At 65.9% G+C, this 51,832-nt stretch carries 43 protein-coding genes and 1 pseudogene (1 of these 44 running past the window's edge); 21 read left to right on the forward strand and 23 right to left on the reverse strand.

Going from position 1 to position 51,832, the window contains the following annotated elements; all coding sequences use genetic code 11:
- From GGC30_RS07380 to GGC30_RS07390, 3 genes are all read right to left on the reverse strand, one after another.
- A protein-coding gene (locus GGC30_RS07380; RefSeq protein ID WP_370451917.1) for a TonB-dependent receptor crosses the window boundary here: on the reverse strand, positions 1–1,765 show its 5' portion. 1,373 nt of this gene lie to the left of the window's left edge; only the first 1,765 of its 3,138 coding nucleotides appear in the window; it begins with the start codon at positions 1,763–1,765; its stop codon lies off the left edge, out of view.
- 314 nt (positions 1,766–2,079) lie between these two features.
- Positions 2,080–3,669 carry an MFS transporter gene (locus GGC30_RS07385; RefSeq protein ID WP_153923294.1) on the reverse strand — a complete coding sequence of 530 codons (1,590 nt, stop codon included), beginning with the start codon at positions 3,667–3,669 and terminating at the stop codon, positions 2,080–2,082.
- Positions 3,670–3,694: 25 nt separating this feature from the next.
- Positions 3,695–4,801 carry a glycoside hydrolase family 105 protein gene (locus GGC30_RS07390; protein ID WP_153923295.1) on the reverse strand — a complete coding sequence of 369 codons (1,107 nt, stop codon included), beginning with the start codon at positions 4,799–4,801 and terminating at the stop codon, positions 3,695–3,697.
- Between the two features lie 305 nt (positions 4,802–5,106).
- Between GGC30_RS07390 and kduI the strand changes: the two genes are divergently transcribed.
- From kduI to GGC30_RS07425, 7 genes are all read left to right on the forward strand, one after another.
- Positions 5,107–5,952, forward strand: coding sequence for a 5-dehydro-4-deoxy-D-glucuronate isomerase (kduI, locus tag GGC30_RS07395; protein WP_153923317.1), 846 nt, complete (start codon positions 5,107–5,109; stop codon positions 5,950–5,952).
- Positions 5,953–5,977: 25 nt separating this feature from the next.
- Positions 5,978–6,736, forward strand: coding sequence for a 2-dehydro-3-deoxy-D-gluconate 5-dehydrogenase KduD (kduD, locus tag GGC30_RS07400; protein WP_153923296.1), 759 nt, complete (start codon positions 5,978–5,980; stop codon positions 6,734–6,736).
- Between the two features lie 21 nt (positions 6,737–6,757).
- A complete protein-coding gene (locus GGC30_RS07405) occupies positions 6,758–7,801 on the forward strand; it encodes a sugar kinase (RefSeq protein WP_153923297.1) in 1,044 nt (347 codons plus the stop codon).
- 26 nt (positions 7,802–7,827) lie between these two features.
- Positions 7,828–9,036, forward strand: a complete 1,209-nt coding sequence (locus GGC30_RS07410) for a rhamnogalacturonan acetylesterase (RefSeq protein ID WP_228763656.1) — start codon at positions 7,828–7,830, stop codon at positions 9,034–9,036.
- Positions 9,037–9,122: 86 nt separating this feature from the next.
- Positions 9,123–9,440 (forward strand): L-rhamnose mutarotase, encoded by a 318-nt coding sequence (locus GGC30_RS07415; RefSeq protein ID WP_228763657.1) that lies wholly within the window; start codon positions 9,123–9,125, stop codon positions 9,438–9,440.
- A complete protein-coding gene (locus GGC30_RS07420) occupies positions 9,440–12,430 on the forward strand; it encodes a beta-galactosidase (protein WP_153923298.1) in 2,991 nt (996 codons plus the stop codon). The genes GGC30_RS07415 and GGC30_RS07420 overlap by 1 nt, the downstream gene beginning before the upstream one ends.
- On the forward strand, positions 12,427–13,413 hold the full coding sequence (locus GGC30_RS07425; protein WP_153923299.1) for an alpha/beta hydrolase: 987 nt from the start codon (positions 12,427–12,429) through the stop codon (positions 13,411–13,413). Before GGC30_RS07420 ends, GGC30_RS07425 begins: the two co-directional genes overlap by 4 nt.
- Before the next feature lie 299 nt (positions 13,414–13,712).
- Here the strand turns inward: GGC30_RS07425 and GGC30_RS07430 are convergent, their stop codons facing one another.
- The 3 genes from GGC30_RS07430 to GGC30_RS07440 all read right to left on the reverse strand — a co-directional run bounded on the left by GGC30_RS07430 (position 13,713) and on the right by GGC30_RS07440 (position 18,478).
- Positions 13,713–16,877 (reverse strand): efflux RND transporter permease subunit, encoded by a 3,165-nt coding sequence (locus GGC30_RS07430; protein ID WP_153923300.1) that lies wholly within the window; start codon positions 16,875–16,877, stop codon positions 13,713–13,715.
- Between the two features lie 2 nt (positions 16,878–16,879).
- A complete protein-coding gene (locus GGC30_RS07435; RefSeq protein ID WP_153923301.1) occupies positions 16,880–18,031 on the reverse strand; it encodes an efflux RND transporter periplasmic adaptor subunit in 1,152 nt (383 codons plus the stop codon).
- Positions 18,032–18,136: 105 nt separating this feature from the next.
- Entirely contained in the window at positions 18,137–18,478 is a 342-nt protein-coding gene (locus tag GGC30_RS07440; RefSeq protein WP_153923302.1) for a hypothetical protein, read from the reverse strand.
- Positions 18,479–18,677: 199 nt separating this feature from the next.
- Between GGC30_RS07440 and GGC30_RS07445 the strand changes: the two genes are divergently transcribed.
- The gene (locus GGC30_RS07445) at positions 18,678–19,604 is read left to right on the forward strand and encodes a hypothetical protein (protein WP_153923303.1); all 927 of its coding nucleotides are present in this window, start codon (positions 18,678–18,680) and stop codon (positions 19,602–19,604) included.
- 12 nt (positions 19,605–19,616) lie between these two features.
- Here GGC30_RS07445 and GGC30_RS07450 read toward each other — a convergent pair whose 3' ends face one another.
- The 8 genes from GGC30_RS07450 to GGC30_RS07485 form a co-directional block, all read right to left on the reverse strand.
- A complete protein-coding gene (locus GGC30_RS07450; RefSeq protein ID WP_055752866.1) occupies positions 19,617–20,495 on the reverse strand; it encodes an RDD family protein in 879 nt (292 codons plus the stop codon).
- Complete coding sequence (locus tag GGC30_RS07455; RefSeq protein WP_370451919.1) at positions 20,485–21,507, reverse strand: stage II sporulation protein M; 1,023 nt, start codon at positions 21,505–21,507, stop codon at positions 20,485–20,487. Before GGC30_RS07455 ends, GGC30_RS07450 begins: the two co-directional genes overlap by 11 nt.
- The gene (locus GGC30_RS07460; protein ID WP_370451920.1) at positions 21,504–22,820 is read right to left on the reverse strand and encodes a DUF58 domain-containing protein; all 1,317 of its coding nucleotides are present in this window, start codon (positions 22,818–22,820) and stop codon (positions 21,504–21,506) included. The genes GGC30_RS07455 and GGC30_RS07460 overlap by 4 nt, the downstream gene beginning before the upstream one ends.
- Positions 22,817–23,773: an AAA family ATPase gene (locus tag GGC30_RS07465; RefSeq protein ID WP_370451921.1), complete on the reverse strand. Its 957-nt coding sequence runs from the start codon at positions 23,771–23,773 to the stop codon at positions 22,817–22,819. Before GGC30_RS07465 ends, GGC30_RS07460 begins: the two co-directional genes overlap by 4 nt.
- On the reverse strand, positions 23,760–24,986 hold the full coding sequence (locus GGC30_RS07470; RefSeq protein ID WP_153923304.1) for a DUF4350 domain-containing protein: 1,227 nt from the start codon (positions 24,984–24,986) through the stop codon (positions 23,760–23,762). The genes GGC30_RS07465 and GGC30_RS07470 overlap by 14 nt, the downstream gene beginning before the upstream one ends.
- On the reverse strand, positions 24,983–25,615 hold the full coding sequence (locus GGC30_RS07475; RefSeq protein WP_153923305.1) for a DUF4129 domain-containing protein: 633 nt from the start codon (positions 25,613–25,615) through the stop codon (positions 24,983–24,985). Before GGC30_RS07475 ends, GGC30_RS07470 begins: the two co-directional genes overlap by 4 nt.
- Positions 25,616–26,197: 582 nt before the next feature.
- Positions 26,198–28,687 carry a TonB-dependent receptor domain-containing protein gene (locus GGC30_RS07480; protein WP_153923306.1) on the reverse strand — a complete coding sequence of 830 codons (2,490 nt, stop codon included), beginning with the start codon at positions 28,685–28,687 and terminating at the stop codon, positions 26,198–26,200.
- A gap of 216 nt (positions 28,688–28,903) precedes the next feature.
- Positions 28,904–30,784, reverse strand: coding sequence for a methyl-accepting chemotaxis protein (locus GGC30_RS07485; RefSeq protein WP_228763658.1), 1,881 nt, complete (start codon positions 30,782–30,784; stop codon positions 28,904–28,906).
- A gap of 355 nt (positions 30,785–31,139) precedes the next feature.
- Here GGC30_RS07485 and GGC30_RS07490 point away from each other — a divergent pair, with 355 nt between their 5' ends.
- Entirely contained in the window at positions 31,140–32,231 is a 1,092-nt protein-coding gene (locus GGC30_RS07490) for a DUF2332 domain-containing protein (protein ID WP_228763659.1), read from the forward strand.
- Between the two features lie 51 nt (positions 32,232–32,282).
- Here GGC30_RS07490 and GGC30_RS07495 read toward each other — a convergent pair whose 3' ends face one another.
- From GGC30_RS07495 to GGC30_RS07515, 5 genes are all read right to left on the reverse strand, one after another.
- Complete coding sequence (locus GGC30_RS07495) at positions 32,283–33,725, reverse strand: glycosyl hydrolase 53 family protein (RefSeq protein ID WP_228763660.1); 1,443 nt, start codon at positions 33,723–33,725, stop codon at positions 32,283–32,285.
- A 70-nt stretch (positions 33,726–33,795) separates the two neighbouring features.
- On the reverse strand, positions 33,796–36,519 hold the full coding sequence (locus GGC30_RS07500; protein ID WP_153923308.1) for a TonB-dependent receptor: 2,724 nt from the start codon (positions 36,517–36,519) through the stop codon (positions 33,796–33,798).
- 67 nt (positions 36,520–36,586) lie between these two features.
- A complete protein-coding gene (galA, locus tag GGC30_RS07505) occupies positions 36,587–39,055 on the reverse strand; it encodes a beta-galactosidase GalA (RefSeq protein WP_370451923.1) in 2,469 nt (822 codons plus the stop codon).
- A gap of 526 nt (positions 39,056–39,581) precedes the next feature.
- A complete protein-coding gene (gene lldD / locus GGC30_RS07510; RefSeq protein WP_370451922.1) occupies positions 39,582–40,715 on the reverse strand; it encodes an FMN-dependent L-lactate dehydrogenase LldD in 1,134 nt (377 codons plus the stop codon).
- Between the two features lie 9 nt (positions 40,716–40,724).
- Positions 40,725–40,841 (reverse strand): SDR family oxidoreductase, encoded by a 117-nt coding sequence (locus tag GGC30_RS07515; protein WP_194943546.1) that lies wholly within the window; start codon positions 40,839–40,841, stop codon positions 40,725–40,727.
- A gap of 415 nt (positions 40,842–41,256) precedes the next feature.
- Here GGC30_RS07515 and GGC30_RS07520 point away from each other — a divergent pair, with 415 nt between their 5' ends.
- The 3 genes and pseudogenes from GGC30_RS07520 to GGC30_RS16530 all read left to right on the forward strand — a co-directional run.
- A complete protein-coding gene (locus GGC30_RS07520; protein WP_153923310.1) occupies positions 41,257–41,997 on the forward strand; it encodes a hypothetical protein in 741 nt (246 codons plus the stop codon).
- A 111-nt stretch (positions 41,998–42,108) separates the two neighbouring features.
- The gene (locus GGC30_RS16525) at positions 42,109–42,210 is read left to right on the forward strand and encodes a DUF4172 domain-containing protein (protein WP_228763667.1); all 102 of its coding nucleotides are present in this window, start codon (positions 42,109–42,111) and stop codon (positions 42,208–42,210) included.
- A pseudogene (locus GGC30_RS16530) lies at positions 42,210–42,299 on the forward strand (hypothetical protein); the annotation flags it as partial. The gene GGC30_RS16525 and the pseudogene GGC30_RS16530, both read left to right, overlap by 1 nt.
- A 12-nt stretch (positions 42,300–42,311) precedes the next feature.
- Here the strand turns inward: GGC30_RS16530 and GGC30_RS16535 are convergent.
- On the reverse strand, positions 42,312–42,476 hold the full coding sequence (locus GGC30_RS16535; RefSeq protein WP_228763668.1) for a hypothetical protein: 165 nt from the start codon (positions 42,474–42,476) through the stop codon (positions 42,312–42,314).
- 77 nt (positions 42,477–42,553) lie between these two features.
- On the opposite strand from GGC30_RS16535, the gene GGC30_RS16540 reads away from it, so the two are divergent.
- Complete coding sequence (locus GGC30_RS16540) at positions 42,554–42,898, forward strand: Fic family protein (RefSeq protein ID WP_228763661.1); 345 nt, start codon at positions 42,554–42,556, stop codon at positions 42,896–42,898.
- Between the two features lie 66 nt (positions 42,899–42,964).
- Positions 42,965–43,225 (forward strand): hypothetical protein, encoded by a 261-nt coding sequence (locus GGC30_RS16545; RefSeq protein WP_228763662.1) that lies wholly within the window; start codon positions 42,965–42,967, stop codon positions 43,223–43,225.
- A 192-nt stretch (positions 43,226–43,417) separates the two neighbouring features.
- Here the strand turns inward: GGC30_RS16545 and GGC30_RS07530 are convergent, their stop codons facing one another.
- The 3 genes from GGC30_RS07530 to GGC30_RS07540 are packed head-to-tail and all read right to left on the reverse strand — an operon-like array spanning position 43,418 to position 45,944.
- On the reverse strand, positions 43,418–44,089 hold the full coding sequence (locus GGC30_RS07530; RefSeq protein WP_055808303.1) for an MBL fold metallo-hydrolase: 672 nt from the start codon (positions 44,087–44,089) through the stop codon (positions 43,418–43,420).
- Between the two features lie 11 nt (positions 44,090–44,100).
- Complete coding sequence (locus GGC30_RS07535) at positions 44,101–45,540, reverse strand: YncE family protein (protein ID WP_055808301.1); 1,440 nt, start codon at positions 45,538–45,540, stop codon at positions 44,101–44,103.
- Complete coding sequence (locus GGC30_RS07540) at positions 45,537–45,944, reverse strand: DUF305 domain-containing protein (RefSeq protein WP_066554618.1); 408 nt, start codon at positions 45,942–45,944, stop codon at positions 45,537–45,539. Before GGC30_RS07540 ends, GGC30_RS07535 begins: the two co-directional genes overlap by 4 nt.
- Positions 45,945–46,059: 115 nt before the next feature.
- On the opposite strand from GGC30_RS07540, the gene GGC30_RS07545 reads away from it, so the two are divergent.
- The 7 genes from GGC30_RS07545 to GGC30_RS07575 all read left to right on the forward strand — a co-directional run bounded on the left by GGC30_RS07545 (position 46,060) and on the right by GGC30_RS07575 (position 51,570).
- On the forward strand, positions 46,060–46,944 hold the full coding sequence (locus tag GGC30_RS07545; protein WP_055808299.1) for a LysR substrate-binding domain-containing protein: 885 nt from the start codon (positions 46,060–46,062) through the stop codon (positions 46,942–46,944).
- A gap of 110 nt (positions 46,945–47,054) precedes the next feature.
- Positions 47,055–47,546 carry a uracil-DNA glycosylase gene (locus tag GGC30_RS07550; protein ID WP_194943547.1) on the forward strand — a complete coding sequence of 164 codons (492 nt, stop codon included), beginning with the start codon at positions 47,055–47,057 and terminating at the stop codon, positions 47,544–47,546.
- Between the two features lie 127 nt (positions 47,547–47,673).
- Complete coding sequence (locus GGC30_RS07555; RefSeq protein ID WP_143007353.1) at positions 47,674–48,195, forward strand: hypothetical protein; 522 nt, start codon at positions 47,674–47,676, stop codon at positions 48,193–48,195.
- 22 nt (positions 48,196–48,217) lie between these two features.
- The gene (locus GGC30_RS07560; RefSeq protein WP_055808292.1) at positions 48,218–49,399 is read left to right on the forward strand and encodes a TDT family transporter; all 1,182 of its coding nucleotides are present in this window, start codon (positions 48,218–48,220) and stop codon (positions 49,397–49,399) included.
- 33 nt (positions 49,400–49,432) lie between these two features.
- Positions 49,433–50,056 (forward strand): DsbA family protein, encoded by a 624-nt coding sequence (locus GGC30_RS07565; RefSeq protein ID WP_066550121.1) that lies wholly within the window; start codon positions 49,433–49,435, stop codon positions 50,054–50,056.
- A gap of 7 nt (positions 50,057–50,063) precedes the next feature.
- Positions 50,064–51,053, forward strand: a complete 990-nt coding sequence (locus GGC30_RS07570; RefSeq protein ID WP_066550122.1) for a malate dehydrogenase — start codon at positions 50,064–50,066, stop codon at positions 51,051–51,053.
- A gap of 91 nt (positions 51,054–51,144) precedes the next feature.
- Positions 51,145–51,570, forward strand: coding sequence for an OsmC family protein (locus GGC30_RS07575; protein ID WP_091749853.1), 426 nt, complete (start codon positions 51,145–51,147; stop codon positions 51,568–51,570).
- Positions 51,571–51,832 lie beyond the last annotated feature (262 nt).

Raw genomic sequence — 51,832 nt, forward strand, 5'->3', positions numbered from 1 at the left:
AGGTCGAGTTCACCGAATTGGCGTAGATGACTATGTTGTCCAGTTCGGACGCCAGGTTGGCGCCGGGGCTGACGATGAAGCCACCGTAGTCATAGCCTTGCGTTTCGGCGTTTGAGTAGCGGCCACCGAACTTGATGTTGGTGAGGAATGTCGTCCGAGGATCGAAATCGACGTCAAGCTTGTACTGATCTTCGCTGTTGGACGACTGCGACGGCCGATACTGGATTTGGTACTGACTGACCGCCGAGGCATCGGATGGCGAGAAGCCTGGGGCGAACGTAAAGATTGGAGCGGAGGTGCCAGGTTCAAGGCTGACGACCATTCCCGGCGTGTTGAAGCTGACCGAGACGTTGTTTGTCTGGCTCAACGTCTCGCTCTTGGCGTTGGCGCCCAGGAAATCGACCTTGAAGCGGTCATTATACCACTTCAAGCCATAGGTGATGTAGTCGGAACTGGTTTCATACTGGAAGTCGCGCGACGAGATGCTGAATGACGTATCGCCGCCACGCCCGGAAGTGCCCAGGCAGTTGCCGACCCGATACTGGACGACGTTGTGGTTCGCGTCCACGACCACGCCCGGCACGGTTTCCGCCGTGGTCGTCGTCACCCGCGGGCAGGTGGCACCGACGGTGTAATTAAGACGATCCAGCGAAGTGAAATCAGTGCCGTAGTTGATATCGTTCAGCTGCTGCGTCCGTTTGTTCGTCTGATAGGTGACGAAGCCGCGCAGATTGTCGGCGAACTTGTATTCTGCCGTGAACTCGCCAGACGTCCGCTCGTCATCGCGGGTCCAGACGCGATAGCGCGGCACACGCGGATTATAGTCGTACCACTGGCTTTGGCACGCTGTGCGAGCCTGGGCCGTCGTCAGGGTGTTGGCGTCCGGCGTCGTAAAGGTCGCGCACGCCGCCTCGCTGCCGACGGCGGCGATCGCGTCGTTCACGGCTCGGCTGTACGACTGGTTGTAGTAGTTGACGGTCTTTTCCGACGAGTTGTCGAAATCCGCCAGACGCGCCCAAGAGTGGTCGTCGTAGAAGTCGCCGCGCGTCTGAACGCTGTCATAAGTGACATTGGCCATCAGGCCCAAACGGCCGTCGAGCAGTTGCGTCGCGCCAAAGAAGCTGGCGCGAGGCTTCCAGTCGGGCAGTGTGTCCAGCTTTTGGCCCGACACGGTCATGGAGAATGTCGGCTTGTTGAAGTCCAAGGGCTTGCGGGTCTGGACCGACACTGTGCCGCCAACGGCGCCTTCGGTCATGTCAGCCGTGAAGCCCTTGAACACGTCGATCGACTTGACGATTTCGGCCGGCAGTTCGCGGAAGTCGTTGGAGCGGCCGCCGCCGCCATAGACGTTTAGATTGCCCGCTGTGGACAGGACGCTAACGCCGTTGATTTCGACGCGGTTCAGGTCGGGCTCGACGCCTCGGATCGAGACGGCGTTGCCTTCGCCGAAATCACGCGACAGCTGAACCCCGGTGACGCGGCCCAAAGCCTCACCCACATTCTTGTCAGGAAACTGGCCGATGTCGTCGGCGACGATGGAGTCCGACACGGTGCTGGCCGAACGCTTGCGGTTCATGGCCGACTGCAGGCTGGATCGCGTGCCGACGACGACGACTTCATCGACGGTCGATACGGGAGCGTCCGCCGCCTGAGTTTGCGTCGTCTCCTGCGCATTCGCGACGCTGGCGGACGCCAGCACAAGAGCCGCGGCGCCGGCGGTATGCATGAAGCGGCGAGCCCATCGCCCGTTCGACTGTGTCGTCACTGAAGTTCCTCCTCTAGCCCTGCGGCCTTATTGTTCGAACGACGCCTTCGCGACCGCCCCCCGGCGGCCCTGATTTCGAAGGCTGAGGTGCGAGCGTCATTCACGCTCGGCAGATCATTTGCAGTTGGCGTTGGCGGCGGCGTCGATGACGTCTGCCCGCTGACGCGGCCTTCACGTTTCCCTCCGGCAAACGGTCCTTTGCGGACTCATCTTCTTGTTATGACAAGTTCATAACATCATCGACGCTTTGTGCCAAATATGAAATTTTGTTTTCATATTGTGGGATGGTGAAGTGCGCGCGGTGTAAAGTCGTTCTATGTCAGTCGGTTGCGGCCCCACAGGCGGTCGTATCGCCACCCCGTAAGGCTTTCGACTATGGTCTTGGCTTCAGGACTCGAAGGCTCTGTCTCGCCGGCGCGCAACCGGTCGATCTCGTGCATCAGGATGGCGTGACTGGGCTGATCCAACCGGAACGACCAGGACAAGATCGCGCCTGCCGCCATGACCAGCATCGGCCCGAACACCAGCAGACCCGCGACCGTGGCCACCGCGCCCGGCGTCTGAACGACCACAGCCCCCGCCGCCCCGGTCTTGGGCGAGATATAGCCTCCGGTTTCGATGATCCAGCCCGTCAGGATGATGGCCCCGGACTGAGCCACCTTGCGCACCAAAGTCATGACGCCGGCGAATATGCCCTCACGCCTTTGCCCGGTGACGGCCTCATCGACGTCCGGCAGATAGTTATAGACCGACCAGGGCACGAAGTTCAGCGTGCCGCGCCCCAACCCGGCCAAAACGATCGGCCCCAGCAGCCAGAAAGCTGCGCCCAGGTTGAACCCGCCCGAGACCGGATTGATCAGGGCGAACAGATCCTGCCCCCCGACCGTCGGCCGCACGAAATAGAAGATCAGCAGCAGCATCAGTGCGGCGGTGAAGAAGCCCGCCGCGATCCGATAGGCGACAACCGGCCCGATGCGGATGACCAGGTGGATCGCCACCATGACCGAGATCAGCTGGGCGACGTACATCACCGTCATCATCTGCGAGATCATGACCGTCGCGCCCAGCATCACGGTCGCCACGAAGATCGGGAAGGCGGTATTGAAGATGTCCTGGGAGATATAGCCGCCCAGATAGATCGACAGATGCTGGCGAAAGGCGCGGATGCGCAGCGTCGAAAACAGATCGCGAAACATGTTGACCGGGATCAGGGCCGCCCGGCGCAGGTTCAGCGGCTCGGCCTTCATCGCCTTTTCGTCGGCGGTGAACGGCCGCTCCCAGGTGAAGATCACCACTAGGATCACAACGGCGCTGAACAACAGGCCGAAGATCGCCGCCATGATCAGAAAGGTCTGAGCCGAATCCTTGCCGCCGAAGTTGTTGATGATCAGGGTCGGCAGATAGGACGCCAGGATGGCCGAGCTTTGCGCCACTAGCATGCGCGCGCCGGCGAACTTAGCCTTCTCCTTATAGTCCTTGGTCATCTCGGCCGCGAGCGTTTCCCAAGGGATGAGAAACATCGTGTAGAGCAGCTCGAAGAAGATGAAGGTCGCCAGATAATAGACGAAGGTCTGGCCGCTGATGAAGATCAGGGCGAAGCTGGGCAGCAGCGGAATGGTGATCAGCAGGAAGATCTTGCGCCGTCCCACCGTTCGCCCGATCCAGGTGTGGCGCAGATTGTCCGACACATACCCGATCAACGGGCAGGTGATGGCCTCCAATAGGCGCGGCAGGCCCAGGATCAGGCCTGCCTCAACCGGCGTGAGGTCGCAGAAGGTCGTGAAGAAGTAGAACAGCCAGCCGGTGATCACCGCCTGGGCGCCCGCCCCCAGCATATCGCCGGAGCCCCAGCCCCAGTAGTTGTACCAGCGCGGGGAGCGGGCGGACGATAGCGTGGACGTCATCTCGACTTCTCCAGACCGCGTCGCGTCAGATGTACTGACGCAGGAATTCGCCCAGGCACAGGATCGCCAGGGACTGGCCGTAGGGCATGGAGGTCAGGGGAATGTCCTTATAGCCCTGCAACTCATCGAAGACCGGCGTGCCGAACGACACCTGCTGCAACTCGCCGGCCTCCGAGATATTGGCCAGCACGCCCTTGATCGCCTTCAGCGCCATGGGGGCGTATTCGGCGCTGATGTAGCGTTTGCGGACCGCCTTCAGGATACCGTAAGCGAAGCCGGCGGTCGCCGACGCCTCCAGATAACTGTCCTCATCGGGGATCAGGGTGCGCCACAGGCCGCTTTCGTCCTGATGCTGGGCCAGGGCCTTCACTTGGGCCTCCAGCGTCTCGATCAGGAAGCGTCGCAGGCTGTCCTCGGGCGGCAGGTCCAGCAGTTCGATGAACTCAGGGATGGCGATGGTGACCCAGCAGTTCCCGCGCGCCCACAGGGCGTCGGCGAAGTTGTGCCGCCCCAGGAAGGTCCAGCCGTGGAACCACAGGCCGGTCTTGCGGTCGAACAGGTATTTGATGTGGATGAGGAACTGCTTCTTGGCTTCCTCGACATAGTGCGGGCGATCCAGCACCAGGCCGATCTTGGCCAGCGGAAGGACGCTCATCATCAGGGTGTCGTCCCACAGTTCCTGCGGGTTCTCATCATTGAAAACGATGTGCTGGAACCCGTCTTCCTCGGTGCGAGGCAGGCCGTCCATCAGCCATTCCGCCCAAATGTCCAGGTAGGGGATGAAGGTCTGGTCGCCCGTCTGCTCGTACAGATAGGCCAGGGTCAGGAAGGGCGAGACGGTGTTGATGTTCTTGGTCGGCGTTCCGGCGGCGAACCGGTCGCGGAACCAGTTCAGCATGATGTTCAGCGCTGCCGGATCATTGGTCTGCTCGTACAGCTTGTAGATGCCGTACAGGCCGATGCCGTGGGTCCATTCCCAGTCGTTCCAGCCCTTGGTGTCGATGACGCGGCCGTCTTCCAGACGCAGCAAGAACTCGCCGGTGTCGTCCTTGATGTTCACCAGATTATCCATCAGGCGCGCGATGGCGTCGCGGATGTCGGCGTAAGGCAAGTCGTGGATCAGGTTCGGCATCGCGGATTCCCAAGGCGCCGAAGCGCCGTCATGCATATCGGTGAATACGGACAGGCAGGGATTTCCACGGACACAACGGCGACAAGCCGTCATGCGCGCCCATGGCCTCCCCGATCGTTTCCACCTTGTTCTCGAAAACAGCGCCTAGCAACGCCGTCCCATTTCTTATATGCCATTCTCATTATGTGAGCATAAAGGGGTCGTCAAGAACGCCGCCTGGCTCTCTCAAGCCTTTGTGACGGACGTTCATCCAGAACCAGCCGTCACGATCAAACCGTTCGAGGCCAAAGACCATGTCCGATCCGATGTATGACAAGATTTATCAGGCGACCCATCCGGACATGATGGAAGGCGCGACAAACCAGCAACTGCGCGACCGCTATCTGGTCGGCGGCCTGTTCACGTCGGACAAGGTCAGCCTGAACTATTCGCACAACGAGCGGATGGTGTTGGGCGGAGCCATGCCGGTCGCCGGCACGCTGAGCCTGCCCACCCATTCCGAGCCGCCGTCATTGGCGGGCAAGCCCTTCCTGCACGCGCGCGAACTGGGCGTGGTCAACATCGGCGGCGCCGGCACGATCACCGTCGACGGCGAAACGGCCGATCTGGCCTTCCGCGACGGCCTGTATGTGCCGATGGGATCGAGCGACGTCACCTTCGCCTCGAAGAACGCGGCCGATCCGGCGCGCTTCTATCTGATCGCCATGCCGGCCCACGCCCGCTACGACTTGACCAAGATTTCGATCGACGAGGCCGTGCCGCTGGAGATGGGGGCGCTGGAAACCTCCAACGAGCGGACCATCTATCAGTACATCGTTCCCGCCAAGGTGAAGTCTTGCCAGCTGCTGCTGGGCGTCACGGTGCTGAAGCCCGGATCGGTGTGGAACACCATGCCGCCGCACCTGCACGACCGTCGCTCGGAGGCGTATCTCTACTTCGGCCTGGGCGAGAACGACCGCGTCTTCCACTTCATGGGCGAGCCGGACAACGCGCGCCACATCGTCATGGCCGATGGCGAGGCGGTGATCAGCCCCCCGTGGTCGATCCATATGGGCTCCGGCACGTCCAACTACACCTTCATCTGGGGCATGGGCGGCGAGAACCTCGACTACACCGACATGTGCAAGCTCGACATCTGCCAACTGCGCTGATCAGGCCTTGAGAGGAAGCACCGTCATGAGCAATCCGTTCGACCTGACCGGCAAGGTCGCCCTGGTCACCGGCGGCAACGTGGGTCTGGGCCAAGGCATCGCCCTGGCCCTTGCCGAAGCCGGCGCCGACATCGTCTCGGTCGCCCTGTCGGTGTCCGACGACACGGTCGCTAAGGTCCAGGCGATGGGCCGTCGCGCCCACGCGATCAGCGCCGACCTGACCTCGATCGAGCCGGTCGAGCGCGTAGTTCAGGAAGCTCTGGCCGCCATGGGCCGGATCGATATCCTGGTGAACAACGCCGGCCTGATCCGTCGCGCCGACGCCGTCGACTTCACCGAGGCCGACTGGGACCTGGTGATGAACATCAACCTGAAGACCGTCTTTTTCATGAGCCAGGCGGTCGCTCGTTTGTTCATCAAACAGGGCGATGGCGGCAAGATCATCAACATCGCTTCCATGTTGTCCTTCCAGGGCGGGATCCGCGTGCCGTCCTATACGGCGTCCAAATCGGGCGTCGCCGGCCTGACCAAGCTGATGGCCAACGAATGGGCCCCGCACCGCATCACCGCCAACGCCATCGCCCCCGGCTATTTCGCCACGGCCAACACCCAGGCCCTGCGCGAGGACCCGGTCCGGTCGGCCGAGATCCTGGGCCGCATCCCGGCCGGTCGCTGGGGCGAGCCGTCGGACCTGGGCGGCGCGGCCGTCTTCCTGGCCAGCCGGGCCTCCGACTACGTCCAAGGGGCCATCCTGCCGGTCGACGGCGGCTGGCAGGCGCGCTGATCCGAGGCTAGAGTTGCGACCATGACCCAAGCTGCATCTTCCCGCCGCATCCTCTGCTTTGGCGAGATGCTGCTGCGGTTTTCGCCCAACGCCAATGAACTGCTGATGCAGTCGCCTGCGCTGACCGTGCGTCCGGCCGGCGCCGAGGCCAATGTTGCCGTGTCGCTGGCCCGCTTCGGTGCGCCGACCGGCATGGCGACGGTCTTGGCCGACAATGCGCTGGGTCGAGGCGTCCGCGACGAGGTGCGCAAGCACGGCGTCGATACCTCTCAGATCGTGTTCAAACCGGGCCGAATGGGCCTGTATTTCCTGACGCCCGGCGCCGTACGGCGTCCGTCGGAGGTGCTGTACGACCGCGCGGGTTCGGCCTTCGTCGAGCACGTCAATACGGCGTTCGACTGGGACCAGTTGCTGGACGGGGTCGAATGGCTGCACGCTTCGGGCGTGACCCCTGCGACAGGACCGAACGGTTCTTCCGCCGCTGTCGCCCTCATCGAGGCCGCCGTCCACAAGGGCGTGAAGATCAGCTATGACGGCAACTTCCGCGGCAAGTTGTGGGAACAGTGGGACGGCGATCCCCCGACCACGCTTGGCAAGATGCTGGCGGGCGCCACGGTCGCCTTCGCCGACGACCGCGACTTCGCCCTGGTGCTGAAGACGAAGTTCGACAGCGCCGATCCGGCCGTGCGTCGCCGCGAAGCCGCCAGGGCCGCCTTCGCCGCCTTTCCCCGCCTCCAACGCATCGCCTGCACCTTACGGGTTCAGGAAAGCGTGGCCGACCAGGCCCTGTCCGCCGTCATGCTGACGCGGAACGGCGACGACGTGATCGAGACCAAAGCCGAGGCCATTCACATGGTCGGCGTCATCGACCGCGTCGGCGGCGGCGACGCCTTCGCCTCGGGCGTCCTGTTCGGTCTGTGGAGCGGATGGTCGGATCAGGAGGCTCTCGACTTCGGCCTCGCCGCCGCCGGCTTGAAACATTCCGTGCCCGGCGATTTAAACCTTTTCACCGCCGACGACGTGCGCGCCGCCATGGGCGACGGCGGGTTCGATATCCGGCGATAGGCCGCCCCTCGCGAAGAGACACCCCGATGCTGACGGCGATCCTGATGGTGGCGACGATATCGACCTGGCGCTTCGACCTGGCGACCCAGCCGAGCTCGCCGGGCCGGATCGCGGTTCCGCCCAGCCAGACCTATCAGCCAGGCGGCTATGGCTTCGAGCCACAGGCGACGTCGGACGGATATGTCTTCTCGGCGGCTGTCCCCGAGGGTTTCTATCGCGTCACCATCCGCTTCGGCGGGCCCGAGGCCGGACGCACCACGGTCAAGGCCGAGGCCCGGCGGCTGATGGCGCGAGACATCGTCACTGCGCCGGACGTCTATCAGACCCGCAGCTTCATCGTTTCTGTGCGCGGCCCTTCCCTGCCCTCGCCGCCCGCCAATGCGCCGGGCGGATCAACCGTCGTGTTGACGCCGCAGGAGATCGCCTCGCGCACCTGGGACGATCGGCTGACGTTGGAGTTTCTGGGCCATCCACAGGTCTCCACCATCGACATCGCGCCGGTCGAGGCGCCCGTGATCTATCTGGCGGGGGATTCTACCGTCACCGACCAACCGTCCGAACCGGCCGCCAGCTGGGGCCAGATGCTGCCCGCCCTGCTGACACCTGACATCGCCGTAGCCAACTACGCCCAGTCGGGCGAGACGCTAAAGTCATTCATCAGCGAACTGAGACTGGCCAAGATCCTGACCACGCTGAAGACCGGGGACTGGTTGCTGATCCAGTTCGGCCACAACGATCAGAAGGTCCAATGGCCCCAGACCTACGCGGCTCCCGACACGACCTATCCGGCCTATCTGAAGGTCTTCATCGCCGAGGCGAAGCGACGCGGCGCCCATCCGGTCCTTGTCACCTCGCCCGAGCGTCGCAACTTCCGCGACGGACGCATCCAGGACACCCTAGGCGCCTATGCCGAGGCCGCACGCCGAGTCGCGCGCGAGGAAGACGTGCCTCTGATCGACCTAAACGACGCCGCCCGCCGCATCTACGAGGCGCTGGGTGAGGATCGAGCTGCGGCCCTGTTCAACGACGGCGGGGCCGACCGCACCCACCACGACAATGCAGGCGCCTGGCTTCTGGCCCGCGCCGTCGCCGTCCAGCTTGCCGAAAAGGCTCCCGATCTGGCGGCCCATATCGCGCCCAGCTTCCGCACCTTGACGCCGGACGCCCCGCCGATGGCCGAGACCGACATCGCGCCCAGCCTGATGGCCAGCCCCGAGCGCCCACGCGGCGATTGATCGCGCAGCAGGAAGTTTGACGCGCCGCCCCGGACAATCTACCAAATGATGAAACAGAATACCGAATAATCGGAACTGGAGGAATCATGAGCGCGCTTCACGCCTTTCGCATGCAGCTCAAGCCCGGCGCCGTCGCCGAGTACAAGGCGCGGCATGACGCGATCTGGCCGCAACTGGCCGAACTGCTGAAGAACAGCGGCGTCAGCGACTATTCGATCTTCCTGGACGAAGAGACCCTGTCCCTGTTCGCCGTCCTGCGGCGTGCCGAGAACCATACCTTGGACGACCTGCCCAACCACCCGCTGATGCGCAAATGGTGGACGCATATGGCGCCCCTGATGGAGGTCGAGCCGGGCGACAAGCCGCGTGAATGGTCGCTGCAACTGATGTTCCATCAAGCCTGATGCGCGCCCTTCTCCTCGCGGCTGCCGTCGCCGCCGCCGCCCCGCTGATACAGGCTTCCACCGCCATCGCCCAGACGGCCCACGCCACCGCCGATTTCACCGCCCCCGCCCAGACTTTCGGACGCGTCTCCTATGACGCCCGATCCCTGATGATCGACGGCAAGCGCCTGGTCATCTGGTCCAGCGAGATGCACCCCTTCCGCCTGCCCAGCCCCGAGCTGTGGCGCGATGTGCTGCAGAAGATGAAGGCCAGCGGATTCAATACCGTCGCCTTCTATTTCGACTGGGGCTATCACAGCCCCAAACAGGGGGTTTACGATTTCACCGGCATCCGCGACCTGGATCGGTTGCTGAAGATGTCCGAGGAAGAGGGCCTGTACGTCATCGTCCGGCCCGGTCCCTACGCCAACGCCGAACTGACGCGTGGCGGTTTCCCCGGGTGGCTGGTCAATCAGCGCGCGCCGTCGCGCACGGATTCGCCGGACTATCTGGTCGCCGCCGACGAATGGATGACCCAAGTCAACGCCATCATCGCCCGCCATCAGATCAATGGCGACGGCCGGGGCAATCAGGGCTCGGTCATCCTTTATCAGATCGAGAACGAGCTGGCGGTCACGACCCCGGCGCACCGCCGCTACATGGATCACCTCTACGCCAAGGCGCGGGCCGACGGCATCAATGTGCCGATCTTCCATAACGACCAGGGCCGCAACGGCTATTGGGCGCCCGAGAGCTCGTCCGTCGACAAGGTGGTGCATGGCCCTGTCGATCTCTACGCCTTCGACGGCTATCCTGGCGGGACCTGTACCGTGGGCGGCCAGGTCACGCGCGGCGCGGCGGCCCCCGACTGGGGCTTTTATGGTCCGGGCGGCGCCAAGGGCGGCGCGTCGGCCTCGTCCTCGACTCCCGGTTTCATGGCCGAGATCGGCGGCGGCTGGTTCGACTATTGGGGCTCCAACGGCGGCTATGAGTGCAACGCCCGTCAACGCGGCGAGCGGTTCCAGCGCGTCTTCTACGGCGTGAACCTGGCCAACGGCATTTCTCTGCAGAGTATCTATGTCGGCTTTGGCGGCACCAGCTGGGGCTGGCTGGCGGCGCCGGTGGTCTTCACCAGCTACGACTATGGCGCGGCCATCTCCGAGGCGCGCGAAATACGGCCGAAGGCTGAGGAGATGAAGCAGCTGGCGGGCCTGCTGGAGTCGGTGCCCGATTTGGCCGGCATGATCCCCGCCGGGCCGGTGGAGATCTCGTCGCCGAACATCCAAGTCTATCATAACCGCAGCCCGGAGACGGACGCCCGCTTCCTGCTGGTCACGCACGAGCCGTCGAACGGCCAGACGAACGACGACTTCACCGTCACCGCGAACCTGCCAGACGGCCGCTACATCGTACCGATGACGCTGAGCGGCTTTGACGCCAAATGGCTGGTCGCCGGGGTCGATCTGGCCGGTCAGCGGCTGGTCTATTCGACGTCGGAGGTCCAAGCGGTCCTGCCGTCGGCGCGCCAGCCGGTCGCGTTGATGTATGGCCGCAAGGACGAGCCCGGCCAGACAGTGCTGCGCTTCGCCTCGGGCCCTACCGTGACGGTGCTGGACGGTCAGGTCCGCTCTGCCTTCGACGCGGCGACCGGCGACCTGAAGCTGGATTACGCCCATCAGGGCCTGGCCCGCGTGAAGATCACCGGCGGCGGTCATCCCGACCTTCTGCTGTTGATCGGCGAAGAAAAGGAAGCCGCCCGCTTCTGGCGTCAGGGTGATGTCCTGGTGCGCGGCCCCGCCCTGCTGCGTCACGCCCGCATCGAGCGCGGCCAGTTGATGCTGACCGGCGACACCCGCGAGCCGACGCCGCTGGAGTTGTGGTCGTCCCAGCCGGTCCGGTCCGTCCGTTGGAACGGCGCGACCGTCGCTACCCGCGCCACGGCCTCTGGCGGACTGGAAGCCCGGTCCGCCCTGCCCGGCCCGGCCGATTTCGCCTTGCCGGTTCTCACGAACTGGCGCACGGCCCCCGGATCGCCCGAGGCCAAGCCGGACTTCGACGACCGCGACTGGCAGACCGTCGACAACCGCGCCTACGCCAGCAACACCCTGCGACCCGACGGCCAGCCGAACATGTTGATGGACGCCTATGGCTTTCACGAAGGCGACGTCTGGTATCGCGGCCGGTTCGAGGGCGGTCCGAACGCCGAGACGATCGAGTTGTTCTACGGCGCAGGCGGCGCCGGGATGCTGCAACTGTTCCTGGACGGCGAACTGGTCGGTCAGGACGAACTGCCCACCGGCATGCCGCGTCCGATCACCACCGGCATGGCGCGCTTCACCCTGCCCGACGCCGCCCGTACGCCGGGTCCGCACGTCCTGTCGGTCATGGTGCGCAACAACGGCCATAACTGGAATCTGGACGCCAACGACTTCCACAAGGAAGCGCGGGGCCTGGTCTCGGCCTCGGTCGGACCACGCAGCGGGCCGGGCTTCTCGGTGCCTGTCGCCTGGAAGATCCAGGGCCGTCAGGGCGGCGAGGATTTCACCGACACCGTGCGCGGGGTCGCCAACAACGGCGGCCTGTTCGGCGAGCGCAACGGCTGGCACCTGCCGCAGTTCGACGATACGCGCTGGAGCGCCGCCACGGTCGGCCAGCCCCTTCAGCCGGGCGTGACCTGGTATCGTACAGGTTTCGACCTGAACGTGCCCCAGGATCAAGACGCCTCCATCGCCCTGGCGTTCGGTGACATCGACAAGCCGCGTTCGGACACGGCCTATCGCGTGCTGATCTTCGTCAATGGCTGGCACATGGGCCAGTTCATCGCCAACGTCGGGCCGCAACGGGTCTTCACCCTGCCGGAGGGCATACTGAACTCACGCGGCCGCAACAGCATCGCCCTGGCCGTCTCGACCGACGGCGCGCCCGGCAATGTGCTGGAGGACGTGCGGCTGATCACCCAGCGCAATGTGCGCGGCGGCGTTCAGACCACGACGGAAGGATCGCGTCGATGAACGCGCCTCGCCTTCCGCGTCGGACCCTCCTGGCCTTCGGCGCGGGCGCATTCATTGCGCCCGCCGTCGCCCGCGCGCAAACGGCGTCTTCGACCACGCCTGCCGTCTCAGCGCCATTCGAGGTCCGCCCCCTGTGGCCCGGCGCCGCGCCAGGCGGTGAAGCGGTGACGGTTCAGGAACAGGTCGTCCTGCGCAATCCGAATGGCGATCCCAACGACACGGCCTTCGTCCACGTGCGCGATCCGTGGATCATGCTGCGTCGCCCGTCCCGGCCCAATGGCGCGGCCATCCTAATGATCCCCGGCGGAGGCTATCAGCGCGTCGCCGTCAGCAAGGCGGGCGGCGACATCGACGCGCGTTTGGCCGAAATGGGCTACACCGTCTTCGTCATGGACTACCGCCTGCCCGCCGACGGCTGGGCCGCCGGTCCCGCCGTCGCGTTGCAGGACGCCCAGCGCGCCATCCGCATCGTCCGCTCGCGCGCCGCGGAACTGGGCTTCGATCCGAACCGTGTCGCGGTCGCCGGCTTCTCGGCCGGAGGTCATGTGGCGGGCCTGCTGGCGACACGCTTCGCCCAGGACGCCTACGCTCCCGTCGACGCCATCGACGGCCTGCCGACCCGGCCCGACTTCGCCGGATTGATATTCCCCGTCGTCACCCTGACCCAGCCCTACGCCCACGGCCCCTCCGCCCGCGCCTTGGTGGGCAGCGATCCGACAGACGCCGCGCGCGACGCCTGGTCCATCGAACGCCATGTCCCCGCCGATATGCCTCCGACCTTCATCGCCTCGGCGGCGGACGACCGCGTGGTGCCGGTCGAGAACAGTCTGATGCTGTGGCAGGCCTTGCGCGCGCAGAACCTAGCCAGCGAACTGCATGTGTTCGAGAAGGGGGGCCACGGCCTAACCGATCCCGGTCAGCTAGGCCCGTCCGCATGGGAAAGTCTGTTTGACGCTTTCGTGCAGCGCGTCCGGTCGACCTGAGCCGTATTGACCCAGCTACGGTCGGAAAACAGGGTGAGAGGATTTGCCGGGGGCGCGGCGGGCAAAGAATTTTGAATTTCTCGACGCCGTTGTGGAGGCCTATGCGACGACCCACGACGCGTGTTGGGAAAAACCCCAAACGCCGAGATCAACGGACCGCGACGATCAAGGATCACGCCTGCATTTCTGGCTCATAGTTGACTGTGAAAATGTCTCTTTCTGCGCAACGCGCGCACGTCGCTGCCCGCGCGACTTTTCAAAGCCGTCTTCGTCGCGCAGGCATTAATCAAAACTATCGATCAGTCGGGAGCCGCACCGGCTTTCCGCCATGCCGCGAGCACCGGCAGGACGATGAGGGTGAGGACCGTTGCGGTGGTCAGGCCGCCGATGACGACTGTGGCCAAGGGTTTTTGCACCTCGGCGCCTGCGCCTGAGGCGAACGCCATGGGAACGAAGCCGAGGACGGCGACCAGGGCCGTGGTCAGGACGGCGCGCAGACGGCTGACGGCGCCGTAGAGCGCCGCCTTGGCCGGCGGGTCGCCCTCGGTCAGGCGTTGGCGGATGGCCTGCATCAGCACCAGGCCGTTCAGCGTAGCCACGCCCGAGACGGCGATGAAGCCGACCGCTGCGCTGATCGACAGCGGCATCCCGCGCAGCGCCAGCGCCAACGCGCCGCCCACCAGGGCCAGCGGCACGCCTGCGAACACCAGGGCGGCGTCCTTCCATGATCGCAGCGCCAGCACGAGCAGCAGGCCGATGGTCAGGAAGACGATCGGCACGATCAGCGCCAGACGGGCCGAGGCGCGTTGCAGGTTCTCGAACTGACCGCCCCAGTCGATCCAGCCGGACGGCGGCGGCTGGACCTGTTCGGCGACCTTGCCTTGCGCCTCCGCGACGAAGCCGCCCAGGTCGCGTCCGCGGACATTGGCCTGGACGATCATGCGGCGCTTGCCGTCGGCGCGGCTGATCTGGTTCGGTCCCTCGCCGACGTCGAAACGTGCGACAGAAGACAGAGGCACGGTCGGCGCCCCGGACTGGGCGTTCTCGGGCATGACCGGCAGCTGCTCCATGACGGCCGGATCGGCGCGCAGGGCGTCGTCCAGCCGCACCACCACATCGAAGCGTCGGTCGCCCTCATTGACCTGACCGGCCGAGCGACCGGCGAAGGCGATGGCCAGGGCGTCCGCAGCGTCGGAGGCATGGATCCCTTGCGCCGCCGCCACCGTGCGATCCACGCTGGCGGTGATGGTCGGCTGGCCCGAAACCTGCTCGACCCGTACGTCCGCCGCGCCCTCGATGCCGTTCAGGACGCCCGCGACCTGCTGGGCCGTGCGCTCCATGGCGGCGAAATCATCGCCATAGACCATGACCGCCACGTCCGAACGCACACCCGCGATCAGTTCGTTGAACCGCATCTCGATGGGCTGGGTGAACTCGTAATTGTTGCCCAGCAGGGTGGAGAGCCGCGTCTCCATATCCGCCACCAGATCGACTTTCGGCAGTCGCGGGTCGGGCCAGTCTTTACGATCTTTCAGGATAACGAAGGTGTCCGAGATCGATGGCGGCATGGGGTCGGATGCGACTTCTGCTGTGCCGGTGCGGGTGAAGACCCGATCGACCTGGGGCATGGCCTTCAGCGCGCGCTCGACCTGAAACTGCATCGCCTGGCTCTGTTCCAGCGAGGTCGAGGGCACGCGCAGCGCCTGGACCAGCACATCGCCCTCATCCAGTTGCGGCACGAACTCGCGCCCCAATGTCAGGAAGGCGAGGACGCCGGCCAGCAAGGCGACACCCGCGCCGACAAGGACGCGCCGTGGTCGGGCGATGGCGTGTGCAAGAAGCGGCTGGTAATGCGCCTTGGCCGCGCGGGTCAGCCGCGTCTCCTCATGATCCGCCCTGGGCTCGCGCACCAACAGGGCGGCCATGGCGGGCACGAAGGTGAAGCTGAGGATGAAGGCGGCGGCGAGCGCCAGCATGACGGTGGCGGCCATCGGGCCGAACATCTTGCCTTCCACCCCTTCGAACATCAGCAAGGGCGCATAGACCAGCAGGATAATCGCCTGGCCGAAGGCCGCCGGCCGGGCCATTTCGCGCGCTGAGGCGGCGGCGACCGACAGCCGTTCGGCGGTCTTCAGAGGCCGACCCGTCTCCGTCCGCTTCAGGCTCAGGCGGCGCAGGGTGTTCTCGATCACCACCACGGCGCCGTCGACGATCAGGCCGAAATCCAGCGCGCCCAGGCTGAGCAGATTGGCGCTGATCCCGAAACGGTTCATCGCCGAGGCGGCGAACAGGAAGCTCAGCGGAATCACCAGGGCGGTGATGATCGCCGCCCGAACGTTGCCCAGGGCGAAGAACAGCACGGCGACGACCAGCAGGGCGCCGAGCAACAGATTGTGCTCCACCGTGCGGATGGTCGCCTCGACCAGTTCGGTACGGTCCAGTTCGGGCTTGAGGACAACGCCGGGCGGCAGGCTGGGCGCAATGGCCTTCAGCCGTTCGCCGACGCGGTGCGCCACCTCTCGCGAGTTCTCCCCCTGAAGCATCAGGGCCGTGCCGACCACCGTCTCGCGGCCGTCGGCGCTGGCGGATCCCAAACGGGGCGCGCGGCCGATCTCGACCGTGGCCACGTCGGACACTCGGATCACCTGGCCGCCCCGGTTCAGGATCGGCGTCTGGGCGAGGTCGTTCAGGCTCTTCAGCCGAGCGTCGGCGCGTACGATATAGGCCTCGCCCGCACGATTGACGTATCCGGCGCCGGCGATGCGATTGGCGTGCTCCAACGCCTCGACCAGTTGCACCAGGCCGACGCCATAGGCGGCCAGTCGGCTGGGGTCGGGGTGGACCGCATATTCCTTCACATAGCCGCCCAGCACATCGACGCCGGCGACGCCGGGCACGGTCTTCAGCTGGGGCGCGACTAGCCAGTCCTGAACCGTGCGCAGATAGGTGGCCTTTTCCTGGTCGGTGACGAGGCGTTCGCCCTCGGGCGTGACATAGACCGCGCCCGTTCGCGCCGCAGGGCCGGTCAGTTTCAGCGTCCAGATGTAGACTTCGCCCAGGCCGGTCACGACCGGACCCATCGAGGGAGAAAGCCCCCCTGGCAAATCTTCGCGCGCGGCCTGCAGTCGTTCATTGACCAGATTGCGGGCGAAATAGATGTCGGTCGCATCAGTGAAGACGGCGGTGATCTGCGAGAAGCCATGGCGCGACAGGGAGCGGGTCTCGGTCAGGCCCGGCAGCCCCGCCAGCGCCGTCTCCAGCGGGAAGGTGACCTGGCGTTCGACCTCTTCGGGTCCTAGCGCCGGCGCGACCGTGGTGATCTGCACCTGGCGATTGGTGATGTCGGGCACGGCGTCGATGGGCAGATGCAGCAGTTCGCGCCCGCCCAGGATGGCCAGGACGACGGCCAGTCCCACGACCAGCCAGCGGAAACGCACGGAGGCGTCGATGATCCGGTTCAGCATGATCAATGTCCGTGCTCGGCTTCGCCCTTGGCCAGTTCAGCCTTGAGCAGGAAGGCGCCGACGCCCGCGATACGCTCGGTCCCGGTCAGGCCGGACACGATCTCGATCCGGCCGTCCGAGGTTCGTCCGGTCACCACCGGGCGCGCACGGAACCCGCCGTCCTCCTGAACGAAGACGGACGGCGCGCCCTCTATGGTCTGGACCGCGTCGATCGGCACGACAGGCGTTCCTGAGCCCGCGCCGGCCGAAACGCGGGCGGAGACGACCGACCCCGCCGGGGGTGTTTCGCCAGCAGGACGGGCGCGAACCACGACGACCCCGTTGGCATTGGCCGGGGCGATGGCGACGACGACGCCGGACATGACGCGCGATCCGGCGACCGTGCTTTCCAGCCGGTTGCCGACCTTCAGAATCGCAGCGGCGGCGGGCGGCGCCTCGAACACCAGTTCGACACGGCCGGGATCGGCGACGGCGGCGACCTGCAAGGCTTCCTCGTGCAGCACCTGACCGGGCGACGCGCTCAGACGGGTGACGACGCCCGCGATGGGGCTGCGCACCACCGTCAGACCGTCCGCTCCGGGCGCGCCGAATGCGCCGACACGAGCGCGGGCGGCGCGGTGTTGCGCCTCCGCACGACGGGTCTCGGCGGCGGTGACGTCCAGACGCGCCTGTGACACCCAACCCTGTTCGAACAGGGTGCGATCGCGCCGTTCGGCGGCGCGCGCGGCCTGGACCGTCGCGCCCGCCGCGTCGGCGTCCGCCCTTGAGGCGGCGCCGTCCGGACTGCGCACGGTGATTAGCGGCGAACCGGCCGCCACGCGATCGCCCAGGCCGACGTGGACGCGCACCACGGCGCCGCCCAACGGCGCATCGACCGCAGCCTCGGCGCCGGGCGCAAAGGCGACGCGGCCCGGCAGCTTCAGTTCGGCGCCGCCGCCGCGCTGCACGGCGACGATCGACACCCCGGCTCGCGCGGCCTCCTGCGGCGTCAGAGCGACGAAGGCCGCTTCGCCGGGTTCGTCTTCGGCGTGGCCCGCCTCGGCGTGTTCGGCCCCGGCCGGCGGGCGGTCCAGAATGCGCGCGGCGCCGAAGCCCGCGCCTAATGCGATGACCACGGCGGCGCCGGTCATCAGCCAGTATGACTTCGAAATCATGATCGATCCTCGCCCGGCGCGCGGCCGGGCCCAGAGTTCAGGATGCGCGGCGTCTTCGCCACGCGCAGGGCTCAGGAAGGGCCGGACGCGAGGTCCGGCCGAGGATCAGGCTCTCGGTGGGCGCTCGGGACCGTCAGGCCGCCCGAGCGGGCAAGCCACGCTGTCGCTCCACGCCTGAGGCTGGCCGAACACCGCGATGAACCGCGGCGTCGCCAGGTCGCTGGACATGGCGGAATGCGGCGCATGACAGCAGCCGTTGGCGCACGCCGGGCCGCAGTCAGGACATTGACCATCAGCGCCGCCGACCGTCTCGACCACCTGGACGCCGCCTGAGCCTTCTGCCGCGCAGGCATGGCTTTCAAACGCAGGCATGGCGAAGGCGACCGTCAGCAACAGGGTGCAAACGAAGGCAAATCGACGGACCAATTCCCGCAGCGCTTTGAACATCTGAAGCGCTCTTAACACCCTCGTCCGGAAAAGTCCTCGCCACTGACGGCCCGGCTTTCAAGGACAAGTGATGGCTGGCTGACCTCAGGAATGCGCTGGCGAGGCTGCGGTGCAGCTTCTACAACCGTGCGACGCATCGGCAAGGGAGGCAGGTTTGCGGGGTGAGGTTCAAACGTTCGACGAGGCGACCGGATTCGGTTTGATCCTCGGCGACGACGGCGAGCGCTATTCGTTCGCGAAGGAGGACGTCCAGCCGCCCTCGGTTCTGGAGCGCAGCCAGCGGGTCGATTTCATCGCCGAGACCGACGGACGCGCACAGCAGATCATCGCCATGCGACCGCCGAGGGTAACCGTCTCGGCGACAGGCGGCGGAGGAGGCAGCGGGGTGTTCGACCTTGGCCGTGTGGTTCAGCGGACCTTCGGCGCAATCAAGCAGAACGCCGCCGTTCTCTTCGGCTCAGCGGCGCTTCTGGTCGGCGCGCCCAGCATTCTGTCGGCCTATGGCCAAAGCGCGATGTTGACCGAAGAGTTCGGACCGGGCGTCTTGATGATGATGGCTGGCGCAGTGCTGAATTTCATCGGACTTTATCTTTTGCAGGGCATGGTGGTGAAGGCGGCCGTGAACGGCTTCAACGGCAAGACGACCGCTTTCGGCGACGCCTTCAGTGTCGGGGTTCAAAACTTCCTGCCGCTGCTGGGTCTGGCGATCGTCGCCTCCATCGGGATGATGCTGGGCATTCTGTTGTTGATCGTGCCGGGCATTATCCTGGCGGTCATGTGGTCGGTCGGCGCTCCGTCCGTGGTGGTTGAGAAGCGCGGCGTCTTCGCCAGCCTGCAGCGCAGCCGAGAGCTGACGAAGGGTTATCGCTGGCAAGTGTTCGGCCTGCTGGTGATCTATGTGATCCTGTCTTGGATCATCGGCGCGGCCATCGGCGGTCTCAGTCTGGCGACCGGGGGGACTCTGACCGGCGGCACGCCCAACCTGGCCGTCAATCTGATCACCGAGCCCATCGTCAACATCCTGTCCGGGGTCGTGGCATCGGCAGGTGTGGCGGCGCTGTATTACGAGCTGCGCTCGGCCAAGGAAGGCGTCGGGTCCGAGGAACTGGCCTCGATCTTCGACTGATCGCGCGGGCCGTCAGACGTCGTGCTTGTCGCGGCGTCTGACACCCATCAGCAGCTTCTGCTCCAGACGACCGCGCAGGGCGGCATAATAGGCGCTGAGGAAGTCCCGATCCGTATCGTACGGGCCACGCGTCCAGCCGATCTTTTTGGCGATGCGGTCGGCGACGTCTCGAAAGGTCTTGCGGTCGCCCTGTCGAAGCAGGGTTTCCAGAACATGCAGTTCCTTGGCTCCATAGGCGTCGAGCTGCGCCGGGGTGAAGGCGTAGGCGGCCATCCGCGTCGCCCCGTCTTCGGCCATGTCGCGGATCAGCTTGCGACGCGGCGCCCGCACGACCCAGGTGCCCCCGATCAGGTCGCCGATGCGCAGCCGATCCTTGTTGAACAGGGGGAAGAAGACGAAGATCGCCGCCCAGACGAAGGCCAGCAGATACATCCAGCCGTCGACGCCGCCCTCCTGGCTGCGGGCGACCAGGATGGACAGGGGCAGGAAAACCTCCAGTTCGCGCATGGCGTTGCGGGCGAAGACGGCCTCGGCCTTCAGCCGTCCGCCGTCGCGCGAGGCGACGCGCAGTCCCATGATCCGCTTGCCCGGCGTGGCGGCCGCCGCCGACAGCTCGAAGGCCGTGAAATAGAAGTTCCGCAGCAGGAAGAAGACGATCAGCCAGATGACAGCGACCATTTCGGCCCCCGTCACGCCGGCGACGCTCGCGCTGGCGCCGAAGGCGAAGGCCGAGGCGATGGTGAAGACGATCAGCACGCCGATGATGACGGCCGCGTCCAATAGAAACGCCCCGGCCCTCTGACCCGCATCGCCGATGTTCAACCGCAGGTCCACGCCCTCGGGCGTGACGAAGGCGCGCTCGGTGCGGGGCGCGATGTGATTAGCGGACATGAATGGACTCCGCGACGGCGGGGCGGGGCGCATAGAAATACAGACCCCAGATCAGGGCGGTCGCCGCCGCGACCGCGTAACGCAAGCCGGTGTCGACGATCAGCTGGCGGCCGAACCCTTCCAGCAGCCCCGCGAACATCAGCATCACCACCACGCCGCCCATGGCGATGCCCGCAGTGCGCCCGGCCTCCACGGCCGCGTCCAGCCGTCGTCTTTGACCGGGGAAGGCGACGGCCCAGCCGATCCGCAGGCCTGCCGCACCCGCCAGGATGACGGCGAACAGTTCGGTCACGCCGTGGATCAGCAGCCAGCCGCCCAGCTCGAACCCCAGCCCCCGACTGGCGAACAGGGCGAAAAAGGCGCCCAGGGTCGCGCCATTGTAGAGGATCAGCAGGCCCGTCGGCAGGCACAGGGCGAACCCGAGCGCAAAGGCCAGCAGGGCGACCTGGGCGTTGTGGGTGAACAGATAGGCGGCGAAGGCCGACAGGCCTTGCGCCCCGTCCGCGCCGTCCAGGGTGGCGCGCAGGGTCTCGGTCGAGGCGGCGGGATCGCGCCCGCCGCTCAGGTCGGCGGGCACGAAGGCGTAGAACCATTCCGGCTCATGCATCACCAGCCAGGCGCCGACCAGGGCGCCCAGCAGCATCAGGGCCGCCGCCACAAGGGTCTCGCGCCACAGTCCGCGCACGGCGGCGGGCCAGTCGGTGCGGAAGAAGGCGACCAGCCGATCCTGAATCGTCGCCCGCGAGCCATAGACGAAGAAATAGGCCCGCGCCGACAGGGTCTCCAGATACTCGATCAGCCCCTGATCCAGCGAGGTCTCGCGCGCCACCGACAGGGCCGACAGGGTCGAACGATATAGTACCGGAACCGCCAGGATGTCCTCGTCGGTCAGCTTGGACGCGGACCCCTTTTCGGCCTTGTCCATCAGCCGCTCCAGGCGGCGCCAGTCGTCCTCGCGCGCCTGGCGAAAACGCTGGCTCTTCAGCAGGCCTGAGGGGTGCACGTCGGTCACAGCAGATCCCTCCGCTTCAGGTCCAGATAGGCGTTGACGACCTCGGTCCCGACGCGCTCGGCGGGCGCGTCGACGATGTGCGCCCCCATGCGCCGCAACCGTCCGATCACCGTCTCGCGTTCACGCAGCAGGGTTCCGGCGACGACGGCGCGAGAGACATCCTCGGGGGCCTGGGGTTCGACGGCGGTCAGGCCTTCCAGCTCATCGTCGCGCAGGACGACGAACAGGACCAGATGACGGCGCAGCAGCCGCCCCAGCGACTCGATCATAAGCTCGGCGGCCGTGGTGTCGGTGAAGTCGGTGAAGACGACGATCAGCGAGCGGCGCTGGAGCCGGCCCGACAGGGTCGCCAGGGCCAAGGTATAGTTGGTCTCGTGCGTCGAATAGTCGATGCGGCCGACGACGGCCTGAAGGGTGCGAAACGCGTCCAGACCACCCACGGCGCCGGTGGCCACGCGCGGCTGGGAATCGAAGGCGAAGACGCCCGTCCGGTCGCCCGATCTCAGGCAGGCGTAGGACAGCAGCAGCGCCGCATGAATAAAGCGGTCGATGCGCGGCATTCCGCCGACCGGTTCGCTGGCCGCCCGCCCGCAGTCCAGCGCCATGATGACATTGTGGTTTCGCTCGGTGCGAAACTCCTTGGCCAGCAGGGCCGCGTGGCGGGCCGACTGTTTCCAGTCGATGGACCGGCGATCCATCCCGGCCTGAAAGTCGCGCAGGGCCTGAAACTCCGAGCCCTCGCCGATCTCCAGCTGGGTCTTGGCGCCGAACAGGGCGTCGCGGGCGAACAGGCGAACGGCCTGATCGCGGACCCATTGCAGGTCGGTCAGGACCGGCGCCGCCAGGTCCAGGGTGAAGGTTTTCTGCTTCCAGGCCAGGCCCATCGGTCCATGCCAGCGGACCCACAAGGCCTTCAGGTCGGCTGCGCCCCGCCGGTTGGGCGTGAAGGGAAAGGCCAGGACAGCGGCGCGATCCGACACCGTCGCACGGCGCGACGCCTCGTCCAGCCCCAGCCGGGCGTCGCCGGACAGGGCGGCCTCGACGGTCGTGGGGACTGGGCCGCCTGCGCTGAAACGCACGGTCAGACCGGCCCGGTCGGACCGGCCCACGGCCGCGCGTACCGGACGGGGCTGGCCCAGTTCCAGCCGGGATCGCGAGCCGCCGCGCAAGGCGTCCACGGCGACGAGCAGCAGGACGCCCGCGATCCAGACCGGCCCGGCGAGCCAGCCTGCAGGCGTCAGGACGCCGGCCAGCAGGGCGACGGGAACGCCCGCCGCCATCGCCGTCACCGCACGTCGGGTGGGATAGATCACCGGGGCGCCGCCACCTGATCTACCAGACCGGCCAGCACCTGTTCGACGCGCCGGCCCTCGATCTCGGCCGCAGGCGACAGGACCAGACGGTGACGCAGGGCCGGGATGGCGAGGGCCTTCACGTCGTCGGGAATGACATAGTCGCGGCCGTCCAGCGCCGCCCGCGCCCGCGCCGCGACCGCCAGCATGGCCCCCGCACGCGGGGACGCGCCGGTCTCCACATCGGCGGATGTCCGTGTCGCCCGCACCAGGCCGGTGATGTAGCCGATCACCTCGTCCGTCAGGCGCACGTCCGCGACCGTGTTCACCGCCGCACCGATGACGGCGGCGTCGGCGACGACCTCGACCCCCAGCGCGACCGGGTCCATCAGGCCGGTGCGCGAACCGTGGGCGGCGACGATGGCGCGCTCCTGCTCCAGGCTGGGATAGTCCAGCACCTGTTTGAACAGGAAGCGATCCAGCTGGGCCTCGGGGAGCGGATAGGTGCCCTGCTGCTCTATGGGGTTCTGGGTGGCGACGACGGTGAAGCGCGGGCTGAGGCCGTGGGCTTCGCCGTCGATGGTGATCCGGCGCTCCTGCATGGCTTCCAGCAAGGCGGCCTGGGTCTTGGGCGGGGTGCGGTTGATCTCGTCCGCCAGCAGCAGTTCGCAGAAGATCGGCCCGCGCGTCAGGGTGAAGCTGGACGTCTGGAAGTTGAACAGGTTCGATCCGATGATGTCGCCGGGCATCAGGTCGGGCGTGAACTGGATGCGGCCGTAGTCGAGGCCCAGGGTGCGCGCGAACGTCTGGGCCAGCAGGGTCTTGGCCGTGCCTGGCGGACCCTCCAGCAGGACGTGGCCGCCGGCGAACAGGGCCGTCAGCAGCATGTCGACGGCGTCTTCCTGGCCGACCACGGCCTTGGCGATCTCGGCGCGGATGCGCTCGGCGATCGTCTTCACCTCATTGACGTGCACGGGTCAGCTCCTGGTTCCAGCGATGTAGGGCGCCGGCGACCCGCATCAGGTCGGCCGGCGACTTGGCGGCCCGGGCCTGTTCAGCCAGGGCGGTGTAGGTTTCGGTCGCGCCGGTGGTTCGGCCGACACGGTCGAGGAAGGCGTCCAGCGCCCCCTCGTCCAGATTGCGCGGTGCCCCGATGGCGCGGGCGACTGTGGCGCGCACCAGAAGGGCGTAGGGCGCGGCCATCCGGTGTTCGCGCCGCGCCAGGCGAACGAGACCGGCGGTGTTGTCCGCCAGGCCCCGCTTGCCAAGCGCGATGACACGGCTCCTCTCGCGCGCCGGGCCGAAGCGAACGGCGGCCTGGAAACCGGCGAAGACGGCGAGCGCGACCAGCACCAGGGTCATGCCCAACAGCGGCGGTTCCAGCATCAGCCGCAACATGTTGCGGGTGCGCTGGAAGCCGTGGAGCGTCAGGTCGAACATCACAGGCGCCTCATCGGCGCGCACGATGTCGATCAGGGCGACGGCGGTCTTCGCGCCATCAAGGGTCTTCAGCCCAGCCGTGTCGATCAGGTCGGGATCGGCCAGGACATAGGTGCGCAGTTCTCGATGCATCGCCAGGACGGCGCGGCCCTGATCGTCGACGACGACCGGGATCCAGTCGGGGCCCTCCAGGGTGCGCAGCGCCTCGATCCGGACCGGCCGTCCGAACGACGCGCCATCGGGACGGCGCAAGGCGACGGTCGCGCCGCCTTTGCGCTCGGTCAGTTTCAGGCCGCTGCGCAAATCCTTCGGCAGAGACGCCACAATGCTCTGGGCCGGTTGCACGCCCACAGTCTTCACCCAGCCGGCATGGTCCGCATCCGGGATGGATGTCCATTTGGGCAGCACGATCAACGTCGCGCCGTAATGCTCGATGTCGTCGATCTGTTCGGGTTTGGTCTGGATCGACGGCGTCAGGATCAGCAGGCTTTCGTCCGACGTTTCCGAAAGCGTGCCCCGGTTCATCACCACCGGCACGCCCGCGCCGCGCAAAAGGGCGGCCAGACCGCCGAAACCGGTGGACGACCGCGACAGGGCATGGCCGCCGCCGTCGTTGCCGGATTTGAGTTCCGGCGCATAGGCCGAAAGGACGCCTAGCCCCGCCAGGGCCACCACGCCCACCAGCAGCACGACGATCATGGTGACCGGCGAGAAACCGCCGCTTGCCGCGCCTTCGGACCGGCTCATACGCGCCAGCCCTCGGGCAGGGCGAAGGCCTCATAGGCTTTGCGGCAGTCGGAGAAATCCTGGGCGCCGACGGGTGCTCCGCCGAACAGGCTGCGCTCCACCATTCGGCCGATCAGGTCGAAGGCGGGTCGCGCGGCGTCCGGCAGGGCCCTCAATCGGGCGATCTCGCGGGTGGTCAGGGATATCCGAACGGCGCGCGGCTGGCGCTGTTCTATGTCCTGAACGCTGCGCAGAAGAAGCAGATGAGCGGCGTCGGCATACAGGCCGCGTTCCGCCAGCGCGTCGGCGTCGGCGAGCAGATCGCGCGCGGCCTGCGCCTCCGGACGCCACTGCGCCTCCGCTACGATCCTGGGTTTCTTCGGTTTCGCCGGCGGGGCGCGCATCCGAAGGACTTCCCTCACGATGGCGTACAGGATCAAGCCGGCGACTATCAGCAAACCGATCCAGAAGACCCATTTCAAAACAGGCGCGATGAAATGAAGCGCGTCGCCGATCCAGTGCAACCAGCCGGGCGGCTTGATGTCGGGGCGCTCGAAACCGACCCGATCGAACTGGAGCGAACCATCCTTCAGCAGGCGAGCATGCGCCGTGGCCAGGGCTTCATCTGTGGGCGAAGCCCGATCCTGCATTTCGAAAACGCACCCCTACCCGACGGCCAAGCCATACCGCCCCGTCAGATCGAGTCAACCACAGGCGCCTGTCTGATACGCCCTGTGCTATCGTCGACGGCGGTAAGACTTCGTGATTAGGCACATACATTGGATGGCTGCGAGGCAAGGGCGGCCTCTGTGCGATGTCTAAATCAGAAGTAACGCCAGTTGAGTGGAAGTCACTTCTTCGGCTGAAGGGCGATGACCGCTCCTGGCGCTCCTGCGACCTCCGCAGGCGATTCCTTTAATGGCGAGTAAGCTCCAGCCAGCTAGCTATCGCGTTCCATCCGGCATGCAGCATTCGAACAAGTTGAAACGTAATGAGCAGCCTTAGTGATCCGAACCCAAGCGCAAAACCGTTGATAGTTAGTGAGAGAGCACCCAAGAAACTTCAAAACGCTGTTTCAGAATAGCGCGCATGGCGGCGCTGTCAGTCTACCGTAAACCGGTCTTCACATCAGAAAGATGGGTGCGCACTGGAATGAAGCGCAGTCGTTTAAACATCAGCGCCAACGCACAAATTCAGGCCTCCGGGCGACGCGCCCGGAGGCCTGGTCTCGATCAGAAGTAGAAGCGCACGGCAGCCGTGACCGTACGGCCAGGCAGGGCCTGGGCCAGCACAACGCCGCTTGCGGGCAGCGTGTCGGCCGACACTTCCGTCAGGGCGGTTTCGTCGAACAGGTTGTTGGCGGTCAGCGACAGCACGACGCGGTCGATGGGGCGCACCTGGACGAAGGCGTTGACGGTTGCGTAGCCCGGCATCTTCAGTTGGTTGACGTCCTGCGTATAGCTCTCGGTCGTGCCGACGACGCTGGCGCCCACCGTGAACAGGTCCGTCTCGTACTGCGGCATGACCTGGAAGATCAGGTCGGCCTGACGGCGCGGCGAGTTGCCGACCAGGGCCGCGTCCTCGGCCTTGGTGATCTCGGCGCTGGTGACGGTGGCGCTGCCGGTCAGGCTGAACGGACCGTGACGCACGCCGGCCTCGAATTCGGCGCCCTTGGCCTCGTAGCTGCGCTGGACCAGCACCAGACGCGTGACGCCGCCGGCATCCGCGCGGATCTGCTGGTTGGTCTCGCTGACCTCGGCCCAGAAGCCCGTGACGTTGGCGAACAGGCCGTTGGCGCGATACTTCATGCCGATCTCGGCCTGGTTCACCGGATCATAGGCCGCGTCAGCCTGCAGCAGGTCGCCATCGACATTGCTGATGGCCGGCGAACGCAGGATCTTGTCCGCTGCGGCGCGCGCGCCCTCGCTGTAACGAGCGAAGGTCGAGAAGCTGTCCGAGACGCGGTAGTTGGCGCTGAGCGAATACGAGACATAGTCGTAGTCGTAGTCGACCGGCGTCGCGCTGGCGGCAGGCGCGAAGGCGAAGGTGCGCTCGGCTTCCGAGATGACGCCATCGTTGTCCACGTCGATGGTGCGGACGTCGGTCAGACCGTTAGCCACCGTGCGGCCGCTGACGTCGCCGCTGTCGAAACGGATCGATCCGCCCAGCGCCAGCTTGCCCAGCCGGTAGTTCAGCGATGCATAGGGCGCCAGCACCTTGTAGGTCACATCGGTGCGCGAGTTGGACCCGGCGCCCGAGGGTCCGAAGAAGTTGACGACGCCGTCCTGCGTGCGGGGCGTGCCGTTCGTATTGAAGATATCGACCAGGGCCGAGTTTCCGCCGCCCACGACATCCTGAAGGAACGGGATGTACTGGCGATCGAACTTCAGATCCTGCTGGGCCGAATAGACGCCAACGGTGGTCGTCAGGTCGCCGCCGCCGATCTTCCAGACGCGGTTGGCGCGCAGATCGTTGGTGAAGTTGTCCAGGCTGTCGATGTCGGTGTGGACCAGGGTCGAATAGGCCAGCAGGCCGTTGCCGTTCAGGGTCGTCGGGCTGGTGATCGCCTGACCGGCGCGCGGACCTGTGGCGTAGGCCAGGGTTCCGGGACGACGGCCGAACGCCAGCGGCGCCTGGGCCGCCGGCACCACGGCCAGCGGGTAGTTGAACGACTGATCGCCCGATTGCTGCGCGTAGCGCATGTGCTCGGAAATCGTCCAGCCGTGCAGGTTGAAGCGGGTCTGGAAGCCCAGCGCGCGCACCTGAACCTGATTGCCGTCCTGCAGATTGACGCGCGCCAGGTCATTGTCACCGTTAAGGAACGGGAAGACGGTGGTGTTGCGCGACGTCAGGGTGTCGCGCGTCATCGAGAAGTTCGGAACGTCGCTGTAGTTGGGATCGTCGTTCGTACCGGACACCAGCAGAGGCGTCGGACCATAGGCGACGACGGTGTCGTCCAGGATCTTGCCATACAGACGTACGAAGCCGCCGTCGAACGTCTTGGTGACGTTGGCCTTGATCTGGCCGCCCTTGTTGCCCGTGAAGCCGGCGTCGCGCGGCCCTTCGCCCTCGCGATAGAATCCGCCGACGTGGAAGCGCACGGTGTCGCTCAGGTGACCGCCATAGCTGAAGTCGCCGCGATAGGTGTCGTAATCCAGGCCCGAAGACACCTGGACCGAGCCGCCTTCGATCTCACCCGTCTGCGAGATCAAGTTGATCACGCCGCCCGGCGCGTTCGATGCGAAGGTCGAGGACGACCCGCCGCGGATGGACTCGATCTGGCCGACGTTGAAGTCGTAGCGCATGAAATAGTCGGACGTCAGCGCCAGGATGTCGCCGAACTCCAGCACCGGCAGGCCGTCTTCCTGGAACTGCAGATACTTTGCGCCGGTGCTGACCATTGGCAGGCCGCGGATCGTATAGTTGCCGTTGGTCTCGCCCGTGCTGGCCTCGGCGCGAATGCCGGGGATGGTGCGGAACAGGTCGTTGACCGAATAGGCGCCGATCTTGGCGATCTCGACATCGTTGATCGAGCTGGTGGAGGTCGCGCTGTCCAGCCTGTCGCGCGCCTTGGCCACGCCCGTCACGATCACGTCGTCATTGGCCCGCGTCCGGCTGGCCTCCCAGGCCGTCTGGCGCTGCGGCGCAGGCTGCGTCTGCGCATGAGCAGGCATGGCGAGGATAAGCGGCGCAAACGCGGCCGTGAGGTACAGGGATTTCAAGGAAGCCTCCAAGGCGTTGTCTTGCAGTACAGAGACTAGACAACTAATTTTCGTTCGGAAATTCTTCCATGCAGTTTCTTGCATGGCTGTTATCAATAAAACACGGATGTGTTTGATGATTTATAATGCCTGACTACGGATTAATACTGACATAACGGCGCTTACGAAGTTCGGATTGTTGCGCCGGCTTCTTCACCACTCAACTAGATCGATATCTTAGAACTCGCTCCAGTCGTCATCGGCTGCTTCGCTGGACAGCGCGAGCGCACCAACCGTGCGGACGCTCTTTGGTGCCGGTCGCGGCACGGACGCGGTGTCTCGGCGAGGCGCCGGCGCGGCCGAGGTCGTCGTATTCAGACGGAATCTGGAAACCAGGGTCGCCAGCTCATCGGCTTCGGTCGCCAGGATGCGCGCGGCCGCCGTCGCCTCTTCCGCCATGGCGGCGTTCTGCTGGGTCATACGGTCCATGCTGCCGACAGCGCTGTTGACCTGCTTCAGGTTCTCGGACTGGACCTGCGCCCCTTGCGCGATGTCCACGATCAGGGTGTTGGCGTCGCCAATCTTGGACACGACCCGCGCCAGCATCTCGCTCGTTTCGCCGACCCGATCGACGCCCAGCCGCACCTCGTCCGACGACTTGCTGATCAGTTGCTTGATGTCCTTGGCGGCGTCGACGGTGCGCTTGGCCAGTTCGCGCACCTCGCCGGCGACAACGGCGAACCCACGTCCGGCATCGCCCGCTCTCGCGGCCTCGACGCCGGCGTTCAAGGCCAGAAGATTGGTCTGCAAGGCGATGGCATCGATCATGTTGATGATCTCGCCGATCTCCTGCGATCCGGCCTTGATGGCGTCCATGGCGACGATCGCTTCTTCAACGATCACGCGACCGTCCGCTGCGTCGCCATTGGCCAGGGTGATGGCGTTGCGGGCGTTGGCCGCGCTGCGCGCCGTGTCGCCGACCATGTCGGTGACGTGGTTGGTCGCGGTAGTGGTTTGCTGCAGGCTGGACGCCTGCTGTTCTGTTCGCAACGACAGGGTTTCGGACGCCGAGCAGATTTGGGTGGCGCCCAGGCGAACGCTTTGGGCCGAACCGGCGACGCTGGCCAGGCTTGCTTCCAGGCCCTGCACCGCCACGTTGAAGGCCGTGCGCAGGCGCTCATACTCCGGAGCGAACGGCGTGCGAATGGTGTGGGTCAAATCACCGGCGGCCAAGGCCTCCAGAGCTGTGTCGAGTTCCTCGACGACGTGACGTTGCGCGGCGTCGGCGACGATCTTCTCGCGCTCGGCCGCGTCCTTGGCCAGATCGGCGGCCGCCTTGGCCCGTTCCGCCTCGGCCTTGGCCAGAGCCGTGTCGCGGAACACCAGGACCGCGCGCGCCATATCGCCCAGTTCGTCGGCATGGCTGGCGTCCACGACGATGTCGTTGTCGCCCTTTGCCAGTTGGCCCATGGCCTCGGTCAGGACCGTGATCGGGCGCGCGATCATGCGGCTGAGCATGGCCGACAGGACCATGGCGATCGTGATCAGGGCGATGCCGCCGACGATCAGGGCGATGATCGCGGTGACGATCGCAGCCTGCTGACGTTCCAGATTTTTCTCGGTGACCGCGGCTTCGGCCTCGCGCAGATCGCGCAGAGGCAGGACGGCGTCGCTGACCAGCACCTTCTTGCCCGCGTCTCGCACGTCTTGCTGGGCCTGCTCGCGCTTGCCGGCGCGAACCTCGGCGATCATGCGATCGCCCCAATCGGCCCTCCAGGCAAGGGTGGCCAGGCGCGATTTTTCGAGCAGGGCCTGCTTTTCGGCGTCGCCCAGCTGTCCCTTCAGCTCGACGACGACCTTGTCGAACTCGTCGCGCCCTTCGTAGTAGGATTTCAGATAGGTCTCGTCGCCGGTGACCAGAAAGCCTCGAAACTGGCTGTTCTGACGCAGGATCGCGGTTTCCAGCGACATCGCCTGCGCCTCGATCGTGCGGCTGAGATTGTTGCTCTCGATGGACGCGCGGATCATCATGATCGTGGCGAAAAAGACCGCCATCATGATCGCCGCCGAGACGCAGATCAGGATGAAGGAAAGCCGCAGCTTTCTCGGAATTCGCATCTTCGACATCATGAACTCGCCCCCGTTACGCACTTATACTTACCTAGGGGCAACCGATTACTCAGCTGACGCCACTGCGCACAGCCCGGTCTCGGTTCGAGCTACGCACAACACCCTGTTTTTCAGGTGACTATCGACCCCTATGACGGAACGACTAAAAAGATAGTTAAGCTGCCGACGCCCGGGCGCTTACATTGACCGGACCTGAATTTCGCGAGATTCATGCGCTGTTAAGCGAGGTGATCATAGGTAAGTCACCCTTCCCGTCCGCGCTTCAAGCAACGCCGGGTCGCAACTCCCGGGCGAATACTTCTTCAGGCCGGGGACACACAAGTAACAGTTCGTTTTATTCGGAATGCGCGACGATGCGATTGGTGACTGGATGATCTGCCCCGTCGCCGACCGTTTCACCCAGGAACTCGCGGCCCAGGCCGACCGCTGCCGCGCAATGGGGTCGCCCTTCGTCGCCCGCGTTCTCGAAGCCGCAAGCCGGCAACTGTCGCACGCGCCGCTCACCGCCGCACGGCTGTATGACTGGCCGGGAGATCAGGCTGCGGCTGCCCTGGCCCTGCGCTTGAATGGCGCCCTGCACGCCCTGGCGCGCGCGGGCCGGTCCTACACCTTGACCAGCCTTTATCGTCGCGAACACACCGACTTCGACGCGGCCGTGGCCGACGCCCTGGCCCGGAACGATCGATACATCGCCGACTGGATCCTCCATCCGCCGCAAACGAACGAGGTGGCCCGCGCCGCCGCGCTGATGAGCGCGCTGATGGCCGCCCCTCTGGATCGCGCCATGCCCTTCGAGCTGCTCGAGCTCGGGTCCAGCTGCGGCCTGAACCTGAATCTGGATCGCTACGCCTACGCTCTGGGGGCGGCGTCAGCCGGCGATCCCTTCTCGGACGTGCAGATCGAACCCCTGTGGCAGGGCGCCTCGCCGAGGGTCGGCCCGGTCTCAATCGCGGCGGCGCGCGGCGTCGATCTGAATCCGCTGAACGCCGCAGACCCGGCGCATCGCGAACGACTGCTGGCCTTCGCCTGGGCTGACCAACCGGCGCGCACCCAACGCCTCGAGAACGCCCTGCGCATCGCCGCCGACCATCCGCCGCACATCGATCAGAGCGACGCCGTGACCTGGCTGGCCGACCGGCTGGCCGAGCCGCAGCCGGCCGGGCGCTGCCGCGTCGTCATGCACACCATGGTTCTGCAATATCTCAGCGACGACGACCGGCGCCAGATCGCAGCGCTGCTCTCGACCGCCGGCCGCCGCGCCGACGCCGACCACCCGCTGCTCTGGATCAGCTTCGAATGGACCCGCAACCGCAGCCACGTCGAACTGCGCCTGACGGCCTGGCCCACCGGCGAAACCCGCGTCCTGGCGCACTGCCATCCCTACGGCGACGAGCTGGAGTGGCTGGCGTCGCCGGCCTCGATGCTGGCGGCGTAGCTCTAGAACCGACGGCTCGGGTTGTCCCCCAGGCGCTGTTGACCCCCGCCCTCAATCCGCCGGAAGGACGATGGGAACTTGCAGGCCGGTCTGCGAGACCTGGGCGCTGGCGAAGCCACCGGGCGCGTCGATCAGCCCCGTGCCTATGGGCAGCCTGTCATAGAGCTGATAGCGGATCGTCTGCCCCGGCTTGACGGTGGTCGTATAGGTCAGGACCGAGGGATCATCCGAGGACGGGACCAGCCGGATGGCGATCTCACGCGATCCCAGAAAGTCGCCCCACAGCCAAAGGGGGCCCGTCTGGCCGGCGGGCCGACGAATGGTGAAGGTCAGCGGCGCCGGCTGAACATAGTCTTCGCGCGTATAGCCCGCCGCCAAGGTCAGATTGTTGCGGTCGCGCCAGTCGAAGAAGGTCGCGTTCTCCCAGTTCGATCCCACACCCCACCGTGTCGAGCAGGAGGTGGAGACCCAGGCGGGTTCCCAATAGACCACGCCCTTGCCGCCGTTTGAAATGACGGTCTGGGTGATGTCCTTCATATATTCCAGCTGCCCCTCCTGTGTGGCGGGATAGGCGGGCAACAGGGTGTCGGGCCCCAACAGATTGGGCGAGGCGTCAGCGCCGTCGTTAGTGAACGGATAGGAGGTCTCCACCACGACCACATCGGCGGCATAGCGATGCCGCAGACGGTTGATCGTGCCGCCCAGCCCGTCTAGGTCCTGGGTGGACCATTTGCGATAGTAGCTGATGCCGATCAGGTCATAGCCGGTCACGCCCGATCGCGCGGCGTCCGCAAACCAAGGCTCCACGTTCTCGGGCTGCGCGATGTGAAGCATTACGCGCGGCTTGATTGCGCTGGTCGCACCGGCAGCGTGAACGGCCTTGATGCCGGCGTTCAGCAGAGCGGCGTTGCGGGTCCAGTTGATGCCGGAGCGCTTAGTCTTCCAATCCGCCTCGCCCATGACCTCGGGATTGGTCTCATTGCCGACCTGCACGACCTCGGGCATTAGGCCTTCTGCGTCCAGCGCCTTCAACGTCTCGAACGTATAGTTGTACAGCGCCTTGGACAGGGCGGGCACGTCGTCCCGTATCGATCGCCACGCCTTGGGCACGATCTGCTTGTCGCCATCGGCCCAGTCGTCTGAATAGTGGAAATCGAGCAGAACCTGCATGCCCGCCTCTTTGGCGCGCCGGATCGTCTCGCGAACATCATCCAGATCGCTGTAGCGGGTCCATTCCGCGTCGTTCCACAGACGCACGCGAACCAGATTGGTCCCCGCATCGGCGAAGATCCGATAGGGATCGCGCGCCTCGCCGCCGACGCGGTAGACGGCCCCGCAGTCCTCCATCTCGTTCACATAGGACAGGTCGGCCCCGAAATAGAAGACGGGCGGCGCCTCCGACCGCGGCTGGGCCTGGACGGGCGCGAAGACGCCTGACGCCGCCAGGATCGACGCCCCGCAGATCGTGGACATGAGGCGGTTGAAGATCGGCATGGACGAAACTCTGAGATCGGAGGGACGGACGGGATCGACGCGAGATCGATCCGGCCGGGGCAAAGATGGATCACCCGCCGAAGCGGTAGGTCGCGCCTAGGAAGAAGCGACGGCCGAAGCTCTCGTATCGGCCCTGACGCGCCGTATCGCCGTAGTAGGTCTCGAACGGCTCGTCGGTCAGGTTATTGGCCTGGAACAGGAGTTCGACGCCCGACATCCGAGAGCCTTCAGGGAAGGCGTAGGAGGTCTGGAAATCGACCACCGTCTCGGGCGCGGTGAACAAAATGCGGTCGGTGTCGCCCAGTTCGGTCGCGAACTCGCTACGGTAGCGGCCTGCGATCCGCGCCTCGAAGCCGTTCTTGTAGTAATAGAACGACAGGTTGGCGACGTGTTCGGACAGGCCCGGCAGAGGAATATTGCCGATACTGTTGTCGTTCTCGGCGACGCTGATGTCGCTGTCGGTGTACGAATAGTTGGCATAGACGCCCAATCCATCGAACGGCGCCGGCAGGAAGGTGAAGGCCTGCTGGTACAGAACCTCAAAGCCTTGGATGTATCCGCCCTCGCCGTTAACCGGCTGACGGAAAGTTCCGGTCGTGGGCGTGCCGTTCACATTGACGACAATGTCGGTGATCTGAGGGACGATGTAGGTCTCCAGATCCTTGTAGAAGGCCGAGATCGTGAAGGCCGTGTCCGCCCCGAAATAGTGTTCGTAGGTCAGGTCGAACTGGTTGGCGCGGAACGGCTCCAGCGCCGGATTGCCGCCGAAGGCTTGGGGCGCGCCAAACACGAACACGCCGAAACCGGCGTTCAGATCGTCCAGCGCCGGGCGTGAGATGGCCTTGGACGCCGCAAAGCGCACCTGCTGGCCCTCGCCCACCTTCCACGTCAGATTCAGCGTGGGCAGAGTGTCGGTGAATTCGTTGGTGAAGCTGACGGGCGTCAGCACCACCGCCCCGCCGGTCTGCGCGCCTTGGTCGACGCGGGTGCTGTCCGATGTGGTTTCGGTATGCACCCCCCGGACGCCCAAATTGCCGGTCAGTTCACGGCCCAGAAGGGTCGTTCCGAAGTCGATGTTGGCATAGGCGGCCTGGGTCTTTTCCGACACTTTCCAGCTGGACCGACGGTCGAAGTCCGACGTCGTCGGATTGATGTCGCCGAAATAGGCGTCGATCACGCCCAGAATGTCGAAAGACAGCGTGCGGGGCACGTTCGAGAAGTCGCCGGGGAAGACCACCGGCGCATTCAGCAGGTTGGCTGGAATCTGCGTGCGGTTCGCCGGATTTACGAAGCCGAACTGTGTGCGCTGGGTGAAGTCCTTGGACCGATCGGTCAGGCGTCCGCCGAACTGCACGCTGGTGAAGAAGCCGTCCAGATCGTGTTCGAAGTCACCGTTGGCGCTGAACAGTTCGTCGTTGATGATCGGCGCGCCGCCGCCGCCTTCCGGGATTTGAAACTCGGTGATGCGGTTGATCGACGGGTCGGTCAGGTCGACGTTGAAGGCGAAGTCGGCGGCGTGTCCCGGCCGCGCGTTGAAGGTGCTAGTCACGCCGGAATTCCGTTCGACCGGCACGCCGCCGATGATGTCGTGAACCTCGGTGCGCACGGTGATGAAGCGCTGGTCGCGCTTGGTCGTCGAATAGGCGACATCACCCGTCGCTTTCCAGCGATCACCGCGCCAGACCCCGTTCACGCCGCCTGCCCACAGCTCGTCCGTGAAGTTGAACAGCTCGTTGACGTTGCGCAACTGAAGACCGAAGTCCGCCTGTTTTGTCGCCGTGATCCCCGTCACGCCGCCGTTCTGGACCGTGGCGTTCGTGAAGCTGTTGCCGAACGGCAAGTCTTCCAGGCGAAAGCCGCGCTGGGTCTCGTCATAGGCGACCTTGGAATAGAACAGATCGGCGGTAAGCGACACTTGGTCGTTCGGCTTGTACTGAACGGTGGCCAAGGCGCCGTCGCGATTATCCTCGCCTCCCCGCACCAGAGCCTCATAGCCGAAGGGGATTTCGTCGTTGCCCTGACCGTCGCCGTTCAGGTCCGCGAAACTGTTGGTGTAGCGGAAGATGTTGGTTCGCGCCGTGGCGACAGCCTGACGCCGCCCGGAATAGCCCAGGGCCACCCCCAGCTTGCCGTCCAGAAACTGGTCCAGATAGGAGAAGGACACGATATAGCCGGCGGGATCGGCATCGGGGATATCCTCGGCCAGATCGCTGTAGACGCCGCGCACATTGGCGACGATGCGGCGCGTTGAGAAGTCCAGCGGCTTGACCGTGCGCAGGTCCACCTGACCGGCGATGGCGCCCTCGACCTGGGCCGCAGTGGGCGACTTGTAGACATAGGCGCCGTTGATCAGTTCGGCCGGATACTGTTCGTAACGGATGTTGCGGCTGGCCTCGGCCGAGACCAGTTCGCGCCCGTTCAACAAGGTGTTGACCAGGTTCGGCCCCATGCCTCGGATCGAGATCTGGGTGCCGTTGCCACGGTCGCGGTTCGACGTCAGGCCCGGCAGGCGGGCAAGAGATTCGGCGATCGAGGCCTCGGGCAAGGCGCCGATGTCGTCGGACGACAGCACCTCGACCACATTGCTTGCGGCTTGCTTGCCGGCCAGGGCGTTGCGCAGCGCCGCCCGAATACCGGTCACCACGACCTCGCCGACCTCTGTCGCGTCCTGATCAACGCTCTGATCAGCCGTCGTGCTCTGCGGAGTCGATTGCGCCAGGGCAAAACCCGGTGTCGCCATCAATGCAGTCGCCAAACCCGTCGCGGCCAGCAGCCTGTATTTGTTGATCCTCATCTTGTCTCTCCCTCTTCACGCCGCCTCGTGTGCGAGCGCCCCTCGTGTTGTGTTTGGTTTCGACGTCTCAGGTCGTCCGCAGACGCACCGCTCCGGATCGCAGGCCGGGTGCCGAGGCGGTCACCGTGATTGCGCCGCGATCGGTCGTCGTCTGAAGGATGGCCTGGGCCAGACCGTTGAAGGCCCGCCGTCGGTCGGTCCTGTCCGGCTCGTGGCTGTTCGGATCTCCGTTGCCCACGCCGATGATCCGGCCGACGCCCTTAACGTCGAAGGTCAGCAGGTCGTTGGCCGCCGGCGCCTCGCGTCCCCTGGCGTCCAGAATACGCGCCTTCAGCATGGCCACGTCCTGACCGTCGGCGTTCAGCCGGGTCCGGTCTGCCGTCAGTTCGACGACGGCCGGCGCGCCTGCGGTTTCACGGCGCACCGGCGGCAACGCCCTGCCGTTCTTCCAGCCGCGCGCTTCGATCACCCCCGGTTCATAGGGGACGGTCCATTCCAGATGTCGGTTCGGCACAACGTCCTTGGCGCCCTGCGAACGGCCGTTCACGAACAGCTCGACCCGATCGACATTGGCGTGGACCCAGACCGGGATCGGCTGACCCTCGCGGCCCGGCCACGTCCAGTGGGGGAACAGATGCACCAGCAGCTCAGGACGCCACCAGGCGCGATAGTACCAATAATTGTCCTTTGGAAAGCCGCAGGAATCCATGGCGCCGAAGAAGGACGCGACGCTGGGCCAACGTCCGAAAGGCGTCGGCTCTCCGCGATAGTCGAAACCGGTCCAGATGAAGCCGCCGGCGATGTAGGGTCGCTCCGCCGCCAGCGTCCACCAGGCCTCGGCCGTCGAGGCCCACCAGGGATGCTCAATGTCGTAGGCGCGCACGATGTGACGGGCCGGGTCGTTGAAATATTCGCCGCGCGTGGAGACCGTGCTGCCGGTCTCACTGCCCAGGATTGGCTGGTTCGGAAATCGCGCGTAATAGGCTTCCATCTGATCGGTGCGATAGTTGAAGCCCAGGATGTCCACGACCTGGGAAACGCCCTCGCCGAAGCCGCTGTCCAGGGCCGCCGTCACGGGCCGAGTCGGATCGAGGCGGTTGATCAGCCGCTTTTGCACGCGGGCAATGCGGGCGCCGCGCGCATTGCCCTGGATCGCCTGCTCTTCGTTGCCGATGGACCAGGCGATGACGCAGGGGCGGTTGCGATCACGCCGAACCAAAGCCTCCAACTCGCCCATGGCCGCGACGTCGGTCGCCATCCGCCGCGTCTCGTCGATGACGACCATGCCCAGCCGGTCGCAGGCGTCCAGCAGTTCGGGCGTCGGCGGATTGTGCGAGGCGCGATAGGCGTTGCAGCCCATCTCCTTCAACTGTTCGATCCGCCACGCCTGAAGTCGATCGGGCACCGCCGCGCCGACACCGGCATGATCCTGATGGCAGCAGGCGCCCTTCAGCTTGACCGGCCGGCCGTTCAGCAGGAATCCGCGCGCGGCGTCGAACACCGCCGTGCGCACGCCGAATAGCTGCTCGAATCGATCCGTCAGGCGGCCCGCAACGACGACCTCGGCGACCAGGGTGTAAAGACGCGGCGTCTCAATGGACCACAGCGCCGCACGATCCCACGACAGCGCCGTCGAGACCTGCCCCCGGCTGTGCGGCGCCAGAGTCGTCGCCGCCAGAGTCGTCGCCGCCTGACCTGCGGCGACCGGAACACCCTCGGGATCGATGACTCGAAACGCGATCTCGCAGGCCGCTGCGTCGTCGCCGTCGTTGACGAGATCCAGCTCGATCTCGGCCGTCGCGCCGTCGCCTGCGGGGCTGGCGCGCACAACTGCGCCCCACTGTGGCACGTGGACGGGGTCTGTCGTCACCAGCCAGACATGCCGATAGAGACCGGCGCCCTCGTAGAACCAACCCTCGCCCAGGCTGGCGTCCACCCGCACGACCAGGGTGTTCGGCTCCCCGACCGCGATCAGGTCCGTGATGTCGACGCGAAACGGCGAATAGCCGCCTTCATGCTCGTGGGCGATGAAGCCGTTGATCAGGACCAGGCTCTCGCGAAAGGCGCCGTCGAACTCCAGCCACAGCCGCTTGCCGGCCGCCGAAGCCGGGATGTCCAACGCGCGGCGATACCAGCCGACGCTGGTCGCGGGAAACTCCCGGCCCAGCGGCTTGAACCCATGAGCGGCGCGAGGATCGTCCGTCGGCGCCTCGCCCGGAATGCCGGACGCCTGCGCCAAGCGCGCATCGACGCTTTCGACAAAGGGTAGATCCACCGCCCAATCATGCGGCAGCTGAACCGCTGACCATCCGCTGTCGTCGAACTCGGCGGCTGCGGCCGCTGCGACCTTGCCGCCTGCTTTGGCATAGGTGCGCTGATCCAGCCCGAAGCCGAAATCCTTGTCTGGATCCTGGGCGTGGCCAAGATGAAAACGCCAGCCGGTGGCCAGCCTCTCCCGACTGCGAGGGGCATACCTGCCGCGTTGGACGCTAGCCTTGGAGTTCGCCGCGACAGGCACAGCCAGAGCGATGCCCACCAAGCCAGACCCCTGAAGAAGACCTCTGCGAGACGGCCTCATGACTGCGCGCCCGCCCGCCCCGACAAGGTCGGCCTCCGTTCGATTTGGGCTGCAGACCTAGGCATATCCAAGCGTTTCCCGACGCGAATGTTCTCTTCGCTGCCGGTGTCAGAGACCCCCTCTCACCCACATCCGTCAAGCGCTTTCATCATATGTGGAAGATTTTTTACAAATGAATATGTTCGAAATGACCGTCGATGCTAATCAGTTCAACCTGGCCTTCACCTTACAGGGCGCGCCAATCCCGCCCCTCGGGCCGTGCTATTGAAGCGGCGCCTGTGATCTCGTGCGTCGATGTCTGGGGCCGAGGTTGGCTGGGAGATCGTCGCCTTAAGCGTTCCATCACCGACAACAGAAACGGCATGCGTCACGCGTCGCGCCGACCAGGGTTAGCCGGACCTGCTAACGCGTCGGCAGCAAGCTGCGGGCCTGACCTCGGCAGCTGTCGCCTATCGCTGATAAAAGGCTGGCGATCTGACGCGGGTCAGATCGCCAGCATCTCCCGGGTCATGCCCGCGACCGACTTGGCCCCGGTCAGGGTCATGGCGACACGCATTTCCTTTTCGAACAGGTCCAGCAGGTTTTCGACACCTGCCTGACCGTTCGCCGCCAAGGCATAGATGAACGCCCGGCCCAGCAGGACCGCGTCGGCGCCCAAGGCGATGGCGCGAACCACGTCCAGACCGTTACGGATGCCGGAATCCACCAGGATCTTCAGCTCGCCCTTCACCGCGTCGGCGATGGCGGGCAGAGCGCAGGCAGACGACAGAACCCCGTCCAACTGACGCCCGCCGTGGTTCGACACCACGATGCCGTCTGCGCCGAAGCTGACGGCGTCGCGGGCGTCCTGCGGATCAAGCACGCCCTTGATGATCATCGGCCCGTCCCAGAAATCGCGGATCCATTGCAGGTCCTTCCACGAGATCGAGGGATCGAAATTGTTCGCCAGCCAGCCGATATAGTCGGCCAGCCCCGTCGGTTTGCCCAGATAGGCCGAAACATTGCCTAGGTCGTGCGGGCGGCCGTTCAGCCCCACGTCCCAGGCCCAGGCCGGATGGGTCATGGCCTGAACCATGCGGCGGATCTCGGCGTTGGGGCCGCTCATGCCCGAATGGGCGTCGCGATAGCGGGCGCCGGGTGTCGGCATGTCGACGGTGAAGACCAGCGTCTTCACCCCCGCCGCCCTGGCGCGCTCCAGCGCATTCTTCATGAAGCCGCGATCACGCAGCACATAGAGCTGGAACCACATGGGTCGGTCGATGGCCGGCGCGACCTCCTCGATCGGGCAGACAGAGACGGTCGACAGAGTGAAGGGCACGGCGCGCGAGGCCGCCGCCTTGGCCGCCTGCACTTCGCCCCTGCGCGCATACATGCCGGTCAGGCCGACGGGCGCCAAGATGATGGGCAGGCGCAGGGTTTCGTCGAACAGCCGGGTATCCAGGCTGAGGCTGGTCATGTCCTGCAGCACGCGCTGGCGCAGGGCGATGGCCTGCCAGTCCTCAACGTTGCGACGCAGGGTCTGCTCGGCATAGGCGCCGCCGTCGATGTAATGAAACAGGAAGGGCGGCAGCTTGCGCCGCGCGGCTTCCCGATAATCGCTCGGCGACGAAATGATCACGCGCTCATCCTACTGGAAGTTGGCGAAGGCGCCGCCGTCGACCAACAGGGCCGCGCCGGACATATAGGACGCCATGTCCGAGGCCAGGAAGGCGACGACCGAGGCGATGTCCTCCGGCCGGCCCAAGCCCCAGCGGGATGCGGCCTTCGACGCTGTCCCGGGAGTTCAGGATCAGAAGGGCTAAGTGATGCGACGAACGGGTGGATTGCCTAGATCAGGCAGGTTTGCAACGGCGCCCCGTCGCGACTTCAGCGAACGCCGCAAGCTAAGAGACCACTCGGTGAAAGTGTGTGGCGGACAGAGAGGAAGTCGTTTCTTCTCGTGAATTCAGAGCCTTGCCCCGTCTAACGGGGTGTAAAGCGCATATTGAAATCCCTAGGGATTTTTCCCGTTTGGCTAACCCGTCGGGACGCCTCTCGGACACGAAAAACCCCGCCAGCGTTGCAGCGCTCGGCGGGGTTCGAATGGGCTTGGCACAACACTCAAGGCCGCAGGCATCTTACCCCCTGCCCTGTCCGGTCGCAACGTCGGAGGTTCGCCAATGAGCCGCCGCCTCGCCCCCGAGAACTTCGTCGCCAAAAAACTGGCCTGGCATCAGCGGATCGCCAGCGATCCCAAAATCAGCCTCCAGGCCAAGGCTGTCGCCGGCTTCATCCTTCACGACCTGAACCCCTGCGAGGGCGGCGCCTGGCGCGGCCAAGAGAGCATGGCGGCCAACCTAGGCGTCAGCCCCCGCCAACTGCGCCGCCTGCTCGAAGAGCTTCAGGCCGCCGACTATTTGGAGGTCGAAATCCGCCGGGGACGCGGCCGCACCAACATCTGCCGCGCAACCTTTCCCGACGAGGTGGTCGAGGCGCCGAAAAACCGGTCATCTGCGACCGATCAAACCCGCGAAAAGCGGACGCAGGCGACCGCTCAAACGCCAGAAAACCGGACATCAGCGACACGAAAACCGGTCACCGGTGACCGACAATACCTTTATAAACCCATTAAGAGCTTTCGCGCCGCCGAAAGCCGACGACCAGACGGCGGCGCAGGGACGCCGGCGCGGCTCACCCCGTTCGCGCAGACCGACATCCGCCAGACGGTCGTCCAGATCGCGGGGGAAGGCGCGGCGGTAAGCTACCTGGATCACGCCAGATGGGAGCCCGACGAACGGCGCATCCTCTGCACCAGCCCCACGGCGTTCGCCCGACTGAAGGATCTCGTCGGCCGGCCGCTGGCGGCGAGAGGCGTGTCCATCGGACTGCAGCCCCGTGGTCCCCAGCAACTCGCGGCCTGATCCAGGGGCATGCGGCGAATAGACTTGGCATTCACCGCATAACTTGCGTCGATTACGTCTTGCCCTTGCGACGAACAGCCCCCCACATTCACCGCAGAAAGCGCGGCAAATATGACCTACATTCACGAACTGGCCGATTGGCCCAACCTGACCTGGGACGACAGCGCCTCGCTCAACCGCTCGCCGCCGTCCGCCATCGCCAGGGCCGGCTGATCGGACGGAGGGAGGGCTTGGGCTTTCCGCTGCGCGAAGAGGCCGTCCTCCGCACCCTGACCGAGGACGTGCTGAAGTCCAGCGAGATCGAGGGCGAAGTCCTAGACCGAGACCAGGTCCGCTCCTCCATCGCCCGCCGCCTCGGCATGGATGTCGTCGGCCTGGTCCCGGCGGATCGGAACGTCGAGGGCGTCGTCGAGATGATGCTCGACGCCACCCAAAACTACGCCCAACCGCTGACGGCCGACCGCCTGTTCGGCTGGCACGCCGCCCTCTTCCCGACGGGCCGCAGCGGTATGACCAAGATCACCGTCGGAGCCTGGCGCACCCGGACGGCGACCCAATGCAGGTCGTCTCAGGCCCGGCCGGCCGCGAGCGCATCCACTACGAGGCCCCGACCGCCGACCGACTGGACGCCGAAATGGGCGCCTTCCTGCATTGGTTCGAAACCGCCGCGCCTGATCCGGTGCTGAGGGCCGGCGTCGCCCACCTGTGGTTCGTCACCAACCACCCCTTCGACGACGGCAACGGCCGCATCGCCCGCGCCATCGCCGACCTCGCCCTGGCCCGAGCTGAAGGCACCGCCCAACGCTTCTACAGCATGTCCGCCCAGATCCGCGCCGAGCGTAAGGCCTACTACGAGGCGCTGGAGGCGACGCAGACAGGCAATCTGGACATCACTGCCTAGCTGCTATGGTTCATCGCCTGCCTCGACCGCGCCTTCGACGGTGCTGAGACCATCCTAGCCAGCGTCATGCGCAAGGCCCGTTTCTGGGAGGGCCTAGCCGATCAGCCGCTGAATGAACGCCAGAGAAAGGTGCTGAACCGGCTGCTCGACGGCTTCGAAGGCAAACTCACCAACGCCAAATGGGCGGCGCTGGCAAAGATGTCGCCGGACACGGCGCTGCGCGACATAAGCGATTTGGTGCAGCGTGGGGTGCTGGAAAGAGACGCAGGTGGTGGACGGAGCACGAGCTATTCGCTCGCAATGCGACGCGTCAGACAAGCCGACTAAGTGTGAGGAGGCTGAGCGAAAATGACGCCATGGCTCACACCCACTCCTGGACCTGAGGCAACGTCGCAAATGCGCCATGAGCGGACATGACAGTCACCGCGCAAAGGCGACATTCACCTGAGTTACCACGCCGAGCCGCCGCCATTTTATCGCGATCGCAATCGCGCGAAACCGGTGGAGGTGCAGACTGCGTCAGTCATGGTCAGAGACGTCGAACCCGTCTCCGGGCGCCATCGGCCGGTGCAGTTTGATCCCGGCCTTGTCCAGATAGGGCTCGTAGACGTCGTAACGCTGCCTGAGGAAATAGTCGCGAGCGTAGCCGTCATGGACCGGGACGACCGATTTTGGCTTCATCCGTTTGGCGAACGCATGGACAGTGAGCTCGGTCAGGTAAGGCGCCATCACCGGAAGGGCCAGCACCTCCACGCCCGCGAACCGATCCAGACGGCTGTCGAAACTGTCGCCCGGGTTGAGGAAAACGTCGTTGACGAGGAAGGCTGTCAGTTGCGGGCTCTCGTCCGACAGGATGGGCTCATGCGCGACCGGCTGAGCCTGCAGCCGGAACGCGCCGAAGGTCCGTTCGCCCTCCTCGAACACCGTGACCGACAGCCCCTTCTCGCCGAGCTTGTCGGCGACCTCGCCGTTGCCGACGAGTGTCGCGCCACTCGCCTGCACGATCCTGGCCAGAGCGTCAGGGTCGATGTGGTCGGGATGGCCGTGCGTCAGGACGATCGTCGAGACATCCGAAAAGACAGCAGGATCGACCCGTCCGTCGACGAACGAAAACTTGCCCGGATCGAAGAGCAGTCGATCTGCACCGATCGTCAGGCGCAGGCAGCTATGGACGAACTTGTCGATCCGCATGGCGGCCGGTCCTATTCCGACTGTCTCTGGACGACCGCGCCGATCGCCTCGGGCGTGCCCGAGGCGATGACCAGCCAACGGCGGGGTGCGCCGGCGTCGGCGGCGACCACCTGACGGATCGGGCCCACGGCGTTGACGACCGCAGACCCAGCCGGATTGGTCATGAACTTCGTCAGAGGCTCGAGCGTCCCCGATCCGTCCGCCGCATTGGCGAAGGCGAGGACATAGGGCTTGCCGGGTTGGAGGCCTGCGGCGGCGATCTGCAGCATCTGGACCTGCCCCTGCTCGAACAAGGTCGCCTGGGACCGGGTGTCGCCCTCGCCCGTCAGAACGAGTTGATGCGAGGCGCGAGCTGCGCCCAGGGGCGTGAGGTTGGCCCTGCCGTCACCCTGGGTGACCGCACGCGGCACATAGGTGACCCCTTGCGGTCCCTGACCGATCGGCACGGTGGCGATCACGCGGTTGGCCAGGGTGTCGATGACCGCCACGCCGTCGCCATTCTCCAGCCCGACGTAAATCCGCGAGCCGTCGCCGGAGGGCCACAGACCGTGCGGCAGCGACCCCACCTCGATCTCCGTCACGAGCGTGAAGGTGTCGGTGCGATAGACCTTGACCCGGTTCTCGGTCCCGACGGTCACATAGGCGAACTGGCCCGCCGCGTTGCGCACGATGTTGACGTGGTTGGTCAAGGGGCCGGTGTCGAGCGTCTGTAGGACAGCGAACGGCGGACGGGCGTTGAAAACCATGGTCTTGCCCACGTCCTTCAGCGTCATCCAGACCTGGCTTCCATCGGGCGTGGCGGCGATGTCTGGGCAGAACGGACTGGCCTGGGCCACCCGACCGACGATCTGACGGGTCGCGGTCTCGACTACCACCGTCTCGGGACTGAAGCTGGAGCAGATGTAGGCGTAGCGGCCGTCCGGCGAGAAGATGGTCATGCCCGGCCCGTTGGGCGTCTCGACCCGGGCGGTCTCCTGATAGGTCGCGGCGTCCAGCACCGAAACATAGGCCTCGCCCCGCACCGTGACCCAGACCTCGCGGCCGTCCGGCGTGAAGAAGGCCTCGTGCGGAGAGCGCCCGACATAGGTGGTATGTTTGACGGTGTTGCTGGCCGTGTCGATGAAGCTGACCGAGTTGGACCCGATCGAGACCACGGCGATCGTCTTGCCGTCCGGCGCCGCGCCGATGCCGTGGACCAGCAACTGGCCCTTGTAGAGCGGGCTGAGGTTGGCCGGAGTCGGTTCGCCGAGGGAAATCACCCCCAGTAGGCCGTTGGTCGAGGGATCGACCACCGAGACGGTGTTGGAGAACTGGTCGGCCGAATAGAACCGATCCTGGCTGCTGATCGGGATGGCGGGCGCCGCCGCCGCGCCCGGAACCTGATCGGCCAAGGCGTGTCCGGCGGACAGGCTGAGAACAAGGGCGGCGATGGCGCGGGCTGTCAGGGTCATGATCCGTGTCCGTGATGGGTCGAGGTCGCGCCGCCGGTCGGCGTCGGCGCATCAGAATGGCGGGTCAGGTAGTCGCGCATCAGGGCGATTTCCTGGGTCTGTTCAATGATGATCCCCTGGGCCAGACGCTTCATGGTCTCGTCCTGCCCGTACAGAAGCTCGACGCGCGCCATGTCGATGGCGCCCTGATGATGCGGGATCATCATGGCGGCGAAGTCCACGTCTGGGTCGCCGGTGGATTCTACCGCCATGTCGCGGTGCATCCGCTCCATCGCCTCGGCCATCGCCGCATCGAAGTCCGAGCCGGGCATCTGTGCGAAGGCCATAACTGCGGCACCGGCAATCGCCGAGCCAAGCGCCAGGACGCCGGTTCTGATCCATCGGGAGGGTGGGGCGTGGGTCATGATCCGATCCTGCAGGCGATCGTCCCGGACGACCAACGCGATGTTCCGCTCGGAACGTTCGCCGTCGCCGAACGTTCCCTGTCGAAGTCGCCGCTTCGTGGGTTAGGATTGTCCCATGACCCTGGACCAGCTCCGCATCTTCGTCGCCGTCGCCGAGCGCCAGCACGTAACCCGCGCCGCCGAGGCCCTGAACCTGACCCAGTCGGCGGTCAGCTCGGCGGTGACGACGCTGGAGGGCCGCCACGGCGTCGCCCTGTTCGACCGCGTTGGCCGCAACATCGTCCTGAACGAGGCGGGCGCAACCTTCCTCGTCGAGGCCAAGGCGATCCTCGCCCGTGTCGAGGCGGCGCAGGACGCGCTCGACGACCTGGGCGGCCTGAAACGCGGACGACTGTCGATCCACGCCAGCCAGACCATCGCCGGCTGGTGGCTTCCCGCCCGACTGACCCGGTTTCATCAGGCTCATCCCGGCATCCGCATCGAGGTCTCGATCGGCAATACGCGCGAGGTGGCCGACGCTGTCCTGGAGGGCTGCGCTGAACTGGGTCTGGTCGAGGGCGAACTGAACGAGCCGGCGTTGAGCCGTTCGGTTCTGGATCACGACGAACTGGTGCTGGTCGTCGCGGCCGACCACCCCGCCGCCCAGGACGGCGCCGGGCCGCCGGACCTGAAGCAAATGACCTGGGTGTTGCGCGAGCCCGGCTCCGGCACCCGGTCGGCTTTTGAGACGGCCCTCAATCAGCGCGGGCTGGCCATCGACGCTCTGGACGTGGCCATGACCTTGCCCGGGAATGAGGCGGTCGCCGCCGCCGTCGAGGCCGGTGCGGGAGCGACGGTCGTGTCGCGCAATGTCGTCGCCGCGCGCCTGCGCGCCGGCATCCTCGCCGCCCTGCCCCTGACCTTGCCCGACCGCCCGTTCTGGCTCCTGCGGCACAAGCAGCGCTATCGCTCAAAGGCGGGCGAGGTGTTCCTGGCGTCCCTGACGGCGTCACGCCATTGAGCGCGTCGGCTCGTCAAGGCGGTGTCTGGCCTTCACTGGTGAATGACCGCGCGCCGCCTCACACGCATCTCGAGGGACTGAACGGATTCCTGAGAGCTCTGGATAGGGGCGTGGGCGCTCAACAAGGTACGCCGAAGTTCGACCCCCTCGACGGTGGAGACGAGGCGGAAATCCTTGTGCTTCTGGAGACACCGGCCCCGGGACCGCAAGCGGATCGCCTCGTCTCCATCGACAATCCCACGGGCACCGCGCGCAACCTGAAGCGCGCGATGAAAGCAGCGGGGCTCGACCGCCGCCGCATCGTCCTTTGGAACACGGTCCCCTGGCTTCGCTCGGGGTCCGCGCGACCGCTGACAAGACAGGAGATCGCCTCCGGCCTGGCCACGCTAGAGGGACTGGTCACCCCGCTTCATCGCCTCAGGGCCGCGGTATTGTGCGGCCGCGTCGCCGCGATGGCGGCTCCGACGCTGACCCGCCTGCGGCCTGAAGTGGAGCTGTGTCTCGCGCCACACCCGAGCCCGACGTTCATCAACACCGCCCCCGAGCATCGTCTTGGCCTGCAGGCCGCCTTTGCGTGGGCAGCCGCGCTGATCACCCCCTAGGGCGTTCATTCGATCAAAGCGAACAAACCTATCTAAAACATCCGTTGGAGCTGATGATCCAAGAGGCGCATCCCGGATGTCGAGGAGCGCGCCGAAGACTGGCCTCCACTCCGAAAGGAGAGCCGCCATGACCACCCTTCTCGCCGCTCCGGCCATGCGCCAAGGCCGCAGGTCCGTCACCAGGCGCCAGGCCATCGGTCCTGAGAATGTAAAACCGCAGACGCCTTTCATTCCGCCTTCTCCCATCGCCGCGACCCAATCCGGCGAGACCTTGCACCGGGTCCAGCCTGGCGTCGGCCTTACCGGCGTTCACCCCGCAATGGTCAAGGCGGTCGCGGGTCTCTACGCCGCCATGGTGGCCGCGTTCTGGCTGGTGTTCGGTCACGGCGAGGCGATGCTCGCCCTGGGCTTCATCACCGTTCTCGGCCTGATGTTCTTCGGCCTTCTCACCGGGATGAGCCTGCTGGCCGATACGCCTGCGCCGGGCGAGCGCATCCGCTCCTTGAACGATTGCCTCGCCGGTCGCGTGATCATCGACACGGGCTGGATCAGCGGCCGCGATGCCGCGTTGCAGATGCTGACCCTGCCCGCCTGCCTTCTGGTCACCGCCGTCGTGCTCGGCGCCGTCTATCGCTTCACCGCGGGCTGACCGCTCGTCTGGATAACCTCTCATGGCTCATGACATTCACGTTCGCGACGTCGCCTTCGGCCTTCGCCCGTTGGCGAGTCTGCAATCGCCCAGGGAGATCGTGCGGCAGTTCACGCCGAACTGGTTCGCCGCCACCATGGGAACCGGCATCCTCGCCCTGGCGCTGAACCAGCTTCCGGTCCCCATACCCGGCGTAAAAATCGTCGCCGAAGCCCTGTGGGTTTTCAACATCGGCCTGTTCGCCCTGTTCACCGTTCTCTACGCGGCGCGCTGGATCTTCTTCTTCGACGGCGCGCGACGAATCTTCGGCCATTCGGTCGTGTCGATGTTCTTCGGCTGCATCCCGATGGGGCTGGCGACCATCATCAACGGCCTGATGGCCTTCGGCCTGGCGCGCTGGGGCGAAGGCGTCGTGCCGGTCGCCGAAGCCCTGTGGTGGATCGACGTGGCCCTTGCCGTCGCCTGCGGCATCGGCATCCCCTTCATGATGTTCACCCGCCAGGAGCACGCCATCGACCAGATGACGGCCGTCTGGCTGCTGCCGGTCGTGGCGGCCGAGGTCGCGGCCGTCACCGGCGGCCTGATCGCGCCGCACCTCGCGGACCCGAACGCCGCCCTGTCGGTGCTGGTAGTCAGCTATGGCCTGTGGGCCCTGTCCGTGCCGCTGGCGATGAGCATCCTGGTCATCCTCGTGCTCCGCATGGCGATCCACAAACTGCCGCACGCCGGTATGGCGGCCTCCAGCTGGCTGTCGCTGGGCCCGATCGGCACGGGCGCGCTCGGCATGCTGGTGCTCGGCCAGGCCGCGCCCGCCATCTTCACCGCCGCCGGTCTGGGCCAGTACGGCGACGCCGCGCGCGGGATCGGCCTGATCGGCGGCCTGCTGCTGTGGGCCTACGGCCTGTGGTGGGCCGCGATGGCCGTGCTGATCACCCTGCGCTACTTGCGTCAGGGCCTGCCGTTCAATCTGGGCTGGTGGGGCTACACCTTCCCACTCGGCGTCTTCTCTGTCGCGACGCTGAAGCTGGGAACCCTGCTCCCCATCCCGGCCTTCAACCTGTTCGGCATGGCCCTGGTCGCCGCACTGCTGGTGCTGTGGCTGATCGTCGGCGCCCGTACGGTGCGCGGCGCCTGGCGCGGAGACCTGTTCGTCGCCCCCTGCCTCGCCGAGGCGGCCAAGCGCGACATCCCTTGCGCACGCTGATCCGCCTCCACTCCGTCCTTTCTGGAATCACCAATGCCTCATGACCTTTTCACGCCGTCACGCCGCGTCCTCATGGCGGGCGGCGTCGGCGCCTTGATCACCGCCTGTGCGCCGCGCGCGGCCGAAGCCGACGACATGGTGCTGGGCCAGGCTGACGCGCCCGTGACCCTGATCGAATACGCCTCGACCACCTGCGGCCCCTGCGCCCGCTTCGCCATCGAGGTGCTGCCCGAACTCCGGCGGCGCTACATCGACGCCGGGCGGGTCCGGCTGATCTATCGCGAATTCATCACCGGCCCCGCCAACCTCTCCGCCGCCGGCGTTCTGCTGGCGCGGTGCGCAGGCGAAGATCGCTATTTCGAGGTCATCGACGCCCTGATGCACGGCCAGTCCGAATGGGCGAACGGCGGCGGCCCGCGCGACGCCCTCCTGAGGATCGCGGCGCGGTTCGGCATCAGCGAGGCGCGGCTTCAATCCTGCATCACCGATCCCGAGGCCATCGCGGCCCTGGAGCGCCGTGTCGCCCGTGCCCGCGACGCCGGGGTGAATGGAACGCCGACGCTCTTCGTCCAGGGCCGACGTCTGGACACCGCCCTGACCCTCGAAGCCGTCTCCGCCTCGATCGACCAAGCCCTTTCTCAAACCCCGCAATCCTGAGGTTCCGATGCCCAACGCCCCCGTCAAGGTCGCCGTCTCCGGCGCCGCCGGCCAGATCGCCTACGCCCTGCTGTTCCGCCTGGCCCAGGGCGATGTGTTCGGGCCCGACACCCCGATCGATCTTCGCCTCCTCGACCTGCCTCAGGCTCAGGCGGCGCTCCAGGGCGTGGTCATGGAGCTGGACGATTGCGCCTTTCCGCTACTAACCTCCATCCAGACCACCGACGACCCCATTATCGCCTTCGACGACATCGACGCCGCCTTTCTGGTCGGGTCGCGCCCCCGCGCCAAGGGCATGGAGCGCCGCGACCTGCTGGCGGCCAACGCCGCCATCTTCAAGACCCAGGGCGCGGCCCTGAACGCGGTCGCCAAACGCTCCGTCAAGGTTCTGGTGGTTGGCAATCCGGCGAACACCAATGCCTGGGTGGCGATCCAGTCCGCGCCGGATCTGCCGCCCGGCGCCATCACCTCGATGATCCGCCTCGACCACAACCGCGCCGCCGCCCAGTTCGCGCGCCGCGCGGGCGTCCCCGTCGATGCCGTGGAGAAGCTCGCGGTCTGGGGCAATCACTCCCCGACCATGTTCGCCGACTGGAGCCATGCGACCGTGGAGGGCCAGTCTCTGGCCGGGCTCATCAACGACGAGACCTGGTATCGCGACACCCTCATCCCTGAGGTGGCTCGTCGCGGCACGGCCGTGCTGGAAGCCCGCGGCGCCTCCTCGGCGGCCTCGGCCGCCAACGCCGCCATCAACCATATGCGCGACTGGGTGCAGGGCTCGAACGGCCGTTGGGTTTCGATGGGCGTCGCCTCGATCGGCCAGTACGACATTCCCGAAGGGCTGGTCTGCGGTGTGCCGACGACCTGCCGCGACGGCGTCTATGCGCCCGTCACGGGTCTGGAGCTCGACGCCTTCACGCGCGCCGGTCTGGCCGCTTCGGTGCAGGAGTTGATCGAGGAGCGCGACGCCGCGCTCGCGGTCCTGGCGGACGCCTGATCATCCGACGCCGTCGAACATGCTCATGTAGTCGCCGTCGCCAAGGCAGGCGACGGCGTCCCTGTTTTCCAAACTTCGCCGAAGGATTCCCATGACCGACGCAGCTTCCCGGCCCTCGATCGCGACCGACGCCGGTCTCGGCGGCCTACAACTGACGATCACCGCGGGCCCCGCCCGCTTCGTGGTCGACGAACCCGTCGCCCTGGGCGGGCTGGATCTCGGTCCGACCCCTCACGAGCTGGTGCAGGCGGCGCTCGCCTCCTGTACGGCCCAGACCCTGCGCCTGTACGCCAACCGGAAAGGCTGGACCTTGGGCGCCATGTCCGTCGAGGTCTTGTTGACCCGGGACTTGGGGGCGACACCGTCGGATCAGTTCACCCGAACAATCACTCTGCCGACTGGGCTACCGGAGGAACAGAGGATCCGGTTGCTGGAGATCGCCGACAAGTGCCCAATTAATCGGATGCTCGTAGGTACAGTTTCGATCGAAACGATCTGGTGCAAGGCGACCATCTAGCTGCGAGGCGAAGGCCATCGCCACGTCCCGCCCATCCCCCTCTTTCTCAGTGTTGGTCGGGACACGAAAAGTGTGGTCCCACTAGACACAAACTTCCATTCCGCCGGAAGCGGACCTTCGGAAGGTCAGCAATGAGTCGAGGCCGTGTAAAAACGTGCTGAGCTACGGCGGGGCGGGTGTGGCGACGAGGCGCAGAGCGCCATCGTCTCAGGCCCTGATCGCCTCCATCAGCGGCTTCGTTCCGAGCACCGCCATCACCCGC

Origin of the sequence: Brevundimonas sp. SPF441, from assembly GCF_009661015.1 — a bacterium.
Lineage (GTDB): Bacteria > Pseudomonadota > Alphaproteobacteria > Caulobacterales > Caulobacteraceae > Brevundimonas > Brevundimonas vesicularis.

Bases quoted from the DNA above. Each gene is read 5' to 3' on its own strand.
- GGC30_RS07385 (WP_153923294.1), bottom strand. From the start codon at position 3,669: ATGACGTCCACGCTATCGTCCGCCCGCTCCCCGCGCTGGTACAACTAC.
- GGC30_RS07390 (WP_153923295.1), bottom strand. From the start codon at position 4,801: ATGCCGAACCTGATCCACGACTTGCCTTACGCCGACATCCGCGACGCC.
- kduI (WP_153923317.1), top strand. From the start codon at position 5,107: ATGTATGACAAGATTTATCAGGCGACCCATCCGGACATGATGGAAGGC.
- kduD (WP_153923296.1), top strand. From the start codon at position 5,978: ATGAGCAATCCGTTCGACCTGACCGGCAAGGTCGCCCTGGTCACCGGC.
- GGC30_RS07405 (WP_153923297.1), top strand. From the start codon at position 6,758: ATGACCCAAGCTGCATCTTCCCGCCGCATCCTCTGCTTTGGCGAGATG.
- GGC30_RS07410 (WP_228763656.1), top strand. From the start codon at position 7,828: ATGCTGACGGCGATCCTGATGGTGGCGACGATATCGACCTGGCGCTTC.
- GGC30_RS07415 (WP_228763657.1), top strand. From the start codon at position 9,123: ATGAGCGCGCTTCACGCCTTTCGCATGCAGCTCAAGCCCGGCGCCGTC.
- GGC30_RS07420 (WP_153923298.1), top strand. From the start codon at position 9,440: ATGCGCGCCCTTCTCCTCGCGGCTGCCGTCGCCGCCGCCGCCCCGCTG.
- GGC30_RS07425 (WP_153923299.1), top strand. From the start codon at position 12,427: ATGAACGCGCCTCGCCTTCCGCGTCGGACCCTCCTGGCCTTCGGCGCG.
- GGC30_RS07430 (WP_153923300.1), bottom strand. From the start codon at position 16,877: ATGCTGAACCGGATCATCGACGCCTCCGTGCGTTTCCGCTGGCTGGTC.
- GGC30_RS07435 (WP_153923301.1), bottom strand. From the start codon at position 18,031: ATGATTTCGAAGTCATACTGGCTGATGACCGGCGCCGCCGTGGTCATC.
- GGC30_RS07440 (WP_153923302.1), bottom strand. From the start codon at position 18,478: ATGTTCAAAGCGCTGCGGGAATTGGTCCGTCGATTTGCCTTCGTTTGC.
- GGC30_RS07450 (WP_055752866.1), bottom strand. From the start codon at position 20,495: ATGTCCGCTAATCACATCGCGCCCCGCACCGAGCGCGCCTTCGTCACG.
- GGC30_RS07470 (WP_153923304.1), bottom strand. From the start codon at position 24,986: ATGAGCCGGTCCGAAGGCGCGGCAAGCGGCGGTTTCTCGCCGGTCACC.
- GGC30_RS07475 (WP_153923305.1), bottom strand. From the start codon at position 25,615: ATGCAGGATCGGGCTTCGCCCACAGATGAAGCCCTGGCCACGGCGCAT.
- GGC30_RS07485 (WP_228763658.1), bottom strand. From the start codon at position 30,784: ATGCGAATTCCGAGAAAGCTGCGGCTTTCCTTCATCCTGATCTGCGTC.
- GGC30_RS07490 (WP_228763659.1), top strand. From the start codon at position 31,140: ATGCGCGACGATGCGATTGGTGACTGGATGATCTGCCCCGTCGCCGAC.
- GGC30_RS07495 (WP_228763660.1), bottom strand. From the start codon at position 33,725: ATGCCGATCTTCAACCGCCTCATGTCCACGATCTGCGGGGCGTCGATC.
- GGC30_RS07500 (WP_153923308.1), bottom strand. From the start codon at position 36,519: ATGAGGATCAACAAATACAGGCTGCTGGCCGCGACGGGTTTGGCGACT.
- GGC30_RS07520 (WP_153923310.1), top strand. From the start codon at position 41,257: ATGAGCCGCCGCCTCGCCCCCGAGAACTTCGTCGCCAAAAAACTGGCC.
- GGC30_RS16525 (WP_228763667.1), top strand. From the start codon at position 42,109: ATGACCTACATTCACGAACTGGCCGATTGGCCCAACCTGACCTGGGAC.
- GGC30_RS16540 (WP_228763661.1), top strand. From the start codon at position 42,554: ATGCAGGTCGTCTCAGGCCCGGCCGGCCGCGAGCGCATCCACTACGAG.
- GGC30_RS16545 (WP_228763662.1), top strand. From the start codon at position 42,965: ATGCGCAAGGCCCGTTTCTGGGAGGGCCTAGCCGATCAGCCGCTGAAT.
- GGC30_RS07530 (WP_055808303.1), bottom strand. From the start codon at position 44,089: ATGCGGATCGACAAGTTCGTCCATAGCTGCCTGCGCCTGACGATCGGT.
- GGC30_RS07535 (WP_055808301.1), bottom strand. From the start codon at position 45,540: ATGACCCTGACAGCCCGCGCCATCGCCGCCCTTGTTCTCAGCCTGTCC.
- GGC30_RS07540 (WP_066554618.1), bottom strand. From the start codon at position 45,944: ATGACCCACGCCCCACCCTCCCGATGGATCAGAACCGGCGTCCTGGCG.
- GGC30_RS07545 (WP_055808299.1), top strand. From the start codon at position 46,060: ATGACCCTGGACCAGCTCCGCATCTTCGTCGCCGTCGCCGAGCGCCAG.
- GGC30_RS07555 (WP_143007353.1), top strand. From the start codon at position 47,674: ATGACCACCCTTCTCGCCGCTCCGGCCATGCGCCAAGGCCGCAGGTCC.
- GGC30_RS07560 (WP_055808292.1), top strand. From the start codon at position 48,218: ATGGCTCATGACATTCACGTTCGCGACGTCGCCTTCGGCCTTCGCCCG.
- GGC30_RS07565 (WP_066550121.1), top strand. From the start codon at position 49,433: ATGCCTCATGACCTTTTCACGCCGTCACGCCGCGTCCTCATGGCGGGC.
- GGC30_RS07570 (WP_066550122.1), top strand. From the start codon at position 50,064: ATGCCCAACGCCCCCGTCAAGGTCGCCGTCTCCGGCGCCGCCGGCCAG.
- GGC30_RS07575 (WP_091749853.1), top strand. From the start codon at position 51,145: ATGACCGACGCAGCTTCCCGGCCCTCGATCGCGACCGACGCCGGTCTC.